We start from the raw sequence: 51,943 nt of genomic DNA, 5'->3' as shown, positions 1-51,943 counted from the left end.
CCGCTTTTTCTTTCCCCCGCTTCGCTCCTCCAAGAAAAAGCGGTGCCTCGCTCGGGGCTTCGTGTCCCTCCGCTTCGCTCCGGGGCACGAAGCCCCAGCTTGCGGCTCCGCCGCTCTCCGCGCTTCGCGCGTCGATCAGTGGGGGTGGGCCGGGGTCGGGGGCGCTGACGCGCCGGGGGTTGGGCGGGGCGGGTGGGGTGGTTGTGGGGGTCAGGGGTGGCGGGGCCAGGTAGGAGTCGCTGGAGGTGGCCAGGGGTTGGGCGGTTCGGGGGAGGAAGGCGACCGGGGCGGCGATGTCGGCGGTGGACCGCCGACGTGGACCGGGGGTGCCGTCGGGGGTGTGGATCTCCGTCGGGCTCAGGAGGGGGAAGGTCGCCGGTGGAAACTTGCCCGCGTCCCGGGAATATCCCTGGGACGTAAACCATTGGAAGTTAGCGAGAGTAAAGAGTTAAGCTAAGAAACGTGTCCCCGTCCGAACCCGACCGTGCCACGGTGGCAGCCCTCCGTGCCTCGGTGCTGAAGCTCTCCCGTCGCCTGCGCAACCAGCGGGCCGACGAGACCCTGAGTCCCACCCAACTCTCGGTGTTGACCGTGCTCGTCGTGCGCGGCGCCATGACTCCGGGCGAACTGGCCCGGCAGGAAAAGGTGCAGCCGCCGTCGATGACGCGGGTGATCGCCGGCCTGGAGGAGCGCGGCCTGGTGCGGCGTGAGCCGCACGCCGACGACCGCAGGCAGGTCGTGGTCTCCGCGACCGAGCCCGCCGCCGCCGTGGTGGAGGAGAACCGCAGGCTGGGCAACGCCTGGCTGGCGGAACACCTGGCCCGGCTCACGCCCGAGGAGAACGAGGCGTTGCGCGCGGCCCTGCCGGTGCTGGAGAAGCTGGCGCAGGCCTAGGGCCTGCTCAGGCGCCCCGCGTCGCGGTTCGGTTCAGGGACGGATGTTCATCCGGCCTCGGCCGAACGTACGACGAAAGGGGAGCCCGTGGCGGCGACAGCCGGCACCTTCTCATCACTACGAAACCGCAACTTCCGGCTGTTCGCCGCCGGCCAGACCGTGTCGAACACGGGCACCTGGATGCAACGCATCGCGCAGGACTGGCTGGTGCTCAAGCTCACCGGCAGCGCGACCGCGCTGGGTGTGACCACCGGGCTGCAATTCCTGCCCATGCTGCTGTTCGGCCTGTGGGGCGGCGTGATCGCCGACCGCTACCGCAAGCGCCTGTTGTTGATCGGTACGCAGACCGTGATGGGTCTGCTCGCCGCCGTGATGGCGGTCCTGGTGTTGAGCGACGCCGTCCAGGTGTGGCACGTGTGGTTGCTCGCGTTCGGTCTCGGCATGGCCACCGCGGTGGACAACCCCGCGCGCCAGGCGTTCGTGATCGAGATGGTCGGTCGCAAGGACCTGGCCAACGCGGTCAGCCTGAACTCGGCCAACTTCCAGCTCGCCCGGATCGTCGGCCCCGCCGTCGGCGGTCTGCTGATCACCGCGATCGGCACCGGGTGGGTTTTCGCGGTCAACGCGGTGTCCTACATCGCGGTGCTGCTCGGCCTGTTGGCCATGCGCGAGTCCGAGCTGCGCACGATGCCGGTGGTGTCGCGCGAGAAGGGCCAGCTCCGCGAGGGGCTGCGCTATGTGCGCGGCCGTCCGGACCTGCTGGTGGCGATCGCGCTGGTCGGCTTCATCGGCACCTTCGGCTACAACTTCGCGGTCACCCTCGCGGCCTTCTCCAACGACGTCTTCCACGCCGGACCCGGCTCGTTCGGGCTGCTGAACACGGTGTTCGCGGTCGGCTCGCTGGCGGGCGCGCTGTTCGCCGCCAAGCGCGGCCGGACCCGGTTGCGGGTCCTGGTCGGCGCCGCGATCGCGTTCGGCCTGCTGGAGACGATCGCCGCGCTGATGCCCGGCTACTGGAGCTTCGCGCTGCTCCTGGTGCCGATCGGGATCGCCGGACTGACCTTCAACACGGCGGCCAACTCGACCGTGCAACTGGGCAGCGACCCGGCGATGCGTGGTCGGGTGATGGGCATCTACATGCTCGTGTTCATGGGCGGCACCCCGCTGGGCGGCCCGCTGACGGGTTGGCTGGCGGAGAGTTTCGGACCGCGTACCGGGTTGCTCGTGGGCGGCCTGATCTCGCTGGCCGCGGCGCTCGTGGTCGGCGCGCTGCTCGCCCGGCACGCCGGGATCCGGCTGCGGCCGAGCACGGTGGTGCGCGCCATGAGGCCGGCGGCGCCGGCAGCCACGGCGACACGGTCGGAGTTCGGTAATCCCGTGGTCAAGATCTGACACAGCGTCAGCACAGGTGTGCGATACACCTTTTCTTGACGAGGGATTCACGCCCTGGGGTGACCCAGGCCATCGACACGTCACCCGGAACGCTGGAATCCTTGAACGATGGACTACGTGCGGTTCCAGCACCTGTTCCAGGCGGAGGGTCTCCGCTTGGGCCAGGCGGCCGTCACGGACATGGACGCGCCGGTACCGTCCTGTCCCGGTTGGACGGTCGCCGACGTCGTGCGACATTCCGTGCTCATGTACAACAGCGCCACCGGGCAACTGCGCCCGGAGCGTCGCCCGGTCGCGGGCGGCGCGAACAAGGGGGAACTGCTCGACACCTACACCCGGGCGCACGCGGCGCTCGTGACCGAGATGGCCCGGCGGGACCCGCTCGACCCGATCGAGGGGGAGGACCTCGAACCCGGCGTCGCGGAGGGCGTGGAGAGCGGGGGACCCGACCCGGGCACCGCCGGCTTCCTGATCCGCCGGATGGCGCGCGAGGCCGCCGTGCATCGCGCCGACATCGAGATGGCCGTCGGCACCCCGGGACCGCTGGACGCCCAGCAGGCCCTGGACGGCATCGACGAAGTGCTGGGGGTCCTGCTCCCGGCGCACTACGACGGCCGCGCCAAGGACGGCGCGAGCGGGCGCACGATCGGCGTGCACAGCAACCGGCACCACTGGCGGCTGACCATGCAGCGCTCCGGCGTGAGCATGTCCCGCGACCAGGGGTTCACGGACGCGGCGGTCACCGGCGAGCCCGCCGAACTGCTCCTCTACCTGTGGGGCCGCAGGCCCGGCTCGGTCGTCTCGCAGACCGGCGACCGCACCGTGTTGACCGCCTTCCGCCGCCGTCTGGCGGCCTCGATGGTCTGACCCGCGAGCGCGGGCGCCCGACCGGAATTCGGTCGCGCGCCCGCGCCGCGTAGGCTCTGGGGCGTGAATCCCCGCACCAGAACCCGCGTCGTCACGGCCACCCTGGCCCTCCTGCTCATCGCCGTGATCATCGGCGCGCTCATGCGCTGACGCGTCCGCGCCCCTGCGCCGACGTGCCGACCGCGGGTGCGGGCGACAACGTCGGAGCCGGGCCGGCCCCGAGACCGCGGATCAGTGCGGGTTGCCCGCCGCGCGGACCCGATCGGCGGCGATCCGGACCAGCGTCGCGTTGCCCGGGACCCGGCGGCCCTCCGGGTCCAGCAGGGTGTCCTCCAGCCCGATCCGGGTGTCGAGGCCGGCCGCGATCGCGGCGTCCAGGACCGGCCACGCGGACTCGTCCGCGCCGTGCAACAGGCGCGGCACGCCGATGTCGTGCCGGTCCAGGACGGTCAGGATGCGTCCCGCCTCGTCCAGCGCGTCCACCGGATCGGCGCGTTCGACCTCGACCAGGATCCGGGTGCACACCGCGGCCAGATCCTGCTCCACCAGCAGCTCCGCGTCGGCCTCGGTCCACACCCCCGCCTCGACCCCCACACCCAAGTGCGCGAGCGCGTGGGCGAGTTCGACCGAGCCCGGCTCGGACAGGTTGACCGAGGCCAGGTCGGGCAACACCCGCCAGGCCCGCACCGCGGCCAGCCGGGCGTCCGGGCCAGCCTCGATCCACGCGCCTGTGCTCACCCCGATCGGCACGCCCGGGGCCGCGCCCCGGATGGCCCGGAGCACCGCCGCGATCACGTCCGGCGCCAGGCTCTCCCGACCGTCGCGCCCGCGCGGGTGCACATGCACGATGGACGCGCCCGAGGCCACCGCGGCTCGACTGTCCGCGGCGATCTGCGCCGGTGTCAGCGGAAGCGCCGGGTGCTCCTCGGGGCGCCGTGTGCCGTTCAGACATGCCTTGACAAGTGTCATGGAAGACTCCGGATGCCGACGCCCACGAAGCTCCCATCCCATCCCCGACACACGGCAAACCGCAATGGCTTCAGCCGAGCCGTCGCAAAGTGGTCCCCGACCCGACGGGGACCGGGGCCGGGCCGGCAGGCTGGACCCATGACAGGACGGGACGGGTGAAGCGCGTGGGAAAGCGCCGGATGCGCGGCCTCGGCGCCCTGACGGCGGCCGTTGCCCTGGCGGTGGCGGTACCGGCGTCGGCGGCGGCCGATTCGGACGTGTTGTTGACCATCAAGGACGAGCGGATCACCGAGTCCAGCGGCCTGGTGGCCAGCGCGCAACACCCGGACGTCTACTGGACGCACAACGACAGCTCCGACGCGCCCAGGATCTACGCGATAGGCAAGGACGGCGCCACCAAGGCGACCATCACGCTGTCCGGTGTGGACGCGCGGGACTGGGAGGCGATCACGGTCGGCAAGGACGACGCGGGCAAGCCCGCGCTGTTCGTCGGCGACATCGGCGACAACCTGCACGGCAAGTGGCCCGAGGTGTGGATCTACCGCTTCGCCGAGCCCGCGACGCTGGCCGACGCGACGGTCAAGCCGACCAAATTCCGGGTCAAGTACGACAACGGCCCGCGCGACGCCGAGGCGCTGCTGCTGGACCCGCGCACGAACAAGCTCTACATCGCGAGCAAGGAGGCCGAGGGCGGCCTGTACGAGCAGCCCGAGCAGCTCTCCGCGACCGGGATCAACACCTTCAAGCGGATCTCCGCCGGAGGCTCGACGGTGACCGACGGCGCGTTCGCGCCGGACGGGTCGCGGTTCGTGTTGCGCGGCTACTTCTCCGCCACCGTGTTCGCCGCGCCGGGCAAGGAGTTGGCCGGGGTCTCCGTGCCGATCCAGCGCCAGGGCGAGTCGGTCGCGTGGAGCCGGGACGGCAAGGAGTTGCTGTTCGGCAGCGAGGGCAAGGGCAGCCAGGTGCGCCGGGTCGAGCTCAAGGGCGACAACCGGCCGGATTCGGTGCGCGCCGGATCCGGTGCCAAGCCCGGAGCAGAGTCGGCCGGCGGCACCGCCTCCAGCGACGCGAGCACGGCCGCCGGCGACGAGAGCGACGGCGATTCCGGGATGGACAAGGCCAAGACGTACGGCCCGGGTGTGCTGGCCGTGGTCGGCCTGGTGGTGCTGTTCTTCGCGTATCGCCGCCTCGGCGGCCGGAACCGGGCCTGATCGCCGAAGGGCCGCCGCCCCGGGACCGGTTCGGTCCGGGGCGGCGGCCCCTCAGGCGCCGCGAACGCGGATCAGAGCTGCTCGATCACGTAGTCGACGCACGCGGTCAGCGCCTCGACGTCGGCCGGCTCGACGGCCGGGAACATCGCCACCCGGAGCTGGTTGCGGCCCAGCTTGCGGTAGGGCTCGGTGTCCACGATGCCGTTCGCGCGCAGCACCTTGGCCACCGCCGCCGCGTCCACCGAGTCGGCGAAGTCGATCGTGCCGACCACCTGCGAGCGGGCCGCCGGGTCGGTCACGAACGGGCTCGCGTACGAGGACTTCTCGGCCCACCCGTACAGCCGGCCCGACGAGTCGGCGGTGCGCCCGACGGCCCAGTCCAGGCCGCCCTGCCCGTTGATCCAGTCGAGTTGGTCGGCGAGCAGGAACAGCGTGCTCAGCGCCGGCGTGTTGTAGGTCTGGTCCTTGACCGAGTTGTCGATCGCGGTGGCCAGGTCGAAGAACGGCGGGATGTAGCGGTCCGACGCGGCGATCCGCTGCGCGCGCTCCAGCGCGGCCGGCGAGAACGCGGCGAGCCACAGACCGCCGTCGGCGGCGAAGTTCTTCTGCGGTGCGAAGTAGTACACGTCGGTCTCGGCCGCGTCCACCGGCAGCCCGCCCGCCGCGGAGGTCGCGTCGACGAGCACCAGCGAGCCCGTGTCGGCGCCGGCCGGCCGGGCGATGGGCATCGCGACACCGGTCGAGGTCTCGTTGTGGGTCAGGGCGTACACGTCCACGCCCGCCTCGGCCTGCGGCAGCGGGTGCGTGCCCGGCTCCGACTTGATCACCGTCGGCTCCTCCAGCCACGGCGCGGCCTTGACCGATGTGGCGAACTTGGAGGAGAACTCGCCGAACGACAGGTGCTGGGACTTGCGCTCGACCAGGCCGAACGCGGCGATGTCCCAGAAGGCGGTGGCGCCGCCGTTGCCCAGGATCACCTCGTAGCCCTCGGGCAGGGAGAACAGGCTGCCGACACCTTCGCGAACCCGGCGCACCAGGTTCTTCACCGGCGCCTGCCGGTGCGAGGTGCCCAGGAGAGAGGTACCGGTCGCCGCGAGAGCGGCGAGTGCCTCGGGACGTACCTTGGACGGGCCCGAACCGAACCGGCCGTCGGCGGGCATGAGCGCTGCGGGAATCTGGATCTCGGCCACGCGGAGAGCGTAGTCGTGTCCGATTCGTGGGTGATGTGTATTCCGCACAATGAGACGATCGCGCCCGGCATGTGGCACGGGGGCGTCTCGACGGGTGGGCGACACGCGCCCGGCGGCGGGCGTTCGACGGTCGGGTCGGCGTAACGAGTGAGGATGGCGTGGTGACGGCACAGCTCGGGGACCTCGAAGGCGCGCTGCGGGCGCGGGTGCGCGGCGAGGTCCGGTTCGACCCGCAGGCCCGCGCGCTGTACTCGATGGACGCCTCCAACCACCGCAAGGTGCCGCCGGGGGTCATCGCCCCGCTGGACGCCGAGGACGTGCTCGCGGCGCTCGCGGTGTGCCACGAGCGGGGCGTGCCGGTGACCGTACGCGGCGGCGGCACCAGCATCGCCGGTCAGGCCACCGGCAACGGCCTGGTGCTCGACCTGGCCCGGCACCTGAACCGCATCCACGACGTGGACCCGGCGACCCGCGTCGCGCATGTCGAGCCCGGCGTGGTGCTCGACGACCTGCGCCGCGCGGCCGGCCGGTACGGGCTCACCTTCGGCCCGGACCCCTCCACACACAGCCGCTGCACGCTCGGCGGCATGATCGGCAACGACGCCTGCGGGTCGCACTCGGTCGCCTGGGGCCGCACGAGCGCGAACGTCGAATGGCTGGACGTCGCGACCATGGACGGCACCCGGATGCGGGTCGGCCGGGATCAGACGGTGCCCACCACCGGCCGCGCCGCCCAGATCCACGCCGCGCTCACCGACCTCGCCGACGCCAACCTGGCGCTGATCCGGCGGGGCTTCCCGGCCTTGCCGCGCCGGGTCTCCGGCTACGCCCTGGATCGACTGCTGCCCGAGCACGGACGCGACCTCGCCCGGGCCCTGGTCGGCACCGAGGGGACCTGCGTCGTGGTGCTCGGGGCCGGCCTGCGCCTGGTCGAGGCGCCCAAGGCGCGCGCCTTGGTGGTGCTCGGCTTCCCGGACGACTTCGCCGCGGCGGACGCGGCGCCCGGCCTGCTGCCGCACGGCCCGCTCACCGTGGAGAGCCTGAGCGCGGGCCTGGTCGCGTTGGCCGCGTCCGCGCGCGACGTGGCACTGCCGCCGGGCGCGGCCTGGTTGTTCGTCGAGGTCGGCGCGGACACGGTCGCCGAGGCGAAGGAGCGCGCACACGCGCTGGCCGGTTCCGGACCGGCGCGGGTGGTCACCGATCCGGCGGGGCAGCGCGCGCTGTGGCGGATCCGCGAGGAGGCGTCCGGCACCGCGACCCGGATGGCCGACGGCTCGGAGGCGTGGCCGGGCTGGGAGGACACCGCGGTGCCGCCCGAGCGGCTCGGCGCGTACCTGCGCGCGTTGGCCGCGCTGATGGACCGGCACGACCTGCGCGGCCTGCCCTACGGGCACTTCGGCGAGGGCTGCGTGCACATCCGGATCGATTTCGACCTGCTCACCACGCGTGGCGTCGCGGCGTATCGGGCGTTCTCGTCCGACCTGGCGGACCTGGTGGTCGCGCACGGCGGCTCGCTCTCCGGGGAACACGGCGACGGACAGGCCCGGGCCGAGTTCCTGCCCCGGATGTACGGACCGGAGATCGTCGAACTGTTCGGCGCGTTCAAGGCGATCTGGGATCCGGCGGGGTTGTTGAACCCGGGCATCGTGGTTCGTCCACACCCTGTGGACGGCAATCTGCGGTTCGCCGGGATGCGCACACCCGTATCGGTCGAGTTCGGCTACCCGGCCGACGGCGGCGACTTCGCGGCGGCCGTACGGCGCTGCGTCGGGGTGGGCAAATGCCGCGAGTCGGCCGACACCTCCTCGGGCGGCGTGATGTGCCCGTCGTACCGGGTAACCGGCGAGGAGGCGCACTCGACGCGCGGGCGGGCCCGGCTGCTGCACGAGATGCTGATCGGCGAGGTGATCACCGACGGGTGGCGCTCCACCGAGGTCCGCGACGCGCTCGACCTGTGCCTGTCCTGCAAGGGCTGCCGCAGCGACTGTCCGGTGGACGTGGACATGGCCACCTACAAGGCCGAGTTCCTGCACCACCACTACCGGGGCCGGTTGCGGCCGGCGGCGCACTACGCGCTGGGCAATCTGCCGCTGCTGGCGCGCGCGATGGGGTCGGTGCCGGGCCTGGCGGGCCTGGCCAACGCGGCGGCCGGGGTGCCGGCGCTGCGGCGTGCGGCGCTCGGCCTGGCCGGGCTCGACCGGACCCGGGAGATCCCCCCGTTCGCGCCCGAGCCGTTCACCCGGTGGTGGCGCGATCGGCCGCGCGTGAGCGGGAGTTCGCGCCGCCGGGTGGTCCTGTGGCCGGACACCTTCGGCAACCGGTTCCGACCCGAGGTCGGGCGCGCGGCGGTCGAGGTGCTGGAGGCGGCCGGACTGGAGGTGGTGGTGCCGCCGGGGTCGGTGTGCTGCGGCCTGACCTGGGTTTCGACCGGGCAACTGGACATCGCGCGACGGGTGATGGCCCGTACGGTGCGCACCCTGCGGCCGGCGATCGAGGCCGGGCTGCCGATCGTCGGTCTGGAACCGTCCTGCGCGGCGGCGCTGCGCACCGACGTACCCGAGTTGCTCGGCCGGTCGGCGGACGGCCTGGCCGACTCGGTCAAGACCTTCGCGCAGACGCTGGAGGAGTACGCGCCGCACTGGGCGCCGCCGGTGCTCGATCGTGAGGTGACCGGCCAACTGCACTGCCACCAGCACGCGGTGCTGGGCGACGCGGCCGACCGGCGGTTGCGCGCCCGAGCCGGGTTGACCGGCGAACTCGCGGGCGGTTGTTGCGGGTTGGCGGGCAACTTCGGCTACGAGGCGGCGCACGCCGAGGTGTCGCGGGCGGTCGCGGCGGACCGGCTGCTGCCGGCGCTCGCGGCCGCGGGACCGGACGCGGTGACCCTGGCCGACGGGTTCAGTTGCCGCACCCAGATCACCCACGTGAGCGACCGCCGCCCGGTGCACCTGGCCGAACTCCTGGCCGCCGCACTGCCGTCGGCCCCGGACCCGGACCCGGTGGTGCGGCCGTGACGGTCACCCGTGTGCGCGGCGCGGGGAATAGCCGGCGGGCGATCGCGACTTGGCACCGGACATGACCGACACAGCGTTCAACCCGCGCACGCTCCTCGCCGAAAGCCGCCTGGGGGTCCTCGCCACGATCAAATCGGACGGCCGCCCCCAGCTCTCCCCGGTAATGCCGTTCTACGACGGGGAGGCCGGTGTCCTCTACGTCTCGATGACCGAGGGCCGTGCCAAGACGGCGAACCTGCGCCGCGACCCGCGAGCGGCCCTGGAGGTCACCAGCCCCGACGGTCGCTCCTGGGCCACGGCCGAGGGCACGGTGACCCTCGTCGGACCGGGCACCGACCCCGAGGGCCCGGAGGTCGAGGCGCTCGTGGACTACTACCGCCGTGCCGCCGGGGAGCACCCGGACTGGGCCGAATACCGCGCGGTGATGGTCGCCGACCGCCGGGTGCTGATGACGATGGCCGTCGACCACGTCTACGGCGCCGACATCGGCTGAATCCGGACGGTCCGGGCCACCGCGCGATCCCACGCTCGCGGTGGCCCCGGTACCCCGTGCTCCGGACCGCGGGTTCTAGACCAGGTTTCCCGGGTCGGTGTTGGCGCCGCACAGTATGACGGCGACCTTTTCGCCCTCGGCCGGGGTGTACGCGCCGGTGGAGAGGGCGGCGAGGGCCGTGGCGGCGGCGTGTTCGACGACGATGCGGAAGTTGTCCCACAGGGCCTGGCGGGACTCGACGATGGCCTTGTCGGAGACCAGGACCGAGAACGCGCCGGTGCGCTGCGCCGTGGCCAGCGCCGTGGCGGAGACCCGGCGCGCGCCCAGGGAGTCGGCGGCGATCGAGTCGGTCGGCACGTCCACGACCTCGCCCGCCTCCAGCGCGGCGTTCAGCGCCCGACAGTTCTCCGGTTCGACCGCGACGGTGCGGATCCCGTGTTCCTCGGCGGCGGTCGCCACGCCCGCGAACAGACCGCCGCCGCCGACCGAGACGATGACCGTGTCCAGCGTGCCGGGCAGGCTCGCGACCATCTCCGGCACCAGCGTCCCCGCGCCCGCCGCGATCAGCGGGTTGTCGTACGCGTGCGACAACAGCGCGCCGGTGTCCTCGGCGAACCGTCGCGACGCCTCCAGCGCGTCGGCGTACTCCCGGCCCACGAGCAGCACGTCCGCGCCGTACGTGCGCAGCCGCTCGACCTTGATCCGCGGCGCCGTCTCCGGCAGGAACACCGTCGAGCGCACCCCGGCGCTGCGCGCCGCCCACGCGCACGCGAGGCCCGCGTTGCCGCCGGAGGCGATCACCACGCCGGCCTCGGGCATGGTGCCCGCCTCGATGTGCGCGGTGGTGAAGTTCGCGGCGCCGCGCGCCTTGAACGACCCGGTGTGCTGGATGTACTCCAACGCGAGCCACACGTGCGGCGACGGATGGATCGGCATCATGGTGACCGGCTGGGTCTGGCCCACGATGCGGTCGGCGGCGTTCCTGATGTCGCCGTAGGTCAGTTCGGGCGTGGCGGTATCCATGACGCACGACCCTATGCGCCGGCCCGGCCGCCGCGGACCTCGGTCGGTGTGCCGACGAGCGGTCGCCCGGCACACGGGTGATGTGCGGGACATCTCGATCACTTACGTGGACATCCGGGTTAGGCAAGCCTTACCTTCGGATCATGACGTTGGTCGATCTTCGGGAGTCCGGGCCCTGCCCCGCGTTGACGGAGACCTTTCGCGGGCTCGGCGCGGCGTGTCCGCTGATCACGGTCGAGGCGGGGCATCCGCGGGCGGGTCTGCTGCGCGTGGCGCGCGTGGCCGAGGACCCCGAGGTGCTCGAGGGTGTGCTGACCGCCGAGCGGCAGCGGATCACCGCGTCCGTGGCCGCCGAGCCGCGCGCGGACGCGATCGCGATGTGGGCCCTGCACGGCTACGCCTGGTACGCGTGCCTGATGTTCGCCGGGCCGTGGTTCCTCAGCCGCCGGGTCCCGTTGGTGGACCTGGACGACGTATGGCTCGACCTCTCGCCGGAACGGTCGAGCAAGTGCCTCACCGTTACCTCGAACGCCTTCGCGTGCCTGCCCGACGACCCGGACGCGGGCGCTCCCGGCGCGCGGGTGGTGGCCGACGAGGCCGCCCTGCGCGCGGTGCTGCTGCGCGCGGTGTCCGAGCACCTGGAGCCGCTGCTCACCGCGTTCCGGCCGCACCTGCGGCGCGGCGAGCGGGTGGTGTGGGGGATGGTGGCGGACGAGGTGGTGAGCGCGGTCTGGTACCTGGGCCGCTCGCTGGGCGCGGACGAGGGCGAGCGCGCGGTCCGCGAACTCGGCGAACTCTTTCCCGGCGACACCGGCCGGTTCAAGCGCGACGCCGGATTCCGTACCCTCCGGGGCACCGAGGGCCGCACCCACTGCCACCGCACCCAGAGCGTGTGCTGCCTCTGGTACACGCTGGAGCCCGACGCGCTGTGCGGCACCTGCCCCCGCGCCGACGACGAGCGCCAGGTGGCCATCCTGGAAGGTCGCGTCTGACCGGGATCCCGTGGCGCGCGACCGGACCCGGAGCCGGGCCGGACATGACGGAACCCCGCACCCTGACGGGTGGCGGGGCTCCGGGTGAGCGTCGAGCGCGTCGAACGCTCAGTGCTTCAGGTTGCGGACCGTGTCGTCGTAGCCCGGGACCTCGGTGATCGGGCGGGTGCCCGGGCCGACGTACAGGGCGGCCGGACGCACCAGACGCGACGTGCGCTTGTGCTCCAGGATGTGCGCGCTCCACCCGGCGGTCCGGGCGCAGGTGAACATCGAGGTGAACATGTGGGCCGGCACCTGGGCGAAGTCCAGCATCACCGCGGCCCAGAACTCCACGTTGGTGGCCAGGATGCGGTCGGGGCGCCGAGCCTGGAGCTCCTCCAACGCCGCCTTCTCCAGTGCCGCGGCCACCTCGTAGCGAGGCGCTCCCAACTCCTTGGCCGTCCGTCGCAGCACACGTGCGCGAGGGTCCTCGGCGCGGTACACGCGGTGGCCGAAACCCATCAGGCGCTCGCCCCGGTCGAGGACGCCCTTGACGTACGCCGTGGCGTCGCCGGTGCGCTCGATCTCCTCGATCATGTGCAGCACGCGCGAGGGCGCACCACCGTGCAGCGGGCCGGACATCGCGCCGACCGCGCCGGACAGACACGCCGCGACGTCGGCACCGGTGCCGGCGATCACCCGCGCGGTGAACGTCGAGGCGTTCATGCCGTGCTCGGCCGCCGACGTCCAATAGGCGTCGACCGCCTTGACGTGCTGCGGATCCGGCTCGCCGCGCCAGCGGATCATGAAGCGCTCGACGATGGTCTGCGCCTTGTCGATCTCGCTCTGCGGGACCATCGGCTTCTCCAAGCCGCGGGCCGACTGGGCGACATACGACAGCGCCATCACGGCGGCCCGGGCGAGGTCGTCCCGCGCCTGGGTGTCGTCGATGTCGTGCAGCGGTTTCAGACCCCACACCGGGGCGAGCATGGCCAGCGCGCTCTGCACGTCCACGCGGACATCGCCCGAATGGATCGGGATCGGAAACGGTTCGGCCGGTGGCAGGCCGGGGTTGAACGCCCCATCCACCAGCAGGCCCCAGACATTGCCGAACGAGACGTGGCCGACGAGATCCTCGATGTCCACACCTCGGTACCGGAGCGCGCCACCCTCCTTGTCGGGTTCGGCGATCTCCGTCTCGAACGCTATGACTCCTTCGAGCCCGGGTACGAACTCGGACATCAGGCGGCTCCTCATGCGATCTCGACTGACTTGTGGCCGGGTCCTTCATACCCCGCACTACCACACCGTGTCTTCCCCCGAAAAGGCCGGGGCGCATGGTGCCGATCAAGCTCCGCACCTGGGATCCGCCGGTGATTCGGGGAGGTGTTCCGCTCGGTCCGGGCGAGGCTCGGGATGGTGCCTCGCTTGAAGGTATGGGCCGATCGAAGTCCGTCGGTCAGGATATCTCTTGATATCGAGACGACCTACGCCGGAACGCACCCGGGCGAGTGAGGTCCGGCACAAATCGGCCCGGGTCGGTCACCCGATGGTCACTCGTCGGGGGTGATCGTGCCGGGGGCGGGCGACTGGTGGTACTCGTTGTCCGTGGAGTTCACCGAGCTTGCCGCGATGCGCCGGCAGTACCGAGGCGAAGGCATCGACGTCGGCGCCTTGCCGCCGACCCCCTTCCCGCTGTTCACCGCCTGGCTGGCCGAGGTGGCGGCGGCCGAACTGCCCGAGCCCAACGCGATGGTCGTGGCCACCGCGACGCCGGACGGACGGCCCAGCACCCGCACCGTCCTGCTCAAGGAGTTCGACGAACGGGGCTTCGTCTTCTATACGAACTACGGCTCGCGCAAGGGCGCCGAACTGGCCGCGAACCCGGCGGTGAGCCTGCTGTTCCCGTGGCACGCGCTCGCGCGTCAGGTAGTGGTGACCGGTTCGGCCGAACGGGTGTCGCGCGAGACCACCGCCGAGTACTTCCGCTCCCGGCCGCGCGGCTCGCGGATCGGTGCCTGGGCGAGCGAGCAGTCCGCCGCGGTCTCCGGGCGCGAGCAGTTGGAGAAGCGGTACGCCGAGGCCGAGGCCGGATTCGCGGCCATCGACGACATCCCGGTGCCGGAGTTCTGGGGCGGCTTTCGGGTCCGGCCGGACGCGGTGGAGTTCTGGCAGGGGCGCGAGAACCGGATGCACGACCGACTGCTGTACCTGCGCGAGGGCGACGAGGGGTCGAGGTGGCGGGTCGAGCGACTGAGCCCGTGAACCGGAATGGGTCGCGGGCCCCCGGTCGTCGGGTCGGACGAGTTTCGGCGCGACCGGGTTCGCCGCCGGGTCGGTCATCGGGTCCGTGAACGACAGCGACCCGCAGGTCGCTTCTCCGTCCACCTCGGTGAGGTGGAACGAAGGCCGGGGGACGATCCCGGCGACCTGCGGGTCGGGTGTCTGCCTGGTGTTGCCGGCCGCCTGCCTGCGTCCGTCGCGGTGCACTCACGACGGGGCCTGCCGAGCCGGTAAACCGGAGTGGCGGCTAGCGGGCAGCCACCTCACGCGTCCGAATGCTATGCAACTTCAGACCACCTCCTCTCCCGTGTGCCAGTGAGGTTAGATCCGCTCGTGGGCGGGTGCAACGCATTTTCGGGGTGCCCGATCCCACATCGAAATCAGGAATAGATGCAGGGGGCATTGGGATTGGATGAGGCGGGTGCCCCCTGCCTCGAAACGCTTCGCCAAAGCCGTCCTGGCGGACGTGACCCCGCTGCGCGAGTTCCCCGACTTCCGTCGCCTGTGGTTCGGGCACTCGGTGTCCTCGCTGGGCCAGCAGATGACCGCCGTCGCGGTGGCGATCCAGGTGTACGACCTGACCGGGTCCAATTTCGCGGTCGGGGTGGTGGGGCTGTGCTCGGTGCTTCCGCTGATCGTGTTCGGGCTGCTCGGCGGCGCGATCGCGGACAGCCTGGACCGCCGACTGGTCGGCCTGGTGACCGCGAGCGGACTCGCCGCGGTGTCGATCGTGTTGGCCGGGCAGGCGTTCCTCGACCTCGCACAGGTGTGGCTGCTGTACGTGGCGGTCGCGGTGCAGTCGGCGTTCTTCGCGGTGAACAACCCCGCGCGCACCTCGATGCTCCCCAAACTGTTGCCGCCGGCGCGGCTGCCCGCGGCCAACGCGCTGAACTCGATAGCGATGGCCCTCGCGATGACGGTCGGGCCGATGCTGGGCGGCCTGGTGATCGGCCTGTGGAGCTTCCAGGCCGCCTACCTGATCGACGCGATCGCCTTCTCCGCGGCGCTGTACGCGATGTGGCGGCTGCCGTCGATGCCGCCGACCCGGGCCGAGGACGGGCGCAAGCGGGCCTCGGTGCTGGAGGGGCTGCGTTTTCTGCGCGGCAGGCCCAACGTCCGGATGACGTTCCTGACCGACATCGTCGCGATGGTGTTCGGCATGCCCCGCGCGCTGTTCCCGGCGATGGCGGCGACGCTGTACGGCGGCGGGGCGACCACGGTCGGCCTGCTGGTCGCGGCGCCGGCGGTCGGCGCGCTCGCGGGCGGATTGTTCTCCGGTTGGCTGGGCCGCGTGCGGCGGCAGGGGCGCGCGGTGGTGCTCGCGGTGATCGCGTGGGGCTCGTGCATCACCGTGTTCGGGCTGGGCGGTCCGCTGTGGCTGGGACTGATCCTGCTCGCCCTGGCGGGCTGCGCGGACACCATCAGCATGGTGTTCCGGAACACCATCATGCAGGTGGCGACGCCGGACGCGATGCGTGGGCGACTGGCCGGCGTGTTCATCGTGGTGGTCGCCGGCGGGCCACGGCTGGGCGACTTCGAGGCCGGGTCGGTGGCGTCGCTGACCACCGAGCGCATCTCGGTGGTCAGCGGCGGCCTGGCCTGCGTGGTCCTGGTGATCGTGCTGTCGCTGCGGTGGCGCGGCTTCTGGCGCTACGACGCGCGCGATCCGCAACCGTAGGGCGTGTCGCACGGGTGCGCGCGCCGGCCGGTGCGGCGGGCGTCAGGTGCGCGGCGCGATCCACACCTGTTCGGCGTGCGCGGCCACCCGGCCCTCGGCGTCGTAGAGCGTCGTCGCGGTGCGCACCTTGCGGCCCTCGCGGCCGAGTCGGCGGCCGAGCACGACGCACGGTTCGTCGGGATAGGGCAGTGCGTACACGTACGCGGTCATCCGGCCCAGCAGGAGCGCGGTGTCGGCGTCCATCCCGGTCCAGCCGCCGGGGCAGTCGAGCGCGGCCCAGACGAACTCGGGCCCGATCTGCTCGGTACCGGGCGCCACCAGCGAGGTGTGCGGGGTCCACACGCACGCGTTGGTGTCCGGACGGTCGGCGAGCAGGCCGGGGAACAACCGCAGGCCGTCGCCCTCGGCGCGCCCGGTGCCGCACACGAAGCATTCGGTGTAGGGGTTCCACGCCGCGAAGCCGGGGAAGGCCCGGCTCGCCTCGCGGGCCTCGGCCGGAGTGGCCGCGTCGATCGGCGTGGGCAGCGGCAGCGCGGCGTCGACCGGGATCGCCTCCGCGATCGGCCCGTCCTCCCGACCCAGGGTCAGCCCGCCGGTAGCGGCGTCGCGGGTGACCGGCAGCGGCCGATCCAGCGGCATCGCGCGGCGCAGCGTCACGGTCACCCCGGAGGCCGTCCCGCCGCTCGCTCGCGCGGCCAGCAGCCCGGCCAGGTAGCCGCCGTTGCCCATGCCCGGCGGCCCGTTGAAGCGGGCCGGGACCACGATCGCGGCCGAGCGCCGGTCGGGCACCTCGACCGGCTCGGCCGCCGGCGGCGGAGCGGTGGGAGACCGTCGGTCCGCCGCCGGCGGCGGAGCGGTGGGAGACCGTCGGTCCGGGGTCTGCCGGTCCGGCGCCCGCCGATCGGGAGACTGGGACCGTGCGTTGGGATGCACTGCCGGGTTCACCTCAGGTAGAAGATCCGGTCCGCGTGTTCGGCCAGCAACCGCTCGTTCCACGCGGCTCCGCCCTCGACGTTCGCGGACATGAACACCGGGGGTTCGACCCCCCGGGAAACCAGGTGGCCGATCACGCCGACCATGAGTGTCTGCAGCACCGCCGAGCACACCACGCCCGAGGTCGGGCCGATCCGCTGCGGTACGCCGTCCACCTCCAGCGCGGCGTCGCCGGGCGCGATGGCGGTGTCCAGGACGATGTCGCAGTTGTCGAGGACTCGCGTACCCGACGGATGCCTGGGCGACTCGGCCCTGCTGGCCACGATCGAGGTGACGCCGATCACGAGCACGCCGCGCTCGCGCGCCTGACGGGCCAGCTCCACGGGCAGCCCGTTGCGTCCGGACAACGAGATCACCACGAGCGCGTCGCCCTTGCGCAGGCCCGCGCCGTCCAGGACCGGGCCGGCCAGTTCGGCGAGCTTCTCCACCGCGGTGCTGACCGTGATCGGGCGCACGGTCAGTTCGTTGCCTGGGGCGATCAGCGGGTTGGCCAGGATCAGGCCGCCCGCGCGGTAGATCACGTCCTGCGCGGCGAGCGCGGAGTGGCCGCCGCCGAACACGAACAGCCGGCCACCGGCCGCCAACGCCTCGGCGATCCGGTCCGCGGCACGGTCGACGGTGGGCAGCTCTTCGTCCCGCAGTCGCTCCAGCAGCGCGATCGCCGCGTCGAGGTAGCGCGCACCCAGCTCGACCATCCCCGGTCCTCCCGTTCGTTTCGGTGTGTTCCGAGCTTCGTATACGGATCCGCCGTGCGTACGCGGATCCGGCACCTTACCGCCGGATCGCCTGGTAGCGGTCGAGCGCGACGCGTCTTTCCTCGGCGTGCTCGACGACCGGGTCGGGATAGCCCTCGACGCCGATCCGCCACGGCTCGTGCACCGCCTTGCCCGCGATGCCGCGCAACTCGGGGACGTAGCGCCGGACGTAGTCCCCGTCGGGGTCGAACCTTCGGCCCTGGGTGATCGGATTGAAGACCCGAAACCACGGCGACGCGTCCGTGCCGCAGCCCGCGGTCCACTGCCAGCCGTGGCTGTTGGAGGCGAGGTCGCCGTCCACGAGGTGCCGCATGAAGTGCGCCGCGCCGCGCGTCCACTCCTGGTGCAGGTCCTTGACCAGGAAGGACGCGACCACCATGCGCACCCGGTTGTGCATCCAGCCCTCGGCGAGCAGTTGCCGCATCCCCGCGTCCACGAACGGGAAGCCGGTCCGGCCCGCGCGCCACGCGTCGAACAGCGCGTCTGCGTCCGGGCCGCTGTCGTAGCGCATGTCGGCCATGTCCCGGTTCAGGTACTCGCGGGCGGTCTCCGGCTGGTGCCACAACACGTCGGCGTAGAACTCGCGCCAGGCCAGTTCGCTGCGGAAGGTCTCGTCGACCCGGCCGGCGAGCAGTGTGCGCGGGTGGATCTCGCCGAATTTCAGGTGCACCGACAGCCGTGAGGTGCCGTTCAGGTCGGCCCGGTCGCGCAGTTCGCGGTAGCGGTCCAGGCCGTGCGCGCGGAACTCGTCCCAGGTCTCGCGCGCGACCCGCTCGCCCGCCTCGGGCAGGCGTACCCCGGCGGGCGCGGGGGCGGCCGGGTAGTCGACCGAGTCGGCCCACGCCCACGTGAGATCGGTCGGTCGCGGCAGCGGGGCGCGCCGGTCGTGCTCGAGCCACGCGCGCAGGAACGGCGTGAACACCCGGTAGGGCGACCCGTCGGCCTTGCGCACCCGCCCCGGGGCCACCGCGTACGGCGATCCGGTGGCCCGCAGCGGCACTTCGAGGGCCGCCGCGACGGCCGCGTCGCGGGTGCGTCCGTAGGGCCCGAAGTCGGCGCTGACGTGCACCTCGGCGGCGCCGACCGCGCGCACGAGCGCGGGTAGCTCGCGGGTCGGGTCGCCCGCGCGGATCACCAGACGCCCGCCGAGCTCGCGCAGGTCCGCGTCCAGGGCGCGCAGCGAGCGGATCAGGTGTGCCCGGCGGGCGGGCCCGGAGGCGTCCCACAGGACCGGGTCCAGGACGAACAGCGGCAACACTCGGGCGGGCTCGCCGTCCCCGGTGCCGGGAAAGCCGGTTCCGGCCGCGGCGTGCAGTGCCGGATGATCGGTCAGCCGGAGATCACGACGGAACCAGAGGACATGTACACGATCGGGGGATCCGGACGGACCCGAGGTCTTCCGGGATGGCAATGGCATACCGGAACGTTATGACCGTACGCACCCCACAGCGTGGGCCCACGCGGGCGGCAGACACGTACGGATGACGCGGCGGCACGCGCGGGACGGCGCGGACGGGGAAAGCCGCGGGGGCTCGATCGGCCGGACGTCCGCGTCGGCGGTCCAGGTGCGTCAGAATTGGACGGCAGGACCACCAAGAACGGAGCCGCTGGTCGTGAGTGGACTCATCGACACCACGGAGATGTACCTCCGGACGATTTTCGAGCTGGAGGAGGAGGGCGTGGTCCCGCTGCGGGCGCGGATCGCGGAGCGGCTGGAGCAGAGCGGGCCGACCGTGAGCCAGACCGTGGCACGGATGGAGCGGGACGGGTTGTTGACGGTCGAAGGTGACCGTCACCTGGAACTGACGCCCGAAGGGCGGGGAATCGCGACGCGGGTCATGCGCAAGCACCGGCTCGCCGAGTGCCTGCTCGTGGACGTCATCGGATTGCCCTGGGAACAGGTGCACGCCGAGGCGTGCCGTTGGGAGCACGTGATCAGTGAGCAGGTGGAACGTCGCCTGCTCGAACTGCTGCGCTATCCCAAGGAATCGCCGTACGGCAACCCGATCCCGGGCCTGGAGGAGCTGGACCAGGAGCTGCACGCCGACTCCTTCAAGGAAGGCGGGCTGGTCACGCTGCTCGAGTCGGCGGGGCCGGAAGGCAAGAACGTCGTGGTGCGGCGGCTCGGTGAGCCGCTGCAGACCGACGCCCAACTGATGTACACGTTGCGCCGAGCCGGGATTCGTCCCGGGGCGGTCGTGAGTGTGCACGAGTCCGCGGGTGGCGTGATGGCGGGCAGCGGCGGCGAAGCCGCGGAGCTGTCGCCGGAGGTCGCGTCGCACGTGTTTGTGGCCGCGCGGTAGTTGCGCGTAAGCGCGCGGGTCGATGGGCCCTCGTATCCGAGATGGTTCGGGTGCGAGGGCCCTTGCGTTGCGTCTTGGGCGGGTTGGGGGTTTTGTGCCCACCCGCCCATTCGCGCCTTCGGGTGGGATGGCTGCGGATCCACCGCGATGGGGCGGCGTGCTGGGGCCCCGCGGCCACTGGGCAGGTTGTTCGCTACCTGGCCTCGACCAGTGCTCGGCCGCAGGCGTAGGCGATGGGGCTCACCAGTTCGCGGGCTTCGGGGAGCCAGCGGTTGAGTTCGGTGGGTTCGCGGGCCCACGAGGCGCTGCCGGAGCTGCCCATCCGGGACGGCGGGGCGACCACCCAGTCGCCCTCGCCCTTGGGGATCAGGTCGATCGCGCTGGTGCCCCAGCCGATGCGGCGCAACATCTCGCCCATCTTGTCCCGGGCGCCGGGGAGTACGAAAAACTGGAGCCGCCGGGTCGGGGTCGCGATCACCGGGCCGAGCGGCAGCCCCATGCGCTCCAGCCGGGCCAGCGCGAGGCAGCCGGCCTGTTCCGGGACGTCGATCACGTCGAAGCCGCGACCGGTGGGCAGCAGGATCGCCGCGTCCGGGTGCTCGCTCCACCAGCGCCGCACCAGCGCCGGCGAGCTGGCCGCCTGGACCGCCCAGTCGCGCAGGATGGGGTGCGCGCCCGGGGTGGCGCATCCGGGATGGCCGCAGCTGCAACGACGCCCCGCACTGTTCTCGATCACCGAGGCGCCGGGAACCACGTCCCAGTGCCGGTCCCCGGCGTAACGGACTGCGGTCTCTACAAGCGTGTCGCGGGCGAGCTGCCGGGCCCCCAGGGTGTCTTCCACGTGCTGCACAACTGTGGGACCACGGGATGGTTACGGCCGGCCGCCGCCGCACTCGCGGCCACCCGTGCGGCGGACCCCGAACGGCGCGGGGTCGCGCGCCGGAGCGCCGCACTTCGGGAGGGCGAAACCGGATGATCAGGGGCGACGGGATCACCGGTGGCCATCCGGCGCAAGGGGGGCGCATGGGTGCAGACCCGGGGGCGCAATGAAGGGTGCCCTATCCGCTGCTCTATACGGGTCACTACGCTCCGTACGCGGATGACATTTCATACGACCGGCGGGCAAGATCGGCAATTCCGGCCGGCCCGGATCTCGGCAGATGGATGACGTCCGCTGGACACGCATCACGGACTCATCAGGCATCAGGGCGAGGACACGACAGGGCCGGAGGATCCCCGTCGCGCCGATCCCGCATGCCACAAGCCCGCACCGACGGGTCGGGGAGGGAACGCCGATGGCCGCGCGAACGCAGGCGAGCAGGCAGCCCAACGAAAGGTTGACGGCACTGATCCAGGAGGCCGGCTGCTCGAATGCCGGGCTCGCCCGCCGGGTCAACATGTGCGGTGCCGAGCACGGCATGGACCTGCGCTACGACAAGACCTCGGTGGCCCGCTGGCTGCGCGGTCAGCAGCCGCGCGGCGCGGTGCCCAACCTGATCGCCGAGGCGATCGGCCGCAAGCTCGGCCGGCCGGTCACCGTCGAGGAGATCGGCATGGCCGACGGTCGCAGCCTGGCGACCAACGTCGGCCTCCAGTTCGCCGCCACACCGGCGGCCACCGTCGAGGTGGTCACCGAGTTGTGGCGCAGCGACGTCAACCGGCGCGACTTCCTGCTCAACTCCTCGGTCGCGGTGGCCGCGCTGGTCGCGCCCAGCCGGGACTGGTTGATCACCGAGCCGGACGCGCAGGTGGCTCGGATCGGCGGGCCGCGCGTGGGCGCCTCCGACATCGAGGCGGTGTGCGCGACCACGGACATGTTGTCCGCGCTGGACCACCGGTTCGGCGCCGGCCACATCCGCCCGGTCGTCGTGCACTATCTGGGCAGCGTGGTCACCCAGCTGCTCAACGGGACCTATTCCGACGAGACGGGTCGCGCGCTGTTCGCGGCCGTGGCCCGACTCACCGAGCTGGCCGGTTACATGGCCGTGGACACCGGCCAGCCGGGTCTCGCCCAGCGCTACTACATCCAGGCCCTGCGGCTGACCCAGGCCGCGGGCGACCGCGCCTACGGCGGATACGTGCTCGCCGCCGGGATGAGCCACCTCGCGGGCAGCCTGGGCAACCCGCGCGAGATCACCCAGCTCGCGCGCGCCGCGCAGGAGGGCGCCAAGCAGGAGGCCACGCCCACCACCCAGGCGATGTTCCACGCCGCCGAGGCACGCGGGCACGCGCTGCTCGGCGACGCGCGCGCGTGCGAGGCGTCGTTGTCCCGGGCCCAGTCCGCGATGGACGTCGCGACGCCGGACGAGGATCCGCAGTGGATAGGGCACTTCTCCCAGGCGTACCTCGCCGACGAATTCGCGCACTGCTACCGCGACCTGGACCGGCCCCGACAGGCCGAGGCGGCGGCCCGCGCGGCCCTGGACGGGCACGCCGACACGCGGGTCCGGCGGCGGGCCGTGGACACCCTGCTGCTGGCCACCGCGCACCTGCAACAGAACCGGCTCGACGAGGCGTGCTCGGTCGGCGCACAGGCGCTGGACCTGGTGGGCCGGCTGCACTCGGCGCGCGGCCTCGAATACCTCAAGGACTTCCAGCGCCGACTGGAGCCGTATCGCGACGAGCACGTGGTCCGCGAATTCGCCGAGGCCGTGCACGCCGTCCCGGTCTGAGCCGCGCGTGGGCCGCCGACCTGCGCGAAGACGCGTTTCCTCGGCCGATTTCGGCCGGTGGAGTCGGTGCGCCCGGGGGTGCGCCGCTGTTCGCCACTCGAACGTCTGAGTTACCGTCGGGCGGAACGCGGTCCCGGCCGCCGGGCGAACCGGCGGTCGCGCGGCCGCCGGGCGCGACGGCTCGAGGCGACGAACGGGTGGATGGCATGGGATCCGGTGGAGCGGACGGCGGCGGGGGCGAACGGGGCGGGGGCGGCGAGCAGCCGCCGGGGCCGTCACCGTTCGGTCCGCTCGAACTCCCGCGCGACGAAACCGAGGTGCTGCCGAGGTTCGAGGACTACGCGGACCAGGGGCCGCCGCAGGGGTACGGCGCGCCACAACAGCCCTACGGCGCGGCGCAGCCGTACGGCGGCGGGCCCTACCCGCCGAACGAGCCGTACCGGACGAACCCGCCCTACCCGCAGGCGCCGGGAGGCCCGGCCGACCAACCCGGAGCGACCCGGCTCGCGCCGCTCCCCGGGCACGCGCCGCCCGCCGCGCCGGGGCACGTACCGCCGCGCCCCGTGCACGCGCCCCCGGGGGCGCCCGGCGCGTCGGCCGGTCCGGCGGTCGGGCCGGACCTGTTCCGCCCCGACCCGGCGCCCGCCGGCGGACCGGCCGACGCCACCCAGGTGTTCCCGGCCGGATTGTTCCGGGACGACGTCGGCGCCTCGCCGGCCGGACCGGGACCTGCGGGCACCTCCGGACAACCGCTGCCGCCGGCCTACTCGGCGCAGCCGGCGCCTCCCGCCTACACGGCGCGGCCCCCGGCCCCCGGCCCGGTGGGGCCGCCCGCGGCCGCCGGATACGCCGCGCAGCAGCCCTACTCCCCGCAGTACGCGCCGCCGGGCGCCCCGCCGCACGGGCCCGGGCCGGGCGGTCGCGGCGACTCCGGCTCCGGGCGGCCCAGGACCCCGCTGATCGCGGCCGGCGTCGGTGCGCTCGTCGTGGTCGCCGCGATCGGCGTGTTCGCCAGCGGCGCGTTCGGCGACGACGACAAGAGCGACAGCGCGGACAAGGGCACCGCGGCCGGCTCGTCCGCGAAGCCGGACCCGTCGGGCTCCGGAGCGCCCGGGACCACCGCACCGCCGGCCAAGGCCGACGAGGCCGGCGCCCAGGCGTCCGCCGTGGACCGGCTCCTCCAGGCCGGCGCCGGGTCCCGCCAGGTGGTGTCCCAGGCCGTGCAGCGGATCCAGAAGTGCGACGACCCCGCGGCCGGCGCGCAATCCCTGAACGAGGCGGCCCGACAGCGCGACCAGCAACTCGCCGGCCTGGCCAAGTTGTCCACCGACAAGCTCACCGGCGGCGCCCAGTTGGTCGCGGGCCTGCGCGACGCGTGGACCGCCTCCGCCGAGTCGGACCGCGAACTCGCGGCCTGGGGAACCGAGATGGCCCAGGGCGGCTGCAAGGGCAAGCGCGCCGAGAACACCGACCACAAGCGCGCCGCCGACCGCGCGAGCGGGCGGGCCACCACCGCGAAGAACAAGGTGGTCGGGCTGTGGAACCCGATCGCCACCGAGCACAACCTCAAGAAGCGCACCGCCGGCGAGTTCTGAGCCCCGGACCCGCCCCGGTCCGGCCGGCCGGCGAGCTCGGGGCAGGCGGGCCCGCTCCGGACCCGTCGGGCGGCGAACTCCGAGCCCCCGGACTCGCCTCGGACCCCGTCGGGCGGCGGGTTCGAAGCCGGTGGACCCGCTCCCGCTTCCGTCGGGCGGCGAGCCGAAGCCGGCGGACCCGCCCCGCTCCCGCCGGCTTTCGACGCACGCGCTAACTCCCGCGTGACCGTCCGGCAACAGAGCCGTAACACACGTCGGCGAGTCTCACCCCATGGAGACTGGCACGGGGGACGAGCCGCTGATCGGGTTCACCATCGGCGTCACCGCGGCCCGGCGTCGCGAGGAACTCGTCGCCCTGCTCCAGGGCTTGGGCGCCAAGGTGGTCGACGCGCCCACCGTGCGGATCGTGCCGCCGGCCGAGGACACGATCCTGCGCCGGGCCACCGAGCAGGCGTTGGACCGTCGCCTCGACTATGTGGTGGCCACCACCGGCGTGGGCTGGCGCGGCTGGTTCGCCGCCGCCGACGGCTGGGGGCGCGGCGCCCGGCTGACCGCCGCGTGCCGGGCCGCCGTGGTGGTCAGCCGGGGGCCGAAAGCGGGGACCGCGGTGCGCGCGTGCGGCCTGCGCGAGGTGTACTCGCCCGGTTCGGACGCCGGCGACGAGGTGTTGGCCTGGCTGCTCGCGCGCGACCTGCGCGGGCGGCGGATCGCGGTCCAGCAACACGGCGCGCCGCTGGAGGGCTTCGCCGACGCGCTGCGCGAGCGCGGCGCGGACGTGCTGGAGATCCCGGTGTATCGCTGGGGACCGCCGGACGACCCGGGCGCGGTGCGCCGCCTGGTCGAGCAGACCGCGCGCCGGGAGATCCACGCGCTCACCTTCACCAGCGCGCCCGCGATCGGCGCTTTCCTGGACACCGCCGACGAACACGGCCGCCGGGCCGACGTGTTGGCCGCGTTGCGGGCCGACGTGCTGCCGGTGTGCATCGGCCCGGTGTGCGCGCGGCCACTGGCCGAGCAGGGCATCGAGTCGGTGTGGCCCGAGCGCGGTCGGCTCGGCTCGCTGGTGCGCACGATCACCGAGACGTTGCCCGCCCGGGCCCGCCGCGAACTGGACACCGGCACCGAACGCCTGGTCCTGCAGGGCAACGCGCTGCTGGTCGACGGTCGGACCATCTGGCTGCCCCCGGTGCCGGGCGCGGTGCTGCGCGCGCTCGCCGAGAAGCCGGGCTGGGTACTCAGCCGGGCCGAGTTGTTGCGCCGGGTGTGGGCCGACACGCGCACCGACGAACACGCGGTGGAGGCGGCGGTCGCCCGACTGCGCGCCGCGCTGGGCCCGTACGCGAGCCTGGTCCGCACGGTCACCAAGCGCGGCTACCGCCTGGCCGTCGACCCCTGACGCGGGTTCTCCGGGCCCGCCGAGCCCGAAGTCCCGGGCCAGGATCGGGGCACCGGCAAAGCGGTATATTTCCAGTGCCCGCCACCCCCCGCCTGGTAGGAGCCGAGGGCCAACCCGCACCATGGGCGGGTGACAGGGGGTGAACACGAACCTTGATACGCATACGGAAGCGCACACGATTGTCGACGGTCGTGCTGCTCGCCACGACCATGGCCGGCGCCGCCGCGTGCTCCGGATCGCCCGACACCGGCCGGGTCGCCGGCACGGTCGCCACCACGGGGCCCAGTTCGGCGCGCCTGACCTCGGACGGCCCCAAGCCCGCCGCGGACCGGCCGAGCGGCTCGGTGCCGCCGGTGGTCCCGCCCGCCGCCGCCGGCGATACTCCCGAATCGGGTGCCTACGGGACCGAGCTGCTGACCCACCTGCGCACGACCCCGCACGGGAGCCACGTGAGCAAGGTCCGGGTGGCCAGCTCGTACAAGGTCTACAAGGTCACGCTCGAAACGGACCTGGTTCGCGGCAACGGTTCGGACACGCAGGCCGAGGAGATCGTCCGCGACCGTGCGGGCAAGCTGCTCACCGAGACCGCCCAGTGGGCGGAGGACCATCCGGCGTTGTGGGTCGGCGGGATCGAGATCCTCGACTCGGACCGCGACGCGATCGACTTCCGGCTCGGCGCCGAGCGGGACGACCGCAAGCCGGCCGCGGACGACTACGGGTCCGCGATGCTGGCCGCGCTGCACACCACCCCGGAGGGCACGCGTCTGCAGCAGGTGCGGCTGACGCTGGACCACAAGGGCAAGTACGAGGTCGCGATCGACACCGACCTGTCCTCGCACCTGCCGGGGGACTACTCGACCGAGGCCGCGCAGACCTTCAACACCGCGGCCCGGATCCTGCTCGTGGCGCAGAACTGGATCCGCGACCACCCGGGCTTCGACGTGGCCGCGCTGCGCGTGTACGACGTCGAGCGCGGGCTGATCACCATCAAGATCGTCGACTGAGCGAGCCGACCGGCCGACCGACCCGCGACCGGACCGCCCGGTTGTCGGGATCGGTCCGGTCTGCGGCATGATCGGTGGAAATTCGAGGTGATCGAAAGCATCCCGTCCTGAACCGATCGGGAACGGAACGGGATCGGATCGGCGAAACCGAAGCGGGGACAGGGGAGGAGGCGCCACGATGACACGTATGCGCCAGAGCACCGTTCCGTGGTGGCGTTGGCGGGCCCAGGTCCGTTCCGCGCTGCACATGTTCGGCGACCCGACGTTCCAGCGCGAGTCCTGGCTGGCCGGCCGCCCGGAGTACGGCTCGATCACCGACGCCGTCTATCGCCTGGTCGGCGACTCGTGGCTGGACCGCTGGTCCGCGACCACCTACATCGGATGCCTGGTCGTCGACGCGGACGAGGCCGCGCTGGTGGACGCCGCGGTGGTGGAGATCCTCGCCGTCCTGCACGACATCGGCGAGGACGCGCCCGCGCCCGCCTACCTCACCCACTCGCGCTGGCCGCAGGTCGTCGCCACCTCGCGGGCCGCGCACGTCGCGCTGGCGAAGACGGACGAGGACGACCCGGAGGCGCCCCCCGACTCGCTCGACGTGCTCCGCATCCGCACCGGCGGGCGCTGAGCCCGCGCGGGACGTGGGATCCTGTACGACCGGCCGGGTCGCCCGGCCGGTGGGGTCCCGTCCGGGATCGGGCCGCGCGGACAGCAGGCGGATCGGGCACCCGGAAGGCCGAAACCAATGCCGCAGATGGAGAAGAAGGGCACGTCCATGACCGAGCAGACCCAGCCTGTCGACGGCAGTGGTGACGTGTCGACCGGCGGCCAGTACGTGCTGACGCTGTCCTGCCCGGACAAGCGCGGCATCGTGCACGCGGTCGCCAGTTTCCTGATGATGACCGGCTGCAACATCGTGGACAGCCAGCAGTTCGGCGACCGGGACACCGGTCTGTTCTTCATGCGCGTGCACTTCACCGCCGAGCAGGGCGTCGAGTTGGACGCGCTGCGGGCCGGCTTCACCGCGGTCGGCGCGTCCTTCCACATGGACTGGCAGATCCACGACGGGGACGCGCGGATGCGCGTGTTCGTGATGGTCAGCAAGTTCGGCCACTGCCTGAACGACCTGCTCTTCCGCAGCAGCATCGGCGCGCTGCCGATCGAGATCGTGGGTGTGGTGTCCAACCACCGCGACTTCGAGGAACTCTCCCGCTCCTACGGTGTGCCGTTCCACCACATCCCGGTCACCCGGGAGACCAAGCCGGAGGCCGAGGCGCGGCTGCTCGCGCTGGTGCGCGAGAACGACGTGGAACTGGTGGTGCTGGCCCGATACATGCAGGTGCTGTCGAACGACCTGTGCAAGCAGCTCGAGGGTCGGGCGATCAACATCCACCACTCGTTCCTGCCGAGCTTCAAGGGCGCCAAGCCCTACCACCAGGCGCACGCGCGCGGGGTCAAGCTGATCGGCGCGACCGCCCACTACGTCACGGGCGACCTGGACGAGGGCCCAATCATCGAGCAGGAGGTCGAGCGGGTGGACCACGCGGTCACTCCCGCCGGCCTGGTCGCGGTCGGTCGCGACGTCGAGTGCCAGGCGCTCTCGCGCGCGGTCAAGTGGCACTCCGAGCGACGGGTGCTGCTCAACGGGACTCGCACGGTCGTCTTCACCTGAGGGCCCTGAGGCCCTGAGGGACTGAGCGATCCGAGCCATTCGAGCTATCCGACGGGCCCGCGTGCCCTGAGCGACCCGGGGAGCCTGGGGAACCCGAGCGATCCGGGCAGCCCGAGCGCCCCGGGCGAACGGTCGACTCGGCTCACCTGACGCTGAGCACGAACGCCGCCGAGCCCACCGCGGCGGCGGCGGCGCCGGCGATCCACCCGGCCCGGGCGGCTCGGGGGAATTCGGTGCGCTCCCGGGGGCCGTCACCGTCGAAGTCGCGGACCACGGGTCGCAGCCGGGGCCGATGGCGGTCGCGCCCGAACACGACACAGGCTACGGCGGTGATCCACGCGGCTACCCCGACGACGAACATGCCTCGGGAATGTACGCCCGACCCGGTTGGCTGTCACAGCGGCGCGCGGGTGTGCGCGCGGGGCGCGCGCGTACATCGCCTCCGCTCCGGCCGGAAAATCCTTTGCGGGGTGGGCCGTTGCCGTGGCTTGATGGAGGTCGAGCCACGACAGGTCCTCCGTGTGTCCTGTCCTCGTAGGGAGAGGAGCGAGCCGGTGCGGTTCCGTGACAACGGCCGATGCCCCGTCCAAGGCGCCTCGGCCCGCCGCGTGTAACCCCTGCTTCGCTCCCGCTCCGCGGGTCCCGCAGTCGCCAACCCTGCGGCACCCGCCACCGGCTGCCCCGTGCCGCACCCGGACTCACTCCCCGGAGTGCGCCGGGGCAGCCCACCAAGACTTCGAGCCGCCGCGCTCATGTTCAGCCATACCCATTCAGGAGAATGATCCAGATATGTCGTACACCGAGGTCCCGGGTGCCCGGGTACCGATTCGCATGTGGACCGACCCGGCCGCGGTCGAGGGCCAGGCCATGCAGCAGCTCCGCAACATCACCACGCTCCCGTGGCTGCACGGCCTCGCCGTGATGCCCGACGTGCACTACGGCCGCGGCGCCACGGTCGGCTCGGTGATCGCCATGCGCGACGCCGTCTGCCCGGCGGCGGTGGGCGTGGACATCGGCTGTGGGATGAGCGCGGTGAAGACCTCGCTCACCGCGGCCGACCTGCCCGACGACCTGTCCCGGGTGCGCTCGAAGATCGAGCAGGCGATCCCGGTCGGGATGGGCATGCACGGCGAGGCGGTCGACCCGAGCACGCTGTACGGGCTCGGCTCGGCGGGCTGGGCCGACTTCTGGGCGCGCTTCGACGACGTCGCGGAGGCGGTGAAGTTCCGCCGGGACCGGGCGGCGCGGCAGATGGGCTCGCTCGGGGGCGGCAATCATTTTGTGGAACTTTGTGTAGATATGTCCGATTCGGTATGGCTCATGCTGCACTCGGGCTCGCGCAACATCGGCAAGGAGCTGGCGGACCACCACATGTCGGTGGCTCGGTCGCTGCCGCACAACCAGGGCATCGTCGACCGCGACCTCGCGGTGTTCGTCAGCGACACCCCGCAGATGGCGGCGTACCGCTCCGACCTGTACTGGGCACAGGAGTACGCGGCGAAGAACCGGGCGATCATGATGGCGCTGTTCCAGGAAGTGATCCGGCGCGAGTTCCGTAAGGCCCGGGTGGGCTTCGAGGAGCCGATCAGCTGCCACCACAACTACGTCTCGGAGGAGACCTACGACGGTGTGGACCTGCTCGTGACCCGCAAGGGCGCGATCCGGGCCGGCGCCGGCGACCTGGGCATCATCCCGGGCTCGATGGGGACGCGGTCCTACATCGTCCGGGGCCTGGGCAACGAGGCCGCGTACAACTCCGCGTCGCACGGAGCCGGCCGCAAGATGAGTCGGAACGCCGCCAAGAAGCGGTTCACGGTCGAGGACTTGGCCAAGCAGACCGAGGGCGTCGAGTGCCGCAAGGACTCGGGCGTCGTGGACGAGATCCCCGGTGCGTACAAGAAGATCGAGCAGGTCATGCGTCAGCAGCAGGACCTGGTCGAGGTGGTCGCCGAGCTGCGCCAGGTGGTCTGCGTGAAGGGCTGACCGCCCGGCGACGGAAACGGCCGAAGTCCCGCCTCCGCGAGCAACTGCTCGCCGGGGGCGGGACTTCGGTGTTCCGGGGGAGGGGCTGTCGGTCGGTCAGGGGGTGCGGGTGGTGCGGGCGAGGAGGTGGACGGCTCGGGTGAGGGCGGCCAGGGCGGCGGTGGCGGCGAGGGTGCGGGCTATGTTCCAGGCGATCCAGGCGTTCTCGACGTCGTCGCGGAGCTTTTCGGGATCGGCGATCCGGGCCGGGTCGCCGGCGTCCTTGATCTTGTTGTTCAGCGGGATGTTGCCGCCGATGGTGATCAGCATGCCGACGAAGGCGAGGACGACGCCGGCGATGATCCAGCGGTTCGCTTCGGTGAGGCCGAGCTTGCGGGCTCGGACGATCGTGATCACGCCGAGGATCGGGGCGCCGAAGAAGCAGGCGAAGAAGACCGGGTTCTCGATCCGCTTGTTGACCTGCTGGAGGACGTCGACGAAGGTGCGGGCGTCGACCCGGCCCAGGCCCGGCATGATCGCGACGGCGAAGCAGAAGTAGACACCGGCGACCAGGCCCGTGGTGACCAGGGTTGCGCCGAGGAGGATGGCGGCGGTGCGGGTCGCGGGAGTGGTTTCGGGTGGAGTGAGCTGCCGATTCATGCCGGGTCCCCGTTGTCGACTGGTTGGTGATCGTGCTGCGGTGCTGTGGTGTTCGGTGTTTCGGAGCCGGGGTCAGCGGGTGAGGGCGATGACGAGGAAGGCGGCCGCCGCGATGCCGGAGAGTGCGCGCAGGTGGTTCGCCCGCGTCCAGTCGGCGAGGTAGCCGGCCCACAGCCGCTCCTCCGCCGCGGAGTTCGGCTCGACGGCGGCGAGCGCGTTGTTGCGGGGCACGTGGTACCCGGCGGTGAGCACGATCGCGCCGACCAGGTAGAGCGCGGCGCCGACGAGCAGATAAACCGCGTACGCCTCGCCCCACGAGACGATCGCCGCGATGCCCAGGCCCACGCACAGCAGTGCGGTACCGAACAGGCCGGCCATGAAGGGGGCGGTCACGGCCGTGACGTTGATCGATCGCATGGCCGCGGCCCCCTGAGCCGCCGGGAGCCGGCCGAGGCCCGCCATGACGAAGGAGGAGAAGCCGAAGAAGACTCCGCCCATGCTCGCGCAGCCCAGGGCCGCGACGAGCGTCAGGATGAACAGGGGGCCGCTCATGGTCACACCTTCCAGACACCGCGGGCGGCGGCGTCACGTGCGTAGTCGGAGAAGTCGCGGGGTGCCCGGCCGAGCGCCCGCCGCACACCGTCGGAGACGTGTGCGTTGCGCCCGTCGAGAACCTCGCCGAACAGGAAGGACAGCAGGTCGATGACCTCCGCCGGTACCTGGTGCTCGACCAGGACCGCCGAGTATGCCTCCAACGGGACCTGCGTGAACGTGATTTCCCGGCCGGACGCGCGGGCGATCTCGGCGACCGCGTCGGCGAAGGTCAGCAGCCTGGGGCCGGTCACCTCGTACACCTGGCCGGTGTGCCCGTCCTCGGTGAGCGCGGCCACCGCGACGTCGGCGATGTCGTCCACGTCGATGAACGGCTCGCCCACGTCGCCGACCGGCAGCGCCACGTCACCGCTCATGATCGGGCCGAAGAACTCGCCCTCGTCGAAGTTCTGCGCGAAGAAACTCGCTCGCACGACGGTCCAGTGGGCGCCGGAGGCGCGCACCCGGGCCTCGGCGTCCTGCGCCTCGGGCTCGCCCCGACCGGACAGCAGGACCAGGTGCCGGACGCCGCTCTCGACCGCGAGCTCGGCGAACGCGCCGACCGTGTCCGCGCCGCCCGGGGCGGCGATGTCGGGCTGGAAGGAGACGTACACGCTGTCGATGTCGCGCAGGGCCGGGGCCCAGGTGGTGCGGTCCTCCCAGTCGAAGGGGATGGGCGCCGAGCGGGAGCCGAGCCGGACCGAGCGGCCGAGCGCGGTGAGCTTCCCGGCGATCCGGCGGCCGGTCCTGCCGGTCCCGCCCAGGACCAGCGTGGTGGTGTCGGTGGTGTTCGCGGTGTGCTGCTCGTTCGTCGTCATGGCTTTATTCAATGCCCTGGCGATGAGAGTGAACATCGCTGAAGCGCCCAATTACATGTTTGATCGTCTAAGATTTCGGCATGGACGCTCTCGCGAGTCTGCTCAACGGACCTCGGGCGCAAGGCGCCTTCCTGCTGCGTTCGATGCTGAGTCCGCCGTGGTCCATGCGGATCCACGACGAGGCGCCGCTGACCATCGTGGCGATGGTGCGCGGGCACGCGTGGATCGCGCTGGACCGGGGGGACGCGGTACGGCTGAGCGCCGGCGACGTGGCCATCGTGCGCGGCCCCGACCACTACCGGATCTCCGACGAGCCGGGTTCGCAGCCGCAGATCATCATCCATCCGGGCCAGCGCTGCTCGACCCCGGATGGGAGGGACCTGGCCAAGGAGATGGCCCTGGGCGTGCGTTCGTGGGGAAACAGCGCGGACGCCGAGACGATCATGCTGACCGGGACCTATCAGATGGCCGGCGAGGTCAGCCGTTCGCTGCTCGAATCGTTGCCCACGCTCGCGGTGATCCGAGCGGACGAGACGGACTCCCCGGTGATCCCGCTGCTCGCCGACGAGATCGTCAAGGACGGGCCGGGTCAGGACGCGGTCCTGGACCGGCTGTTGGACCTGTTGCTGATCTCCATGCTGCGCACGTGGTTCGCCCGCTCGGGCGCGGACGCGCCGGGCTGGTACCGCGGTTACCGCGATCCGGTGATCGGGCACGTGCTGAGCCTGATCTACAACAACCCCGAGCAACCGTGGACGGTCGCGTCGCTGGCCGCCGAGGCGGGAGTGTCCAGGGCCTCGTTGGCGCGCCGGTTCGTCGAGCTGATCGGCGAGCCGCCGATGACCTTCCTCACCGGCTGGCGCCTCGCGCTGGCCGCGGACCTGTTGTGCGAGCCGACGGCGACGGTCGGCGGGGTCGCCGAGAAGGTGGGCTACGGCGACGCGTTCGCGCTCAGCACGGCGTTCAAGCGGGTCCGGGGGCTGAGCCCGCGCGAGCACCGCACCCGAGCGCTGCGGCGCGAGGGCGTGGGCATCGACGGTTCGCGGCACCTGATTCCCGACCGGGGCTGACCCGGACCGCCCGCCCGAACCGCGCGCGTCGGTCGGCCCGGTCAGCCCGATCGCCCCGCCGGTCCGCCGGTCGATGGCGGGGGCACCGGGGGCACCGGGGGCTGCGGGGTCGCGCCGGCGGAAGGCGCGGCGGCGAACCGCAGTCGGAACAGCGCGCCGCCGCCGGGCGAGGACTCGGCCGTGAGCGTGGCGCCGTGTGCCCTGGCGATCTGCCGGGCCATCGCCAACCCGAGCCCCGAACCGGGCAGCGCCCGCGCGGCGGAGGCTCGATAGAAGCGGTCGAACACGTACGGCAGGTCCTCGGGCGCGATGCCGGGACCGTGGTCGCGCACGGTGAGTTCGAGGTCGGTGCCGAGCACCACCTCGACCGGGCCGCCGGCCGGGCTGAACTTGGCCGCGTTGTCGAGCAGGTTCGACACCAGTCGGGCCAGCCGGGCGGGTACGCCCGGCACCGTGCGTTCGCCCGCGAGGTCGACGAACTCGAAGGCCACCGCCGGCCAATGGCCCCGGGCCGCCCGCACGCAGTGGCCGACCAGCGTGCTCGGCCGGACCTGCTCGACCAGCGGCTGCGGCTCCTCGTCCCGGGCCAGTTCGATCAGGTCGTTCACCAGGCCGGTCACCTCGCGCAGTTGGCGCTGCAGCCCGGCGCTCGCGCGTTCGCGCTGATCCGTCGTCAGCCGGTCGGCCCGGCCCAGTAGTTCCGCGTTCGTGCGGAGCGCGGTCAGTGGGGTGCGCAGCTCGTGCGAGGCGTCCGCGACCAGCCGGCGCTGCGCGGTCACCGACTGCTCCAACTCGCCGAGCATCGCGTTGAAACTCCCCGCCAGGCTGGTGAGTTCGTCCTCTCGTCGACCCGGCGGCACATCGATGCGCAGGCTCGCGTCCCGGGTCGCCGCGATCCGCTTCGCGGTAGCGGTCAGCCGGGCCACCGGGGCCAGGCCGGTGCGGGCCACCGCGTAGCCCAGCCCGGCCGCGAGCAGCACGCCCGCCGCCGCGACCGCCGCCATCAACTCGCCCGCCTGCCGGACGCCCTTGTCCACCCCGTCCGAGCGCAGCGCCACCTGGATCGCCGTGCCCGGACCACCCTGGGTGGTCAGCATCCGGGCCGACCGGCCGCCGACGGTGACCTTGGTGTAGAACGCCCGGCGTTCGCGCGCCGCCACCTCGCGCGTGGCGGACCCCACCGGCAGCAGATACGGCGCGGACGGGTCGGCCCCGGGATCGGCCGGCACGATCTGGGCGCACGGCGGGGCGGCCAGGTAGGCGCATTCGCCCTGGAGCACTCCCGGCGGGTCGGCGCGGTGCTGGAGTCGAACCTGCGTGGCCTGCTGGGTCAGGTTCAGCTCGAGCTGATGGACCAGCTCGTAGCGGATGATCGTGTACGCCGCCGCGCACACCCCGAGCGCGACCAGGGCCACCGCGCCGGTGCAGGCGAGGGTGAGACGGGTGCGCAGCGGCCGACGCCTGCGCCACCGCGCGTGCGCCCTCACCCGCGGTCCGAGTCGCGGTCCAGCCGGTAGCCCACCCCGTGCACGGTGTGCACCAGGCGCGGTTCGCCGCCCGCGTCGAGCTTGCGGCGCAGGTAGCCGATGTACACCGCGAGCGAGTTGGAGTCGGGACCGAAGTCCGCGCCCCACACCCGGTCCATGATCACCTCGCGGGGCAACACCTGGCCCCGGTGCCGGAGCAGCAGTTCGAGCAGGGCGAACTCGGTTCGGGAGAACTCCAGCGGCCGGCCGCCCCGGTTGCCGGTGCGGGTGAGCGGGTCCACGGTCAGGTCGCCGTAGGTGTAGGCGCGCTCCTCGGCCGGTTCGGGGGCGGCCCGGCGCAGCAGCGCGCGCAGGCGGGCGGTCAACTCGTCCAGCGCGAACGGCTTGACCAGGTAGTCGTCCGCGCCCGCGTCCAGCCCGTCCACCCGGTCGCTGACCGAGTCGCGCGCGGTCAGCACCAGGATCGGGGTGCGGTCGCCGAGGGCGCGCAGGCGGCGGCACACCGCGAGGCCGTCCAGGACCGGCATCAGGATGTCGAGCACGATCGCGTCCGGTTGCCACCCGGCCACCTCGCTCAGTGCCGCCGGGCCGTCGGCGGCGCCGCGTACGAGGTACCCCTCGATCGCGAGGCCGTCCTCGACGGCGGCGCGTACTTCCGGGTCGTCGTCCACGACCAGCACCCTCGGTCCGTTGCCCATGGGGCCAAGGCTCTCAAAAGGGACGCTTAGAACTCTCTTATCCCGGGCCGTGAGGCTTCGGTGTCATGCGCTCAGGACATGCGGAACACCTCGACGAAGGCCCCGGCGACCGGCCGCTCTCGGTGCTGATCGGGGCCGGCGGCACCGGCGGCCACATCTACCCCGGGCTGGCGCTCGCGGACGCTTTGCGGCGCGCCGATCCGAGAGCGGTGATCTCGTTCGTGGGCACCGATCGCGGTCTGGAGACCCGATTGATCCCGGCGGCGGGCTACCGGCTGCACACCGTGGACATGATTCCCTTCGACGCGGCGCTGGGGCTGCGCCGCTACCTGCTGCCCGCGGCGCTGCTGCGCTCCGGGCTGCGCTGCCGGGAGATCCTGCGTGCCCAGGGCGCGCAGGTCGCCGTGGGGATGGGCGGCTATCCCAGCGCGCCGGCGATCGTCGGCGCACGGCTCGCGGGTCTGCCGAGCGTGGTGCACGAGTCCAACGCGGTACCGGGTCGGGCCAACCGGTTCGCGGCCCGGCTGACCCCGAACGTCGCGCTCGCCTTCGACCGCACCCGCGAGCACCTGCCCGCGGGCCTGGCCGCCGAGACGGTCGGCATGCCGTTGATCGGAGAGTTGGCCGGGCTGGACCGGCCCGCGCTGCGCCCCGAGGCGCGGGCCCGGCTCGGGGTGCCGCGCGGTGCCCGCCTGGTCCTGTTCAACGGTGGCAGCCTGGGCGCCGCACGACTGACCGAGGCCGCGGTCGCGCTGGCCGAGCGCTGGCGCGAGCGCGCCGACGTGCGACTGCTGATCAAGACCGGCCCGGCCGCGTTCGAGGCGGTCCGGGCCGCGGTGGCGGGCAGCCCGGTGGCCGAGGCGGTCGCCTACCTGGACCGGATGGACCTCGCGTACGCCGCCGCCGACCTGGTGGTCTGCCGAGCGGGCTCGGCCACCGTCGCGGAACTGGCCACGATCGGCGTGCCCGCCGTGCTCGTGCCCTACCCGTACGCGCCGCACGACCACCAGACGCACAACGCCCGCGTGTTGTGCGACGCCGGCGCCGGGTTGCTCGTGCCGGACGCCGCGTGCACCGGCGAGCACCTGGCCGCCGTACTCGAACCGCTGCTCGCCGACCCGTTGCGGTTGGCCGCGATGGCCCGCGCGAGCGGGTCGGAAACCCACGCGCACGCCGCCGACCGACTGGCCGCCGCGGTGCTGCGCACGATCGGCCGGCCCGCGGCGCCGGCCCCGCACCGCACCGACGAATCCCGGAGGATCGCATGACCACCAGCCTCGACCCGAACACCCCGACCCCGGCCCCGACCGACTGGACCGGCCGCACCGTGCTGGTCACCGGCGCCGAGGGCTTCATCGGCAGCACGCTCGTCGACCTGCTGGTCGAACGCGGGGCCCGGGTGCGCGCATTCGTGCACTACAAGCCGTACGCCGAACGCGGCCACCTCGCCGGCCACCTGGCCGACGGGCGGGTTGAGATGCTCGCGGGCGACGTCCGCGACGCGCATCGCGTGCTGGACGCCGTCGCGGGCTGCGACACGGTGTTCCACCTGGCCGCGCTGATCGGCATCCCGTACAGCTACCAGGCACCCGAGGCGTACGTGCAGACCAACGTGGTCGGCACGCAGAACGTCGCCGCGGCCTGTGTGCGGCAGGGCGCCCGGCTCGTGCACACCTCCACGAGCGAGGTGTACGGCACCGCGCTGGTCGCGCCGATCGCCGAGACCCACCCGCTCCAGCCGCAGTCGCCGTACTCCGCGTCGAAGATCGGCGCGGACATGATGGCGCTGTCCTACCGGCACGCGTTCGAGCTGCCGGTGTCGGTGGTGCGGCCGTTCAACACCTACGGTCCGCGTCAGTCGGCCCGCGCGGTGATCCCGACGATCCTGGCCCAACTGCACGCGGGCAGCCGCGAGGTGCGGCTCGGCTCGCTCACCCCGACCCGGGACTTCACCTACGCGAGCGACACCGCCGAGGGGTTCCTGGCGGTGGCGCTGGCCGACACCACCCTGGGCGAGGTGATCAACCTGGGCACCGGCACCGAGGTCTCGATCGGTGAACTCGCCCGGGCGCTGATCCTCGCCTCCGGCCGGGACGCCGAGGTCGTGGTCGACCCCACGCGCCTGCGCCCGACCGGCAGCGAGGTCGAACGGCTGCTCTCGGACAACACCAAGGCCCGCGAACTCGCCGGCTGGAAGCCCCGCGTCGACCTGGCCGAGGGCCTGCGCCGCACCTCGGCCTGGATCCGCGACAACCCCCGGGCCTTCGCCCCGAACCGCTACCAGGTCTGATCCATCGGCGGCGGCCGGGTGCTCGGCGGCAGGTGGGAGGGGGCCGCGGCGGGCCGAAGCGGGGACGTTCTAGGGTCGGACGGGAGTGTCGGCGGCGAAGGAGACGTGGTGTACGACCCGAGCGAGCAGTCCACCTCCGGTGAAGTGGTCCGGGAGATCGATCCGGATCTCGATCATGCCTACGACGCCCGAGGGACGGTCGGGGTCGAGGGGTTCGCGCGGTTGATGGCGCGGTACCGGGCCGAGTCGGATCTGGCGGTGGACGGACTCATCGGCACCGCCGGGGTGCGCTACGACCCGGAGAGCGCCGAGGTGTTGGACGTGTGGGGCGCCGCCGCCGGCGGTGCGCCGCGACCGGTCCTGCTGTTCGTGCACGGCGGCTACTGGCGGGCACTGTCCCGCCTGGACTCGGCGTTCATGGCGCGGATGCTGGACGCGCAAGGGATCGCGACCGTCGTCGTCGACTACACGCTCGCCCCGGAGGCGACGCTGGAGGAGATCGTCCGCCAGGTGCGCGCCGCCGTCGCCTGGATCCACCACCACGGTGGCGAGTACGGCCTGGACCCGGCCCGGCTGGTCGTGGCGGGCAGCTCGGCGGGTGGGCACCTGGCCGCGACCACGCTGGTCGAGGGATGGCAGGCCGGGTACGACCTGCCCGCCGACGCGATCAAGGGCGCCGTGCTCTTCAGCGGCCTGTACGACCTGCGCCCGCTGTTGGCCACGGCGGCCAACGGTTGGCTGCACCTGGACGAGTCGCGCGCCGAGGCGCTCAGCCCCGCGCTGCTCCCGCTGCGTACCGATCTGCCGGTCACGGTGATCGCGGCCGAGGGCGAGGCGGCCGGCTTCCACACGCAGACCCGCGACTTCCGGGAGCGGATCACGCCCGGCGCCGAGCCCGTGGTGATTCCCGACCGCAACCACTTCGACGTGATCCTGGACCTCGCCGATCCCGAGTCCACGGTGTCCCGCGCACTGGTGGACGTCTTCCGCCGGGTGGACCCCCGCCGGGCCTGATCGCATGAACGCAGCGACCGCACCGAACCGAACGGCAAGCGCGTGACACCTCGCATCACGGTCGCCCAGACCCGGCGACTGCTACGGACCCGGCCCCACCCGGATGACGCGGCGGCGGCGTCCTTGGCCACGCTCCCGCCCGCGCCCGCGCCCGCAGCCGCGTCCGCGGTCACGCCCGCGGACACGCGCCGGTTCCGGTTCGGGTGCGCGGCCCGCTCGGCGAAGACCGTGTGGGCGACGGCGATGCCGTAGCGCGAGACCGTTGTTTTCGAAGGGAAACGTGATTTGCGCGACCCTTGATCGGACGTGTCGGTTGGCATCGATATCTTGCTCGCGTGTCGGAACACAGGGGGACCGGGACGCAGGCGACGGCCGCGACCGGACGGATGGTCAGTCGGGTGACGCGTCGGGTGGGGCCGCCGCGAACGACCCGTTCGAGGGGTATGTCTTCGACGAGAATTTCGTCAAGGGCGCGACCCGGGTCGAGGGGTCCGCGCGAGCGCGGATGCTCGCTCGCAAGTGGGCGGAGGAGCCGCCGGAGCATGTGCCCTGGCGGGCCGACGGGCCCAAACGGCGCGGTGGGCGGCGCCCGCTCCGCACGATCCTGGTGCTCGCCGCGGTGCTCGCCGTGGTGGCCTTCGCCGCCGCCCCGGACCGGGTGTACGGCTGGTTCAGCGGATCCAACACGGCCACCGCGGACGACCCGATGGTGCAACCGCCGGTCACCGGCATCGCCACCTCCGTGCCGTCGACGGCGGCGGATCGGCGGAACGCGGACCCGAATCGGCCGACCAGGACGAACCCGTTCGCGGGCTCGCCGGCGGTGAACTACGCCGACAACGAGGCGGGGTTGACCCTGCCGGAGGTCAAGTCCGTACCGGGGTACTCGGCGGCCGAGGTCACCGAGGCGCTGGAGGTGACCCGTCGGCTGCTGATCGCGGGCAATCTGGACCGCGAGGTGCTCGCGGGCGGCCGACCGACCACCTTTCTCGGCCTGCTGGATCCGACTGACGGGGCCGCCGCGCGGATCGAGAACGCGGTGATCGCGAATCGATCGGACGGCGACAACGCGCGGTCGTGGTTGACCAGATTCGATCCCAAGGATGTCGAGCTGGTCGGCCGGGTGGTCAAGGTGAACGGCGTCATGACCTACGACACCGATCGCGAGGGCACCCTGACGGTGCACGCCGACTTCTCGTTCGTCTACCCGGTGGCCAAGGCGGGCAGCGGTTCGGGCGCGAGTGTCACCCGCTCGGTGGTCCGCCGGATGATGGAGACGAAGGTCTACCGGGCTCCGTATCAGGCCACCGTACGCGGCCGGGTCGCCTTGGGGAACGTCGACGCCGACATCGCGAACAGCTCGTGCACCCGCCTGGACGGCTTCGTGCGCCCGGAGTTCGAAGACGACCTCCGGGGTCCGAGCCACGCCCCGGCGACGATCGACCCGTACGACCGCAGCAAGCCGATCGACGCCGACACCGATCCGGGCGCGTGCCCCGCCGTGTCGCGGGTCTGAGGCGTTGCCCCGCCCCGGCCTCCGGGACCGCGGCCGGGCGAACGTCGTTCGGCAGTGCCCTGGCGAACGACCTTCGGCAGGGCCCTAGAACAGCCCTTCCTGTACCGACCCGTCCGGCGCCATCCCGGTGTCCAGCGGCTTGACCGTGACGCCCGAGGTGCGACCGCGATCCGGGGTGAGCCGCCAGCCGGTGAGCAGGCGCAGGTCCACGAACAGTGGGCCGGTGTCCGTGGTGACCAGCGCGTCGTGACCCGCGACGCAGGTGAACTCGCCGTGCAGCACCGCGTCCTGGCTGAGCGCGGCGACCTGGTCCCGGGTCGGCGGCGGCGGGTCGGTCAGGCCGTAGAACCTGGTCAGGTCCTGGATGTCGCACCCGGCCGGGGTCAGGGTGTCCGGCAGCAGCGGGGTCAACCGCGCGTGCGCCTCGGCGAGTTCGGCCGGCGGACCGGGGGTGCGGGTGCGCCACCAGGCCGCCGCCTTGGCCCGGTGCGGTATACGTTCGCGGACCGTGCCGGTGGCCGAGCACTTGCGCTCGGTGCTGCGGATCGGCACCAGCGGGCCGTGCGCGAGCCAGGTGAACATCGGCGCGCCCTGGTCGGCGAGCCGGGCCGCGCGGCGTTCGGTGGCGGTGAGGCCGACCTTGACCAGGCCGGGGCCGAACCACGCGAGGTAGAGCGAGAACGGGCGCGGGTCGTCCATCGCCTGGTCGCGCGCGAGCTTTCGACCCGGATCGGCGAGCGCGCACGCGTCGCACTGCGATCGGGCGGCCGTGGGCGGCAGCGGCGCGAGGGTGGGACACACGACGCGGCGACCGGTCTTGCGCCGGATGCCGACACACGTGCGCGGACCGGAGAGTCGCCAACCGGCGGTGGTCCCGGGGGCGAGCGGGTGCAGCGTCTGCTCGTCGGCCGGGTCGGTCAGCACCAGGTGTGGTCGACCCTCGTTCCAGCGGATTCCGGTCGCGAGCAGTCCGGGGCGCTGGTGGGGGACGGTCATGGGGCCACGATAGGTGAAGCGGGTCGGGCCGCGGGATCCCGCCCGCGGCACAACCGCCTCGCCGTGCCCGCGCCCCCTCGCCGGCGCCCACGCGTGCGCCCTTGCCGCGCCCGCGACTCCGCCGCGCCCGGAAGCCGTCGCGCCCCGGCCGCCCCGACCACCTCAGCCCGACAGCGCCGCCACGGCCGTCGCCTTCGCCCACCGATAGTCCGGTTTCCCGGCCGGCGTGCGCGGCACCTCGGCGACCGTGACCAGGTCGCGCGGGATCTTGTACCGGGCCAGCCGGCCGCGGGCGTGCTCGGCCAGGTCCTCCGTGGTCAGCGTGTGACCCGGGCGCAGCGACACGACCGCGGCCACCCGTTCGCCGAAGCGGGCGTCCGGGACGCCGACCACGACGGTGTCGTAGACCGCCGGATGCGCCTTGAGCACGCCCTCGACCTCCTCGGGGAAGACCTTCTCGCCGCCGGTGTTGATGCACACCGAGCCGCGTCCGAGCAGCGTCACGTCGCCGTCGTCCTCGACCCGGGCGAAGTCGCCGGGGATGACCCAGCGCACGCCGTCGGGGTCGACGTGGAAGGTGTCCGCGGTCTTGACCGGGTCCTTGTAGTAGCCGATCGGGATGTACCCGGTCCGGGCGATCCGGCCGCTCTCGCCCACGCCGACCGGGCGCAGGTCCTCGCCGAGTACCGCGGTCTGGGGCTTGAGCGGGAATCGGCCGCCCGGGGTCTGCGAACTGCCCGCGCCGAACTCCGAGGCGCCGAAGCTGTCCGCGATGTACAGGCCGGGGATCAGCCGGGTGAGCTGGGCCTTGACCGACGGGGACAGCAGCGCGCCGCCGGAGCCGATCACCTTGAGCGTCTCGACCTTGTGGCCGCCGCTCTCCAGCGCGTCCGCGATCGGGCGCGCCATCGCGTCGCCGACCAGCATCATCGTGACGCAGCCCTCGCGTTCGACGGCGCGCAGGATCTCGGCCGGGTCGTAGCGCAGGCCGGTCCACAACACCGCGGTGCCCGCGCTGAGCAGGGTGATCCAGGTGACCCACTGGCCGTTGCCGTGCATCAGGGGTGTGGTCAACATCTGCACGAGCGGAGCGCCCTGGGCCTTGTCGGCGAGCAGCTCGGGGTCGGTGATGGGCTCGCCACCGAAGTTGCCGCCGCCCATCGCCGAGCAGAAGATGTCGTGCGAGCGCCACTCGACACCCTTGGGGAAGCCGGTGGTGCCGCCGGTGTAGACCACGTACCGGTCGTCGGGAGAGCGCTGCTCGAAGTCGCGGGCACCGCTCTCGGCGGCGAGCGCCGCTTCGTAGTCCACGGTGTCGTCGAGCTTCTCGTCGAACTCGTCCGCGAGCACGAACACGTGCGCGAGCGCCGGCGCGTCCGCCCGCACCGCCGCGACATTGGGCAGATAGCCGCGCTCGACGACCAGTGCGGCCAGGTCCGCGTTGTCGACGATGTAGCGCAGTTCCTCCTCCACATAGCGGTAGTTGATGTTGATCGGCACCATCCGCGCCTTGAACGCGCCGATCATCGCCTCCAGCCACTCGGCCCGGTTGCGCGAGTAGATGCCGATGTGGTCGCCGACCGCCAGCCCCGCCGAGGCGAACGCGTGCGCGACACGGTTGGCCCGTTCGTCCAACTCGCGGTAGGTCAGCCTGACCTCGCCCGCGACCAGCGCGAGCCGGTCCGGACACGCGTCCACCACGACCTCGAACAGGTCCGCCAGGTTGAACACCCGCTGGGTCATTGTCAGTTCCCTTCCGCAACGATGCCGCGCAGACCGTCCGCGCCGAAGACCGGCTCCAGGAAGGCCCGGAAGTCCGGACCCCGACGCAGGTGGTGGCCGCCGTCCACGTTGATGTTCTGGCCGGTGATCCAGGTCGACTCGGGGCCGACCAGGAAGGCCGCGAGCGAGGCGATGTCGTCGGCCTGTCCGACCCGACCCAGCGGGGTGCAGGCCAGGTAGTCCTCCAGCACCGGGCCGCCCCGGGTGACCGCGTCGACCATCTCGGTGGCCACCAGGCCGGGCAGGATGCTGTTCACCCGGACGCCGCTCGCGCCCAGTTCGTCGGCCGCGAGCCGGACCAGGTGGTCGATGCCGGCCTTGCTCACGCCATACGCGCCGAACCAGCGGTGCGTGGTCGAGGAGGCGATCGAGGAGATCGCCACGAACGAACCGCCGCCGGCCGCCGCCATCAACCGGGCGGTGTGCTTGAGCACGAGCATCGTGCCGGTCAGGTTCAGCTCGACCGTCTCGCGCCACTTGCCGGTGTCGATCGAAGTCAGCGGACCCATGGTGGAGTTGCCGCCCGCCGAGGCGACCACGGCGCGCAGCGACCCGAGTTCGGCCGCGGTCGCCACCGCCGCCTCGACCTGGCCCTCGTCGGTCACATCGGTCACCGCGTACGCGACCCGCACGCCGGCGGCCGCGTCCTTGTCCAGCTCGGCCACCGCGGCCCGCAGTCGATCCTCGCTGCGGCCCGCGATCAGTACGTGCGCGCCGTCGGCGGCGAACCGCCGCGCGCAGCCCAGCCCGATCCCGCTCCCACCTCCGGTCACCAGCGCCACCGTGTCCCGCAGTGGCAGGTCGGCACGTGTCACCGGGCATCTCCTTCGAACGTGGTGGGCACGTACGCCGCACCGTCGGCCGGCCACAGTGGTGCCGGTACCTCGAACCCGATCGGCTCGCCCCAGCCGTTGCGATAGGCCACCTCGTCGGGGGAAGTCCTGGGCGCGACACCCCACTTGCCGGTGGGATAGCCGAACGACACGCAGCAGGCCATGTGCCAGCCCTGGTCGGCCGGCACCCCGAGCACCTCCAGCACCGCGTCCCGGTGCGTGATCCCGAGCACCGCGGTCAGCGCGCTGCCCACGCCCTCGGCGCGCGCGGCCAGCATCGCGCTCCACACCGCCGGGAAGATCGAGCCGCCGGTGGGGTCCTGTCGGACGAAGCCGAACATGAACAGCGGGATCCGCTCGAAGTTGTCCGCGAGCCACTGCGACGAACGCCGCGTGCGGACGAAGGACCGGCTCTCCGCGCTGTCCGGATCCGCCTCGGCGGCGGCCACGCGCGGTGCGTAGATCGTCTTCCACAGGGAGTCCATCGCCTCCCGGTACAGCGGCCCGATCCGGCCCTTGACGCCCGGGTCGTCCACCAGCAGGAAACGCCAGTTCTGGGCGTTTCCACCGCTGGGCGCGCGTACCGCCGCGTCCAGCAGGCGGGCCTGCACCTCGTGCGGAATCGGATCCGGTGCGACCCTGCGCATCGCGCGCGTGGTGTACAGCGCTTCGTGAAGTTCCATGCGGTCCCCTGCCTGATACCTGAACTGATACGTGTTGCCCGTACTGGTGGTGATGCGGCGTCAGACGACCGCGCCGGCCTCGCGCAGGCGCTCGACGTCGGCCGCGGCGACACCCCATGCGGCCAGCGCGGCGTCGGTGTCGCCGCCCGTCGCGGCCGGGCCCGGGTGCACCGGCCGGGCCGGCTCGGCGGCGGGGGTGCGGGAGAAGCGCGGCGCGGGCGCCGGCTCGGGCAGGCCGTCGGCGTGCAGGAAGGTGCCGCGCTCGACGTGGTGGCGATGCGCGGGAGCCTCGGCGGGGGAGAGCACCGGGGCGAAGCAGGTCTCGGTGCCCTCCAGCAGCGTGCACCACGCGTCCCGGGTGCGGCCCGCGAACACCTCGGCGAGGCGGGCCTTCATCGCCGGCCAGTGCGCCGGGTCGTGCTGTGTGGCGAAGTCGGCGAACACCGGGTCCTCGGCCAGGCCGAGTCGGTGGATCAGCTCGGCCCAGAACCTGGGTTCGATCGCGCCGACCGCGACGTACCGTCCGTCCCGCGTCTCGTACACGTCGTAGAACGGTGCGCCGCCGTCGAGCATGTTGGTCCCGCGCGGGCCGAGCATCCCGGCGGCGCCCATGGTGAACCAGGTCGCGCCCAGCGTCGCGGCGCCGTCGATCATCGCGGCGTCCACCACCTGGCCCCGCCCCGATCGGCCCGCCTCCAGCAGCGCGGCGACCAGGCCGAAGGCGAGCAGCAGGCCACCGCCGCCGAAGTCGCCGATCAGGTTGAGCGGAATGCTCGGCGGCTGCCCGGCCCGGCCGATCGGCTCCAGCATCCCGGCCAGCGCGATGTAGTCGATGTCGTGTCCGGCGGCCGGGGCCAGCGGCCCGGTCTGTCCCCAGCCGGTGAGCCGGCCGTACACCAGCCGCGGGTTGCGCTCGGCGACCACGTCCGGGCCCAGGCCCAGGCGTTCCATCACGCCGGGCCGAAACGGCTCGATCAGCGCGTCGGCGTCGGCGAGCAGCCGCAGCGCGAACCCGACCCCGTCCGGGTGCTTGAGGTCGATCGCGATCGAGTGCTTGCCGCGGTTCATCGGATTGCGCGGCGGCTTCGCGTAGCCCTTGCGGGCCTCGTCCGCGCGATCCACGCGCAGCACCTCGGCGCCCAGATCGGCGAGCAGCATCCCGCAGAAGGGACCCGGCCCCAGGCCGACGAACTCCACCACCCGGATGCCCGCGAGCGGTCCTTGTCTGGCGGTCACGGCAGCTCCAGCGTTCGTCGGGGCCAATGGCGTGCGGTCGAGGCAAATACTGAAACACGTTCTCACTAGATCTGACGAGACGTCAGACTAGACTTCCGTCTCATCCGTAGGCAAGATCACCGCGGAACGAGTCGGCGCACCGCCCGCGGTCGCGTCGCCCCGAGCGCCCGGCCCGGTACCAAGCCCGCGGTACCAACCCCCGAAGCACGACCCCAGAGGACAGGCTCTCCCGTGGCCGAACCCCGCACCAGCTCGACGATCACTCTCACCAGGTCGCTCACCCGCGACCAACAGGCCCGGCGCGAGCGGTTGGTGCGCGCCGCGTGCGACCTCGCGCTGGAGGGGGGCTATGCGGCCGTGACGATGCACGACGTCGCGGATCGCGCGGGGGTGGCCAGGGCCACCGTGTACCGCTACTTCACCTCGAAGAACCACCTGCTGAGCGAGGTGTCCGCGCTGTGGATCGGCGAACTCGCCGACGAACTCGCCGACCGACCGCTGCCTGCGGACCCGGCCGGCCGGCTGGCCGCGCTGCTGTGCCGGATCGTCGAGGTGAGCGCGGAGAACCGGCTGCTGACCGAGGCCGTGGTGCGGGCCGCGACCGCCCCGGATCCGTCCGCCGGTCAATCGCAGGAGACCTTCCACCAGAGCATCCACCGGATCACCGGCCTGGCGTTCGGTGAGCCGGCCGACCCCGAGGACGGCGCCGCGGGGGACCGGCGGCGCGACATCGAGGTGGTGCTCGGCCACGTGCTGCTCTCCGGTCTGGTCAGCCTCACCGCCCGCGGCCGCGCGCTCGACGAGGTGCAGGACCTGATGCGTACCGCCGTCCGACTCTTCGTTCCGCTCGACACGTGATCACCACGGAGGCTTGCCATGACGGCTCCCACGATCCGCGACATCCACCTGCTCGACCGGGACTGGTACGCCGGTGACCCGTTCGCCGACTACGCGTGGCTGCGCGAACACGCGCCGGTGTACTACAGCGAGCGCGCCGGCGTCTGGGGCCTGAGTCGGCACGCCGACCTGGCCTGGGCCGAGCGCAACCCCGAGCTGTTCTCCTCGGCCAAGGGCTCGCGCCCGATCGGCTACCCGCAGCCGTCGATGATCGACTCCGACGACCCGACCCACTACCGCCGCCGCAAGTTGGTCTCCAAGGGCTTCACCCCCCGGCAGATCGCCGCGATGGAGGAGCACGTCCGCGACATCGTGACCTCGCTGATCGACGCGATGATCGCGGCCGGCCCCGGCGCCGACCTGGTCCGGCAGTTCTCCGCGCCACTGCCGATGACACTGATCGGCGAACTGCTCGGGGTCGGCGCCGAGCACCGCGACCAGCTCCAGCACTGGGCCGACGTGATGGTGATGCTCTCCGACGGCGGCGAGCTCAGCCACAAGGCGGGCGAGGCGTTTACCGAATACGTCGCCTACACCACGCAGGTGATCGAGGACCGCCGCAAGACCCCCTCCGACGACCTGATCGGGATCCTGGTCGGCGCCGAGATCGACGGCGAGAAGTTGTCCTTCGACGAGCTGATCGGCGAGTCCCTGCTGCTGCTCGTGGGCGGCAACGAGACCACCCGCAACGTGATCTCCGGCGGCATCGCCGCACTGCTGGCCAACCCCGACCAGCTCGCCCGGCTGCGCGAGGACCCCACGCTGATCCCGTCCGCGGTCGAGGAATCGCTGCGCTGGGTGTCTCCCGTGGTCAACATGGCCCGGCACACGACACGTGACGTGGAACTGCACGGCACGGTGATCCCGGCCGATTCGATCGTGATGATGCTGTACGGGGCCGCCAACCGGGACGCCGAGGTGTTCACCGATCCCGAGCGCTTCTACGCCTTCCGCACGCCGAACCAGCACATCGCGTTCGGCACCGGCCCGCACTTCTGCCTCGGCTCCTCGCTGGCCCGCCTGGAGATCCGGGTCGCCTTCGAGGAACTGCTGCGCCGGTTGCCCGACCTGCGGTTGGCCCCGAACGCCGACCTCGCGCACGGCCCGTCCTCCTTCATCCGCGGTCTGATCGCGCTGCCCGTCGAGTTCTGAGCCGACCGCCGGTCCGGGCCCGGACCCGAGGGAAGCACCTCGGATCCGGCCCGGACCGGCCGTCCGGGACCCCCCAAATGCGGACAGCCGCGTATTCTCTGGCCAACTGCCGGCCGACGAGGGGGATGTCCTGTGAAACCGCTGGAGCCCGAGGATCCGCGGCGGATCGGCGGCTACCGGGTGCTCCGCGTGCTGGGGGCGGGCGGCATGGGTCGGGTCTACCTCGGCCGCAATCGGGGCGGGCGGATCGTCGCGATCAAGGTGGTTCGTGCCGAATGGGCCGACGACCCCGGATTCCGCGAGCGTTTCCGCCGCGAGGTGGACGCGGCGCGGCGGGTAGGCGGCGCGTGGACCGCGCCGGTGCTCGACGCCGACACCGAGGCCGGGACGCCGTGGGTGGTCACCGGCTACGTGGCCGGACCCAGCGTGTACGAGGCGGTCGCCGGGCGGGGGCCGCTGCCCGAGGAGACCGTGCGCACCCTCGGTTCGGGCCTGGCCGAGGCGCTCGTCGCGGTGCACGGGGCGGGCCTGGTGCACCGGGACATCAAGCCGTCGAACGTGTTGTTGTCCCTGGACGGGCCGCGCGTGATCGACTTCGGCATCTCGCGCGCGATGGACGCGTCGGTGCTCACCCGCACCGGGCACACCGTCGGGTCGCCGGGCTTCATGTCGCCCGAGCAGGTCGACGGGCGCGACATCGGGCCGCCCAGCGACGTGTTCTCGCTCGGCTCGGTGCTGGTGTTCGCCGCGACCGGCGCGGGACCGTTCGGCGAGGGCAGCGGTCAGGCCCTGATGTACCGGATCGTCGCGCAGGAGCCGCGCCTGGACGAGGTGCCGGCCGCGCTGCGGGAGATCGTCGCCGCGTGCATGACCAAGCACGCCGCGTCCCGGCCGACCCCGGCGGAACTGCTCGCGGCGCTCGCGCCGGACGGTACGCGCGACCTGGTGGCCGGCAACTGGCTGCCGCCGGACCTGACCACCGCGCTGTCCCGGCGAGCGATCGAACTGCTCGAACTCGACGAGGACGGCGCGCCGGACGCGGGCACGTTCGTGGCCACCGGGAGCGGGGCGCCCACGGGGGACGACCGCCCAACGGAGACGGCGGCCTCGGCGACGTACGCCGGGACGTACGCGGGGTCGGACGCCGCGTCCACGAAGCCCGCGCAGACCTCGCCCGCGCATTCGCCGCCCTCGAACCTCACATTCCCGGGCTCGGCGGCCGCGGATTCGCCGCCTTCGGGACCTGCACCCGAGACCTACATGCTGCGAGCGGCTCCGCAGCCCGCCGCACCGCGTCCTTGGTGGCGTCGGCCGTGGCTGATCACGCTCGCGGCAGTGCTGATCGCGGGCGTCGTGGCGGCGGTACTGCTGCGGCCGTGGACCGGGGACGAGGACGACCCGTCCACCGCCCGGGAAGGTGCCGGCGGGCCCGGCACATCGACCTCGCCGCCGACCGGCTCGGGCACGTTGCCGAGCGTCTACGAGGGCACCTGGTCCGGGACGATGACATCGCAGCTCGGCAGTGTGTCCACGGTCACCCTCACGCTGACGGGCGGGAAGGTGGGCGACAAGAAGGTGGGTGTCAGCAAGCTCACCGCGACCGGCCTGTTCGGCGAGCAGGCCGACTGCGAGTCCGACCTGGAACTGCTCTCGGTCGGCGCGGACACCGGTGTCGAACTGACCAGTCACCTGACCCGCAACCAGGGCTGCGCGGACGGCCGGGTGATCCTCAAGGAACAGAGCCCGACCACGCTCTCCTATGTCGCGCCGGCCAGTGTGGGGACCAGCGAGTCGCGGGGCACGCTGACCCGCAAGGCGGGATGAGCGCCCGAGCGGCCGGGAACCATCGCGCTCGGCCCATACGTCAAACTGAACACCTGTCGAATGCGGAACGGCCTGTCGGGTCGGTAAGGCCCGATCGAGTGGGGAATGGCGAGTTCGGACATGCGGCACAGCCCTGAGCACGCGGACGACGACGACCACGACGTCGAGCGGCTCGACGAGCGTTTTCGTGAACTCGTCGTCCGGATCGCCCCGCAGGTCCCGCTGCCGCCGGTCGCGGGCATCCACAAGGCGGTCCGCCGTCGGCGCCTGCGCAACCGGGTCCTGATCGGCGCCGCCTCGCTCGCGGTGCTGGCGGGCGGGGTGACGCTGGTGAGTACCGGGTCCGACGACTCCCGACCCCGGAGCCGGCAGGCCGCCGCGTCGCTGCCGGTGGCGAGCCCGGTGACCACGACACAGACGGAACTGAGCGACACCTTCTATCCGACCGCGCAGGAGTTCCCGGTGGTGGCCGGGGCGTACGAGAACTGGCGCGTGGTGGAGACCCGGCAGGCGATGGCCGACGAACTGGGCCCGTGCACCACCAAGACCATCTCCGCACTGGGCGCGGTGCAGACCCGGGAACGGCTGTACCTGCACGACGGGCAGGGCGGCGGCCTGGTCGTCCTGGTCCGCTACCCGGACGAGCGCACCGCCGAGGTGGCGGCGAGCGACCTCACCGGCGGCCTGGGCGGCGCGTGTCCGACCAACCAGCCCAACCCGGCGGCGGACGGCGCGCCCAGCATCAAGGCGCTGGACCGGGACGGCAGCGTGTGGCGCACCCAGGGCCTGGTGAACAGCCAGGACCAGTACGTGGACTGGGGCATCGTGCGCAGCGGTCCGGTGGTGGCGGTGGTCCACGTGACCGTCATCGACCCGGACCGGGTCCCGCCCACGGACGCGTTCCTCCGATTGGTCGACAGCCTCCGGAATCGACTGGGAAAGAACGGATCCGGACCCTGATGTTCCGAATTCACGGCTTTCGCTCTCTCCCGTTCGCCGGTCATAACCGGGCGGGTCGGGAATGCTGCGAACGGGTGAGCGACGGTGCAATCCGCCACCTGGCAATTCGCCATGCGACGACGGTGGATTTCATACGGATGGGTGTGGCCGGATTTCACGCACGGCCGAGGTCGGGCGCTAAGCTATGCGCGCGCCCTCGAAGTCGGTCAACCCGCAGAGGTGTCGACCCTGCACGGAACCATCCGACCGGCGGCTTTCCTATTTCCATCGGCCCTATTCGGAGGCAAGTCATGGCGGAGTTCGATCCGCTGGGACGTGCGTGGCGCAAGAGCAGCGCGAGCGCAACGAGCAACTGCGTCGAGGCAAGGTTGGCCGACGAGGTCCAGGTCAGGGACTCGAAGGCGCCCGCGCCTCGCCTGGCCTTCGGGGCCCGGTCCTGGGGGACCTTCCTCGCCGAGGCCGGCCGCTCGTCGGTCTGAACTCCGAACGCCGCAGGCCGACCGGGTTCGGCCCATCGCATTCGGTAGGTCGAGCCCGGACATGCGAGGCGGCCTGCCTTACGGCAGGCCGCGAATGACATGGGCACAGGGCCCGGTGGGTTGGTATCCGTTACGCGATGAGAGTGAGCAGACCGGCGGCCCGGAGCGTGTAATAGAGCGCTCCTGCTGTCACCGCGGCCACGGCTACCAGCAGAAAGATCACGCGAAGCATCCTCTCGAAGTCGTCCTGCACGAGTTCACCCCCTTTCCCTAATCAGGCGTCCTTTCGTGGCGACGGTGGGTACCGTGCAGGGGCGGGGTGGACGGCGATTATGCCCTCATCTGTGATTGTGCATGGGGATGTCCGCTTCCGCCAGAGTGAGGCGATCCTGCTATGCGAGGGACGATGCAAAAAAGAACGAGTTGCCCCGAAAAGTCATGAAATCCGACTTCGGAACAACTCGTTCGAAGCTCCGCGGTGGCCGCCGCGAAACCGTGCTGCTCATCGACATCGAGCAACGGATACCTCTTGTCATTATGCGCAGGAACGCGCAATCAGCCAAGTGGCTCTTGGGATGTATTCAACTCGCATCCTGGCAGCGCGCGTGCAGGCAGCCGGCCTG

The 51,943-nt window shown here is 72.4% G+C and carries 46 protein-coding genes; 27 read left to right on the top strand and 19 right to left on the bottom strand.

Going from position 1 to position 51,943, the window contains the following annotated elements; translation table 11 throughout:
- Positions 1–492: 492 nt before the first annotated feature.
- The 3 genes from ACIBSV_RS45375 to ACIBSV_RS45365 all read left to right on the top strand — a co-directional run bounded on the left by ACIBSV_RS45375 (position 493) and on the right by ACIBSV_RS45365 (position 3,153).
- The gene (locus ACIBSV_RS45375) at positions 493–894 is read left to right on the top strand and encodes a MarR family winged helix-turn-helix transcriptional regulator (RefSeq protein ID WP_395873381.1); all 402 of its coding nucleotides are present in this window, start codon (positions 493–495) and stop codon (positions 892–894) included.
- Between the two features lie 87 nt (positions 895–981).
- A complete protein-coding gene (locus ACIBSV_RS45370; RefSeq protein WP_395873379.1) occupies positions 982–2,286 on the top strand; it encodes an MFS transporter in 1,305 nt (434 codons plus the stop codon).
- Between the two features lie 108 nt (positions 2,287–2,394).
- Positions 2,395–3,153: a maleylpyruvate isomerase family mycothiol-dependent enzyme gene (locus ACIBSV_RS45365; RefSeq protein WP_395873378.1), complete on the top strand. Its 759-nt coding sequence runs from the start codon at positions 2,395–2,397 to the stop codon at positions 3,151–3,153.
- A gap of 231 nt (positions 3,154–3,384) precedes the next feature.
- Here ACIBSV_RS45365 and ACIBSV_RS45360 read toward each other — a convergent pair whose 3' ends face one another.
- The gene (locus tag ACIBSV_RS45360) at positions 3,385–4,122 is read right to left on the bottom strand and encodes a 3-keto-5-aminohexanoate cleavage protein (protein WP_395873377.1); all 738 of its coding nucleotides are present in this window, start codon (positions 4,120–4,122) and stop codon (positions 3,385–3,387) included.
- A 155-nt stretch (positions 4,123–4,277) separates the two neighbouring features.
- Here ACIBSV_RS45360 and ACIBSV_RS45355 point away from each other — a divergent pair, with 155 nt between their 5' ends.
- Positions 4,278–5,333: a hypothetical protein gene (locus tag ACIBSV_RS45355; RefSeq protein ID WP_395873376.1), complete on the top strand. Its 1,056-nt coding sequence runs from the start codon at positions 4,278–4,280 to the stop codon at positions 5,331–5,333.
- A 71-nt stretch (positions 5,334–5,404) separates the two neighbouring features.
- Here ACIBSV_RS45355 and serC read toward each other — a convergent pair whose 3' ends face one another.
- Positions 5,405–6,523 (bottom strand): phosphoserine transaminase, encoded by a 1,119-nt coding sequence (serC, locus tag ACIBSV_RS45350; protein WP_395873375.1) that lies wholly within the window; start codon positions 6,521–6,523, stop codon positions 5,405–5,407.
- 158 nt (positions 6,524–6,681) lie between these two features.
- On the opposite strand from serC, the gene ACIBSV_RS45345 reads away from it, so the two are divergent.
- Together ACIBSV_RS45345 and ACIBSV_RS45340 are read left to right on the top strand one after the other, a co-directional pair.
- Entirely contained in the window at positions 6,682–9,537 is a 2,856-nt protein-coding gene (locus tag ACIBSV_RS45345; RefSeq protein WP_395873374.1) for an FAD-binding and (Fe-S)-binding domain-containing protein, read from the top strand.
- Between the two features lie 61 nt (positions 9,538–9,598).
- Positions 9,599–10,030: a PPOX class F420-dependent oxidoreductase gene (locus tag ACIBSV_RS45340; protein ID WP_395873373.1), complete on the top strand. Its 432-nt coding sequence runs from the start codon at positions 9,599–9,601 to the stop codon at positions 10,028–10,030.
- A gap of 75 nt (positions 10,031–10,105) precedes the next feature.
- Here the strand turns inward: ACIBSV_RS45340 and ACIBSV_RS45335 are convergent, their stop codons facing one another.
- A complete protein-coding gene (locus ACIBSV_RS45335) occupies positions 10,106–11,053 on the bottom strand; it encodes a threonine/serine dehydratase (RefSeq protein ID WP_395873372.1) in 948 nt (315 codons plus the stop codon).
- Between the two features lie 143 nt (positions 11,054–11,196).
- Between ACIBSV_RS45335 and ACIBSV_RS45330 the strand changes: the two genes are divergently transcribed.
- Positions 11,197–12,045, top strand: a complete 849-nt coding sequence (locus ACIBSV_RS45330; protein WP_395873371.1) for a (2Fe-2S)-binding protein — start codon at positions 11,197–11,199, stop codon at positions 12,043–12,045.
- Positions 12,046–12,153: 108 nt separating this feature from the next.
- Here ACIBSV_RS45330 and ACIBSV_RS45325 read toward each other — a convergent pair whose 3' ends face one another.
- Positions 12,154–13,266 (bottom strand): citrate synthase 2, encoded by a 1,113-nt coding sequence (locus ACIBSV_RS45325; protein ID WP_395873370.1) that lies wholly within the window; start codon positions 13,264–13,266, stop codon positions 12,154–12,156.
- Between the two features lie 390 nt (positions 13,267–13,656).
- Here ACIBSV_RS45325 and pdxH point away from each other — a divergent pair, with 390 nt between their 5' ends.
- Together pdxH and ACIBSV_RS45315 are read left to right on the top strand one after the other, a co-directional pair.
- Positions 13,657–14,289: a pyridoxamine 5'-phosphate oxidase gene (gene pdxH, locus ACIBSV_RS45320; RefSeq protein ID WP_395873388.1), complete on the top strand. Its 633-nt coding sequence runs from the start codon at positions 13,657–13,659 to the stop codon at positions 14,287–14,289.
- 439 nt (positions 14,290–14,728) lie between these two features.
- A complete protein-coding gene (locus ACIBSV_RS45315; protein WP_395873369.1) occupies positions 14,729–15,985 on the top strand; it encodes an MFS transporter in 1,257 nt (418 codons plus the stop codon).
- A gap of 42 nt (positions 15,986–16,027) precedes the next feature.
- Here ACIBSV_RS45315 and ACIBSV_RS45310 read toward each other — a convergent pair whose 3' ends face one another.
- The 3 genes from ACIBSV_RS45310 to ACIBSV_RS45300 all read right to left on the bottom strand — a co-directional run bounded on the left by ACIBSV_RS45310 (position 16,028) and on the right by ACIBSV_RS45300 (position 19,150).
- Complete coding sequence (locus ACIBSV_RS45310; RefSeq protein ID WP_395873368.1) at positions 16,028–16,774, bottom strand: hypothetical protein; 747 nt, start codon at positions 16,772–16,774, stop codon at positions 16,028–16,030.
- A gap of 152 nt (positions 16,775–16,926) precedes the next feature.
- Positions 16,927–17,673 (bottom strand): sugar isomerase domain-containing protein, encoded by a 747-nt coding sequence (locus tag ACIBSV_RS45305; RefSeq protein ID WP_395873367.1) that lies wholly within the window; start codon positions 17,671–17,673, stop codon positions 16,927–16,929.
- 76 nt (positions 17,674–17,749) lie between these two features.
- The gene (locus ACIBSV_RS45300) at positions 17,750–19,150 is read right to left on the bottom strand and encodes a cryptochrome/photolyase family protein (protein WP_395873366.1); all 1,401 of its coding nucleotides are present in this window, start codon (positions 19,148–19,150) and stop codon (positions 17,750–17,752) included.
- A gap of 196 nt (positions 19,151–19,346) precedes the next feature.
- Between ACIBSV_RS45300 and ACIBSV_RS45295 the strand changes: the two genes are divergently transcribed.
- Positions 19,347–20,036, top strand: coding sequence for an iron dependent repressor, metal binding and dimerization domain protein (locus tag ACIBSV_RS45295; RefSeq protein ID WP_355538171.1), 690 nt, complete (start codon positions 19,347–19,349; stop codon positions 20,034–20,036).
- A gap of 193 nt (positions 20,037–20,229) precedes the next feature.
- Here the strand turns inward: ACIBSV_RS45295 and ACIBSV_RS45290 are convergent, their stop codons facing one another.
- Positions 20,230–20,886: a bifunctional DNA primase/polymerase gene (locus ACIBSV_RS45290; RefSeq protein WP_395873365.1), complete on the bottom strand. Its 657-nt coding sequence runs from the start codon at positions 20,884–20,886 to the stop codon at positions 20,230–20,232.
- Positions 20,887–21,331: 445 nt separating this feature from the next.
- On the opposite strand from ACIBSV_RS45290, the gene ACIBSV_RS45285 reads away from it, so the two are divergent.
- The 6 genes from ACIBSV_RS45285 to purU all read left to right on the top strand — a co-directional run bounded on the left by ACIBSV_RS45285 (position 21,332) and on the right by purU (position 28,372).
- Complete coding sequence (locus ACIBSV_RS45285) at positions 21,332–22,708, top strand: transcriptional regulator (RefSeq protein ID WP_395873364.1); 1,377 nt, start codon at positions 21,332–21,334, stop codon at positions 22,706–22,708.
- Positions 22,709–22,914: 206 nt separating this feature from the next.
- Positions 22,915–24,303, top strand: a complete 1,389-nt coding sequence (locus ACIBSV_RS45280; protein WP_395873363.1) for a hypothetical protein — start codon at positions 22,915–22,917, stop codon at positions 24,301–24,303.
- Between the two features lie 271 nt (positions 24,304–24,574).
- A complete protein-coding gene (locus ACIBSV_RS45275) occupies positions 24,575–25,699 on the top strand; it encodes a uroporphyrinogen-III synthase (RefSeq protein WP_395873362.1) in 1,125 nt (374 codons plus the stop codon).
- A 191-nt stretch (positions 25,700–25,890) separates the two neighbouring features.
- Complete coding sequence (locus ACIBSV_RS45270) at positions 25,891–26,703, top strand: hypothetical protein (RefSeq protein WP_395873361.1); 813 nt, start codon at positions 25,891–25,893, stop codon at positions 26,701–26,703.
- Positions 26,704–26,890: 187 nt separating this feature from the next.
- Complete coding sequence (locus ACIBSV_RS45265) at positions 26,891–27,328, top strand: hypothetical protein (RefSeq protein WP_395873387.1); 438 nt, start codon at positions 26,891–26,893, stop codon at positions 27,326–27,328.
- 147 nt (positions 27,329–27,475) lie between these two features.
- On the top strand, positions 27,476–28,372 hold the full coding sequence (gene purU / locus ACIBSV_RS45260; protein ID WP_395873360.1) for a formyltetrahydrofolate deformylase: 897 nt from the start codon (positions 27,476–27,478) through the stop codon (positions 28,370–28,372).
- Positions 28,373–28,514: 142 nt separating this feature from the next.
- Here purU and ACIBSV_RS45255 read toward each other — a convergent pair whose 3' ends face one another.
- The gene (locus ACIBSV_RS45255; RefSeq protein WP_395873359.1) at positions 28,515–28,733 is read right to left on the bottom strand and encodes a hypothetical protein; all 219 of its coding nucleotides are present in this window, start codon (positions 28,731–28,733) and stop codon (positions 28,515–28,517) included.
- A gap of 428 nt (positions 28,734–29,161) precedes the next feature.
- On the opposite strand from ACIBSV_RS45255, the gene ACIBSV_RS45250 reads away from it, so the two are divergent.
- Entirely contained in the window at positions 29,162–30,355 is a 1,194-nt protein-coding gene (locus ACIBSV_RS45250) for an RtcB family protein (RefSeq protein WP_395873358.1), read from the top strand.
- Between the two features lie 96 nt (positions 30,356–30,451).
- On the opposite strand, the gene ACIBSV_RS45245 is transcribed toward ACIBSV_RS45250, so the two are convergent.
- The 3 genes from ACIBSV_RS45245 to ACIBSV_RS45235 form a co-directional block, all read right to left on the bottom strand.
- On the bottom strand, positions 30,452–30,994 hold the full coding sequence (locus tag ACIBSV_RS45245) for a DUF1772 domain-containing protein (protein ID WP_395873357.1): 543 nt from the start codon (positions 30,992–30,994) through the stop codon (positions 30,452–30,454).
- 72 nt (positions 30,995–31,066) lie between these two features.
- Complete coding sequence (locus ACIBSV_RS45240) at positions 31,067–31,546, bottom strand: DUF1772 domain-containing protein (protein WP_395873356.1); 480 nt, start codon at positions 31,544–31,546, stop codon at positions 31,067–31,069.
- A 2-nt stretch (positions 31,547–31,548) separates the two neighbouring features.
- Positions 31,549–32,403: an NmrA family transcriptional regulator gene (locus ACIBSV_RS45235; RefSeq protein WP_395873355.1), complete on the bottom strand. Its 855-nt coding sequence runs from the start codon at positions 32,401–32,403 to the stop codon at positions 31,549–31,551.
- Positions 32,404–32,483: 80 nt separating this feature from the next.
- On the opposite strand from ACIBSV_RS45235, the gene ACIBSV_RS45230 reads away from it, so the two are divergent.
- The gene (locus tag ACIBSV_RS45230) at positions 32,484–33,473 is read left to right on the top strand and encodes an AraC family transcriptional regulator (RefSeq protein WP_395873354.1); all 990 of its coding nucleotides are present in this window, start codon (positions 32,484–32,486) and stop codon (positions 33,471–33,473) included.
- A gap of 41 nt (positions 33,474–33,514) precedes the next feature.
- Here the strand turns inward: ACIBSV_RS45230 and ACIBSV_RS45225 are convergent, their stop codons facing one another.
- Positions 33,515–34,960: an ATP-binding protein gene (locus tag ACIBSV_RS45225; RefSeq protein ID WP_395873353.1), complete on the bottom strand. Its 1,446-nt coding sequence runs from the start codon at positions 34,958–34,960 to the stop codon at positions 33,515–33,517.
- Positions 34,957–35,658 carry a response regulator transcription factor gene (locus tag ACIBSV_RS45220; protein WP_395873352.1) on the bottom strand — a complete coding sequence of 234 codons (702 nt, stop codon included), beginning with the start codon at positions 35,656–35,658 and terminating at the stop codon, positions 34,957–34,959. The genes ACIBSV_RS45225 and ACIBSV_RS45220 overlap by 4 nt, the downstream gene beginning before the upstream one ends.
- A gap of 65 nt (positions 35,659–35,723) precedes the next feature.
- Here ACIBSV_RS45220 and ACIBSV_RS45215 point away from each other — a divergent pair, with 65 nt between their 5' ends.
- From ACIBSV_RS45215 to ACIBSV_RS45200, 4 genes are all read left to right on the top strand, one after another.
- Positions 35,724–36,926 carry a UDP-N-acetylglucosamine--N-acetylmuramyl-(pentapeptide) pyrophosphoryl-undecaprenol N-acetylglucosamine transferase gene (locus ACIBSV_RS45215; RefSeq protein ID WP_395873351.1) on the top strand — a complete coding sequence of 401 codons (1,203 nt, stop codon included), beginning with the start codon at positions 35,724–35,726 and terminating at the stop codon, positions 36,924–36,926.
- Positions 36,923–37,948 (top strand): SDR family NAD(P)-dependent oxidoreductase, encoded by a 1,026-nt coding sequence (locus tag ACIBSV_RS45210; RefSeq protein WP_395873350.1) that lies wholly within the window; start codon positions 36,923–36,925, stop codon positions 37,946–37,948. The genes ACIBSV_RS45215 and ACIBSV_RS45210 overlap by 4 nt, the downstream gene beginning before the upstream one ends.
- Before the next feature lie 108 nt (positions 37,949–38,056).
- Positions 38,057–38,962 (top strand): alpha/beta hydrolase, encoded by a 906-nt coding sequence (locus tag ACIBSV_RS45205; RefSeq protein WP_395873349.1) that lies wholly within the window; start codon positions 38,057–38,059, stop codon positions 38,960–38,962.
- 505 nt (positions 38,963–39,467) lie between these two features.
- Entirely contained in the window at positions 39,468–40,478 is a 1,011-nt protein-coding gene (locus ACIBSV_RS45200; protein WP_395873348.1) for a hypothetical protein, read from the top strand.
- A gap of 84 nt (positions 40,479–40,562) precedes the next feature.
- Here the strand turns inward: ACIBSV_RS45200 and ACIBSV_RS45195 are convergent, their stop codons facing one another.
- The 5 genes from ACIBSV_RS45195 to ACIBSV_RS45175 all read right to left on the bottom strand — a co-directional run bounded on the left by ACIBSV_RS45195 (position 40,563) and on the right by ACIBSV_RS45175 (position 46,008).
- A complete protein-coding gene (locus tag ACIBSV_RS45195; RefSeq protein ID WP_395873347.1) occupies positions 40,563–41,474 on the bottom strand; it encodes a DUF2797 domain-containing protein in 912 nt (303 codons plus the stop codon).
- A 162-nt stretch (positions 41,475–41,636) separates the two neighbouring features.
- Positions 41,637–43,217: an acyl-CoA synthetase gene (locus ACIBSV_RS45190; RefSeq protein WP_395873346.1), complete on the bottom strand. Its 1,581-nt coding sequence runs from the start codon at positions 43,215–43,217 to the stop codon at positions 41,637–41,639.
- A gap of 2 nt (positions 43,218–43,219) precedes the next feature.
- Positions 43,220–44,071 (bottom strand): SDR family oxidoreductase, encoded by an 852-nt coding sequence (locus ACIBSV_RS45185; RefSeq protein WP_395873345.1) that lies wholly within the window; start codon positions 44,069–44,071, stop codon positions 43,220–43,222.
- A complete protein-coding gene (locus tag ACIBSV_RS45180) occupies positions 44,068–44,772 on the bottom strand; it encodes a nitroreductase family protein (protein WP_395873344.1) in 705 nt (234 codons plus the stop codon). Before ACIBSV_RS45180 ends, ACIBSV_RS45185 begins: the two co-directional genes overlap by 4 nt.
- A gap of 60 nt (positions 44,773–44,832) precedes the next feature.
- Entirely contained in the window at positions 44,833–46,008 is a 1,176-nt protein-coding gene (locus ACIBSV_RS45175) for a CaiB/BaiF CoA transferase family protein (RefSeq protein WP_395873343.1), read from the bottom strand.
- A 231-nt stretch (positions 46,009–46,239) separates the two neighbouring features.
- Here ACIBSV_RS45175 and ACIBSV_RS45170 point away from each other — a divergent pair, with 231 nt between their 5' ends.
- The 5 genes from ACIBSV_RS45170 (at position 46,240) to ACIBSV_RS45150 (ending at position 51,320) form a co-directional block, all read left to right on the top strand.
- Positions 46,240–46,866 carry a TetR/AcrR family transcriptional regulator gene (locus ACIBSV_RS45170; protein ID WP_395873342.1) on the top strand — a complete coding sequence of 209 codons (627 nt, stop codon included), beginning with the start codon at positions 46,240–46,242 and terminating at the stop codon, positions 46,864–46,866.
- Between the two features lie 18 nt (positions 46,867–46,884).
- The gene (locus ACIBSV_RS45165; RefSeq protein WP_395873341.1) at positions 46,885–48,057 is read left to right on the top strand and encodes a cytochrome P450; all 1,173 of its coding nucleotides are present in this window, start codon (positions 46,885–46,887) and stop codon (positions 48,055–48,057) included.
- 132 nt (positions 48,058–48,189) lie between these two features.
- Positions 48,190–49,881, top strand: coding sequence for a serine/threonine-protein kinase (locus ACIBSV_RS45160; protein ID WP_395873340.1), 1,692 nt, complete (start codon positions 48,190–48,192; stop codon positions 49,879–49,881).
- Positions 49,882–50,001: 120 nt separating this feature from the next.
- Positions 50,002–50,841, top strand: coding sequence for a hypothetical protein (locus ACIBSV_RS45155; RefSeq protein WP_395873339.1), 840 nt, complete (start codon positions 50,002–50,004; stop codon positions 50,839–50,841).
- A gap of 290 nt (positions 50,842–51,131) precedes the next feature.
- A complete protein-coding gene (locus ACIBSV_RS45150) occupies positions 51,132–51,320 on the top strand; it encodes a DUF397 domain-containing protein (protein WP_395873338.1) in 189 nt (62 codons plus the stop codon).
- Positions 51,321–51,943: the final 623 nt, after the last annotated feature.

This window comes from Embleya sp. NPDC050154 (assembly GCF_044460165.1).
In the GTDB taxonomy this organism is placed as follows: Bacteria; Actinomycetota; Actinomycetes; order Streptomycetales; family Streptomycetaceae; genus Embleya.
This window is presented reverse-complemented; position numbering and strand designations above follow the sequence as displayed.

What these genes read in the sequence shown, in the direction of transcription:
- ACIBSV_RS45235 (WP_395873355.1), bottom strand. Translation starts at nt 32,403, where the DNA reads ATGACGACGAACGAGCAGCACACCGCGAACACCACCGACACCACCACG.
- ACIBSV_RS45190 (WP_395873346.1), bottom strand. Translation starts at nt 43,217, where the DNA reads ATGACCCAGCGGGTGTTCAACCTGGCGGACCTGTTCGAGGTCGTGGTG.
- ACIBSV_RS45245 (WP_395873357.1), bottom strand. Translation starts at nt 30,994, where the DNA reads ATGAATCGGCAGCTCACTCCACCCGAAACCACTCCCGCGACCCGCACC.
- ACIBSV_RS45215 (WP_395873351.1), top strand. Translation starts at nt 35,724, where the DNA reads ATGCGCTCAGGACATGCGGAACACCTCGACGAAGGCCCCGGCGACCGG.
- pdxH (WP_395873388.1), top strand. Translation starts at nt 13,657, where the DNA reads ATGCGCCGGCAGTACCGAGGCGAAGGCATCGACGTCGGCGCCTTGCCG.
- ACIBSV_RS45365 (WP_395873378.1), top strand. Translation starts at nt 2,395, where the DNA reads ATGGACTACGTGCGGTTCCAGCACCTGTTCCAGGCGGAGGGTCTCCGC.
- ACIBSV_RS45180 (WP_395873344.1), bottom strand. Translation starts at nt 44,772, where the DNA reads ATGGAACTTCACGAAGCGCTGTACACCACGCGCGCGATGCGCAGGGTC.
- ACIBSV_RS45200 (WP_395873348.1), top strand. Translation starts at nt 39,468, where the DNA reads ATGCTCGCTCGCAAGTGGGCGGAGGAGCCGCCGGAGCATGTGCCCTGG.
- ACIBSV_RS45195 (WP_395873347.1), bottom strand. Translation starts at nt 41,474, where the DNA reads ATGACCGTCCCCCACCAGCGCCCCGGACTGCTCGCGACCGGAATCCGC.
- ACIBSV_RS45335 (WP_395873372.1), bottom strand. Translation starts at nt 11,053, where the DNA reads ATGGATACCGCCACGCCCGAACTGACCTACGGCGACATCAGGAACGCC.
- ACIBSV_RS45165 (WP_395873341.1), top strand. Translation starts at nt 46,885, where the DNA reads ATGACGGCTCCCACGATCCGCGACATCCACCTGCTCGACCGGGACTGG.
- ACIBSV_RS45300 (WP_395873366.1), bottom strand. Translation starts at nt 19,150, where the DNA reads ATGCCATTGCCATCCCGGAAGACCTCGGGTCCGTCCGGATCCCCCGAT.
- ACIBSV_RS45330 (WP_395873371.1), top strand. Translation starts at nt 11,197, where the DNA reads ATGACGTTGGTCGATCTTCGGGAGTCCGGGCCCTGCCCCGCGTTGACG.
- ACIBSV_RS45340 (WP_395873373.1), top strand. Translation starts at nt 9,599, where the DNA reads ATGACCGACACAGCGTTCAACCCGCGCACGCTCCTCGCCGAAAGCCGC.
- ACIBSV_RS45285 (WP_395873364.1), top strand. Translation starts at nt 21,332, where the DNA reads ATGGCCGCGCGAACGCAGGCGAGCAGGCAGCCCAACGAAAGGTTGACG.
- ACIBSV_RS45280 (WP_395873363.1), top strand. Translation starts at nt 22,915, where the DNA reads ATGGGATCCGGTGGAGCGGACGGCGGCGGGGGCGAACGGGGCGGGGGC.
- ACIBSV_RS45150 (WP_395873338.1), top strand. Translation starts at nt 51,132, where the DNA reads ATGGCGGAGTTCGATCCGCTGGGACGTGCGTGGCGCAAGAGCAGCGCG.
- ACIBSV_RS45325 (WP_395873370.1), bottom strand. Translation starts at nt 13,266, where the DNA reads ATGTCCGAGTTCGTACCCGGGCTCGAAGGAGTCATAGCGTTCGAGACG.
- ACIBSV_RS45230 (WP_395873354.1), top strand. Translation starts at nt 32,484, where the DNA reads ATGGACGCTCTCGCGAGTCTGCTCAACGGACCTCGGGCGCAAGGCGCC.
- ACIBSV_RS45250 (WP_395873358.1), top strand. Translation starts at nt 29,162, where the DNA reads ATGTCGTACACCGAGGTCCCGGGTGCCCGGGTACCGATTCGCATGTGG.
- ACIBSV_RS45305 (WP_395873367.1), bottom strand. Translation starts at nt 17,673, where the DNA reads ATGGTCGAGCTGGGTGCGCGCTACCTCGACGCGGCGATCGCGCTGCTG.
- ACIBSV_RS45360 (WP_395873377.1), bottom strand. Translation starts at nt 4,122, where the DNA reads ATGACACTTGTCAAGGCATGTCTGAACGGCACACGGCGCCCCGAGGAG.
- ACIBSV_RS45220 (WP_395873352.1), bottom strand. Translation starts at nt 35,658, where the DNA reads ATGGGCAACGGACCGAGGGTGCTGGTCGTGGACGACGACCCGGAAGTA.
- ACIBSV_RS45255 (WP_395873359.1), bottom strand. Translation starts at nt 28,733, where the DNA reads ATGTTCGTCGTCGGGGTAGCCGCGTGGATCACCGCCGTAGCCTGTGTC.
- ACIBSV_RS45265 (WP_395873387.1), top strand. Translation starts at nt 26,891, where the DNA reads ATGCGCCAGAGCACCGTTCCGTGGTGGCGTTGGCGGGCCCAGGTCCGT.
- ACIBSV_RS45155 (WP_395873339.1), top strand. Translation starts at nt 50,002, where the DNA reads ATGCGGCACAGCCCTGAGCACGCGGACGACGACGACCACGACGTCGAG.
- ACIBSV_RS45240 (WP_395873356.1), bottom strand. Translation starts at nt 31,546, where the DNA reads ATGAGCGGCCCCCTGTTCATCCTGACGCTCGTCGCGGCCCTGGGCTGC.
- ACIBSV_RS45210 (WP_395873350.1), top strand. Translation starts at nt 36,923, where the DNA reads ATGACCACCAGCCTCGACCCGAACACCCCGACCCCGGCCCCGACCGAC.
- ACIBSV_RS45275 (WP_395873362.1), top strand. Translation starts at nt 24,575, where the DNA reads ATGGAGACTGGCACGGGGGACGAGCCGCTGATCGGGTTCACCATCGGC.
- purU (WP_395873360.1), top strand. Translation starts at nt 27,476, where the DNA reads ATGACCGAGCAGACCCAGCCTGTCGACGGCAGTGGTGACGTGTCGACC.